Below are 56,157 nucleotides of genomic sequence, written 5' to 3'. Positions count from 1 at the left end.
GATGTGGACGCCGCGCTGGGGCAGATCGAATCCGCTGGAGGTTCCGTGGCCCAGGCCAAGGACGCCGTTCCCGGCATGGGCTATTACGCCTATTTCAACGACACCGAAGGCAACATCCTGGGCCTCTGGCAGACAGATTCCTCGGCAGGGAGCTGAGCCCCGGGCAGGACCTGTGGCGGCAGGCGGTAACTTTGTACCTATGAAGTACGCGCAGTCCGTCCTGGACCTCATCGGAAACACGCCGCTCATCAAGCTGAACCACGTGACGGAAGGCCTCAAAGCCACTGTCCTGGTCAAGCTGGAATACATCAATCCAGGCGGCTCCATCAAAGACCGCATCGCGGTGAAAATGATCGAAGAGGCCGAACGGACCGGCAAGCTCCTGCCCGGCGGAACCATCGTTGAGCCGACGTCGGGCAACACCGGCGTGGGTCTGGCGCTCGTGGCCCAGCAGAAGGGCTACAAATGCATCTTCGTGGTGCCGGACAAGGTGGGCGAGGACAAGCGTGCCGTGCTTCAGGCCTACGGCGCCGAGGTAGTGGTTACGCCCACATCCGTGGCCCCGGACAGCCCCCAGAGCTACTACAGCGTCTCGGACCGGCTCGTCACGGAAATTCCGGGTGCCTACAAGCCTGACCAGTTCTCCAACCCGGCCGCCCCCGGCAGCCACTACGAGACCACGGGACCGGAGATCTGGCAGGACACGGACGGCCTGGTGACGCACTGCGTGATCGGCGCCGGCACCGGCGGCACCATCACCGGCACCGGCCGTTTCCTCAAGGAGATCTCGGCGGACCGTCCGGAGGCCAACGGCGGCCGGGTCAGGATCATCGGGGCGGACCCCGAAGGTTCGGTCTACTCCGGCGGCACCGGGCGCCCGTACTTCGTGGAGGGCGTCGGCGAGGACATGTGGCCGGCCAACTATGACAAATCCGTTCCGGACGACGTCATCGCCGTCACCGACGCCGACTCCTTCGCCATGACCCGGCGGCTGGCCCGCGAGGAAGGGCTGCTGGTGGGCGGCTCGTCCGGCATGGCGGTGGTGGCTGCGCTGCAGACCGCCCGCGACCTCCCGGAAAGCGCCGTGGTGGTGGTCATCCTCCCGGACTCCGGCCGCGGCTACCTGGCCAAGATCTTCAACGATCAGTGGATGCGTTCCTACGGCTTCCTCTCCGGCGGCGAAGAAGCGTCCGTGGGCGAGGTCATCAAGACCAAGAATGGCGAGCTGCCGGACCTGGTCCACATCCACCCCAACGAGACCGTCCGCGACGTCATCAACATCATGAACGAGTTCGGTGTCAGCCACATCCCGGTCCTCTCGCAGGAACCGCCCGTGGTGATGGGCGAGGTCCTCGGCGCCGTGGACGAGCGCAGCCTGACCTCCAAGCTGTTCCGCGGCGAAGCCAAGCTGACGGACAAGATCTCCGAACACATGGGGCCCCGACTGCCGGTCATCGGCTCGCTGGAAACCATCTCCGCAGCCCGCGAGCTGCTCTCCGACGTGGACACCGTGATGGTGACGTTCGTCGGCGCCCCCGTGGGAATCCTCACCCGCCACGACCTCCTCGCCTACCTCAGCAACTAGCTAAAGGAACTCCATGTCTGTTTCTGAAAACCAGGGTTTCAACACGCGCGCCGTCCACGCTGGCCAGGCCTTCGAGCCCCGCACCGGCGCCGTGGTCCCGCCCGTGCACTTCAGCTCCACCTATGCCCAGGACGGCATCGGCGGGCTCCGCGACGGTTACGAATACGGCCGCGGCACCAACCCCACCCGTGACGCCCTGCAGGAGCAGCTCGCGGCCCTCGAAGGCGGATCCCACGCCTACTCCTTCAGCTCCGGACTCGCGGCGGAGGACTCCCTGATCCGGGCGCTGACCCGGCCCGGGGACCACATCGTGCTCGGCAACGACGCCTACGGCGGCACGTACCGGCTCATCAACCGCGTGCTTGGCGACTGGGGGATCGGCAACACCCCGGTGGACATGGCGGACCTGGACGCGGTGCGCAAAGCCGTTGCCGCGAACAAGACCCGCTTCGTCTGGGTGGAAACCCCCTCCAACCCGCTGATGAAGATCACCGACATTGAGGCGCTCGCCGCGGTAGCGCACGACGCCGGGGCCCTCTTGGTGGTGGACAACACCTTCGCGTCGCCCTACCTGCAGAACCCGCTTGCCTTGGGTGCCGACGTCGTGGTTCACTCCACCACCAAGTACATCGGCGGGCACTCCGACGTGGTGGGCGGCGCCGTTGTGGTCAACGACGCGGAGCTCGCGGAGAAGATCGGCTTTGTGCAGTTCGCCGTGGGTGCGGTGTCCGGCCCCATGGACGCGTTCCTCACCACCCGCGGCCTGAAGACGCTCGGCGTGCGCATGGACCGGCACAGCGACAATGGCCAGGCCGTGGCCGAATGGCTGCTGGAGCGTCCCGAGGTGGAGGCCGTCCTGTACCCGGGCCTGCCCTCCCACCCCGGCCACGAGCTGGCCAAGAAGCAGATGAAAAAGTTCGGCGGCATGGTGTCCGTCCAGTTCAAGGGCGGCGAGGCGGCGGCCCGCACGGTCGCGGAAAACACGTCGGTGTTCACGCTGGCGGAATCCCTGGGCGGCATCGAATCGCTGATGAACTACCCCTCGGAGATGACCCACGCATCGGTCAAGGGCACGGAACTGGCTGTTCCCGTGAACCTGATCCGGCTCTCCTGCGGCATCGAGGACGTGGAAGACCTGATCGCCGACCTGGAGCGGGCCTTCACGTTCCTCAAGTAGCACCTTTCCAACCACGGGCATCCTGGCTTTCTTCAAGAAAGTTAGCTAGGGTGCCCTTATGGTACTCCGCTCCGACTGGTCCCAGCGCAACTGCAGCCTGGCACGAGGTCTCGACATTTTGGGTGACCCCTGGAGCATGCTTGTGCTCCGCGAGGTCTTTTTCGGCAACGGGCGCTTTGACGCCATGAAGTCCCGGCTCGCCGTCGCGGACTCGGTGCTCACCAGGCGCCTGGCGGGCCTCGTGGAGTCGGGGTTGCTCGAGAAGAAGGCGTACGATGACGGCGGCCGCGCCCGCCAGGAGTACGTCCTGACCCCCAAAGGTGAGGACGCCCTCCCTGTCCTGAACGCCGTGGTTATGTGGGCGGAAAAGCACCTCCCGGCACCCTCGGACCAGGCCCACATGTTCGTGATCCATTCCGGCTGCGGCCAGCGGACCGACTCCGCGGACACATGCACCGGCTGCGGGGAGCGGCTGACGGCCGCCAACACCAGCTGGCACAGCCTCACCCGGACGGACGCGCCCGTGCAACTGGCCACCGCGGCATGAGCGCCACCGAAACAACCCGCCGCCGGCGCCTGCACCCCGCCTGGACCGTCGCGGCCGTCGCCTTCCTGGCCCTGGTGGGAGCCGCCGGATTCCGTGCCGCCCCCGGTGTGCTGATGGTGCCCCTGCAGCAGGAGTTCGGCTGGTCCACCACCGTTCTGTCCGCAGCCGTCAGCATCAACCTGGTGCTGTTTGGCCTGACCGCCCCCTTCGCCGCGGCCCTGATGGAAAAGTTCGGGATCCGGGCCGTCACCGCCACCGCCCTGGTGCTGATCGGCGCCGGCAGCGCGCTCACGGTGCTGGTCAACGAGTCCTGGCAGATTCTCCTGACGTGGGGACTGTTGATCGGGTTGGGCACAGGCTCCATGGCCCTCGTCTTCGCCGCCACCATCGCCAACACCTGGTTCTCCAAGAGCCGGGGCCTGGTGATCGGCATCCTGACCGCCGGCAGCGCCGCGGGCCAACTGGTGTTCCTGCCGTTCATCGCCATGCTGGCCCAGGATCCGGGCTGGCGGCAGGCTTCGCTGCTGATCGCCGCCGGCGCGCTGGCGGTGGTTCCGCTGGTGCTGAAGTTCCTCAAGAACTCACCGGCCGACGTCGGCGCCTTGCCTTACGGTGAAACGGCACCTGAGGAGGGAACGGCTGCGTCCCCTGCTGCGGACGCTGCCCCGGAGAGTGGAAGGAGAAGCAACGCCGCAGTGCGCGCCCTCCAGGTGCTCAAGCGGGCCAGCAAAGTGCGGACGTTCTGGGCGCTCGTAGCGGGTTTTGCGATCTGCGGGGCCACCACGAACGGGCTGATCGGCACCCACTTCATCCCCTCCGCCCACGACCACGGCATGCCCGAAACCACCGCAGCCGGGCTGCTCGCCGTCGTCGGGATCTTTGACATCGTGGGCACTATCGCCTCCGGCTGGCTGACCGACCGGTACAACCCCAAGATCCTACTGGCCGTCTACTACCAGTTCCGGGGGATCGGCCTGCTGGTGCTGCCGCTGCTCCTGAGCGCCACCGTCCAGCCGAGCATGATTGTTTTTGTGGTGATCTACGGCCTGGACTGGGTGGCTACGGTGCCGCCCACCGCGGCAATCTGCCGGAAAACGTTCGGCGCGGACGGCAGCGTGGTGTTCGGCTGGGTGTTCGCGGCCCACCAGCTGGGCGCGGCCGCTGCTGCCCTCGGCGCCGGCGTCATCCGGGACGCCACCGGCCAGTACACCTTCGCCTGGTTCGGCGCGGCGGCCATGTGCACCATCGCCGCCGTGATCAGCGCGACCATCCGCAAGGACGCCCCTGCCAAGGAACCTGTCCCGGCCGGAGTTGCGTAGCTACCCGAACGCGAGATGGCATTTCGCGGCAGTCGCGGCGCCGCACATTGCCACCAAATGCCATCTCGCGGGCTTTTGGGCCAGGGGCGCTACCGGAACGCGCTGAGGCCCGTGATGTGCTGACCCAGCACCAGCATGTGGACCTCGTCGGTGCCCTCGTAGGTGCGGACTGACTCCAGGTTGGCAGCGTGCCGGAGCGGCGAATAGTCCAGCGTGATGCCGTTGCCGCCGAGGATGGAACGGGCTTCCCGGGCGATCTTGATGGCCTCACGCACGTTGTTCAGCTTGCCCAGCGAGATCTGCTCGGGCCGCAGCTTCCTTTCGTCTTTGAGGCGCCCCATGTAGTAGGCCAGCATGGTGCCCTTCTGGATCTCCAGCAGCATATTCACCAGCTTCTCCTGCGTCAGCTGGTACCCGGCCAGCGGCTTGCCGAACTGCAGCCGGTCCTGGGAATACGCCAGGGCGGCCTCGTAGGAATCACGCGCGGCGCCCATGGCACCCCAAACGATCCCGTAGCGGGCCTCGTTCAGGCACGTAAACGGCCCGCGCAGGCCCAGCGCACCCGGCAGCATGGCCTCCGGTCCCAGCCGGACGGCGTCGAACACCACATCGCACTGGATTGAGGCACGCATGGACAGCTTCTGGGCGATGGGCGTGGCCGTCACTCCCGGTGTTCCTGCCGGCACCAGGAAGCCGCGGACGCCGTCGTCGGTCTTGGCCCACACCACCATCACCCCGGCCACGGACGCCAGGCCGATCCAGCGCTTGGCGCCGTCCAGGACCCAACCGGCGTTGTCCCCGGTACCGTCCCGGCGGGCAAAAGTGGTCATCGAGGACGGATCGGAGCCTGCCGTGGGTTCGGTCAGGGCGAAGCAGCCGATCACTTCACCGGCGGCCATCCGGGGGAGCCATTCCTGCTTCTGGTCCTCCGAACCCCATTTGTGGATGGCCGTCATGGCCAGGGACCCCTGCACCGAGACGAAGGTCCGGATCCCGGAATCGCCGGCCTCAAGTTCCATCGCAGCCAGGCCGTATTCGACGGCGGAACGGCCGGGGCAGCCATAGCCTTCCAGGTGCATCCCCAGGACGCCCAGCTCGCCGAGCTCTGGAGCGAGCTCCAGCGGAAAAACCGCGTCGTCATACCAGCGGGCGATGTTTGGTTTGATCCGCTGGTCGGTGAAATCGCGGATCCGCTGCCTGAGCGCACGCTCTTCAGTGCTCAGCAGCGCATCAAGGGCCAGGACGTCAGATGGGTCCGGCGCGGCGGGTACTTCGGCAGTGACTTCGGCGTCGCTCATCTGAGTATCTTAGGCCGACGTCGGTGCGGTGGCCGTCGTCGTCGGCTTCCCGGTGAAGTACTCCCGCGTTGACGGCAGGAACCGGCAGACAACGGCCAGGACCACGCCCAGCGCCAGGAGCACCACGCCGCTGACAAACGCCCCGCCGACGCCGAAGATCTTGGTGTCACCGTAGGCCGGATCCCACATCTGGACGGCGGAAATGAAGAACGCCGCCGTGAGGATCAGTGCACCGAGCAGTGGAAGGATGCCCCGGAACCAGAGGTTGCGGGCCGATTCCCGGAACGTGCCGCGGAAATACCAGAAGCACGCGAAGCCCGTCAGCGCATAGTAGAACGCGATGAACAGGCTGATGGCGCTGATGGAATCGGTGAGCAGGTTTTCGCTGAGGAAGCTCATGGCCACGTAGTACACCACGGCCGCTGCGCCCATGACCTGGGTGGAAAATCCAGGGGTCTGGTTGCGGGCGTGGACTTCGCCGAACTTCGGCGGCAGCGCGCCGTGCACACCCATCGACAGTGTGCCGCGGGCCGTAGGCAGGATGGTGGTCTGCGTGGAGGACAGGACCGAGGCCAGCACGGCCACCACAATCAGCCAGCCCCACGGACCCAGGACCACGTCCTTCATGGCCAGGAAGACGTCGCTCTGGTTCGCTTCGTTGCCCAGGCCGATGCCCTCGGTACCCACGGTGGCGTACATCATCACGAGCAGGGCTACGGAGACGTAGATGGCCACTAGGACAAAGGCCGAAATAACGGCGCCGCGGCCTGGAGTGATGGACGGGTTTTCGGTTTCCTCGTTCACGGCCAGGCAGGTATCCCAGCCCCAATAGATGAACAGGGCAAGGAGTGAACCGTGCACCACGGCGAACGGGTCCGCGAAGGCACCGGCCGGGTTGAACCACTCGAAATCGAAGGCCTGGCCTTCGGGTGCCCCGCCCGCGATCCGCAGAATGATGGCCAAGGCGAAGACGCCCAGCGACACGTACTGCACGTAGGTCAGGACCCGCTGGACGTGCTCGCCCAGCCGGATGCCCCGGTAGTTCACCAGGGTCATGAAGACGATGAACAGCACACCGGTGGCTGTGACCAGCACCTTGTTTTCGGCCAGTGAGCCGTCGCCGATCAGCAGCCACAGGTACTGGCCTGCCACCTGTGCGAGGTTGGCCAGGACCACGATGCCGGCCAGGGCAACACCCCAGCCGCCCAGCCAGCCGGCCCAGGGGCCGAACGCCCGGCGGGACCAGGTGAACGTGGTGCCGCAGTCGGGCATGGCGCTGTTCAGCTCCCGGAAGGCGTAGGCGATGAACAGGACGGGGATGAACCCGAGGATCAGGATCAGGGGAGTGTAGTTTCCATTGACGGCCACGATCAGGCCCAGCGTGGCGGCCAGCGAATACACGGGTGCCGTGGACGCGAGGCCCAGCATGACCGAGTCGCCGAGGTCAAGGATCCCCGCACGGAGCCCCTTGTCGGGGACGGCACCGCCGGGCGGTCCGCCGGAAGCGCCGCCCGCCGTCGTCGTCTCCGCACTCATACGGTCACCGGGCTCGGGAATGTCAGGGGGCTCATAGTGCGATACCTGCCTTGCTGGAGTGGGCCTGCGCTGAAAGCGGCGCCGGGGCGTCGATGGTGTTGGGCACAAAACGGCAGAAGTAGTCGGTGATGGGGCCGTCCGATTCCCGGATCCCGCAGCCCACGGACTCGCCGTCCACCACCCAGAGGCCAAGGACGGGGTGGTTGCCGTCGAAGTCGGGCAGCGAATGGAACTGCTGGTAGCACCAGCCCTCACGGCCGTACCCGCCGGGCTGCTCCAGGCTGATGCCCGGGGCATGGATCTTGATATTGTCGCCTTCGCGCCCGTGCAGCGGCTTGGCCACCCATTCCTTCAGGGGCCCGGGCTCGTTGAGGTAGGCCGGCAGCAGGTTGGGGTGGTCCGGGTACAGGTGCCACAGCGCGGCCAGCAAGGCCTTGTTGGAGAGCAGCATCTTCCACGCAGGCTCCACCCAGCGGGGATTGTGTGCGCGCTGCAGCAGCCGGTGCCCGAACGGCTCCTTCATCATCAGCTCCCACGGGTACAGCTTGAACATGGTGCTGATCATGAAGTTGTCCAGGTCCACAAAGCGGTTCAGGTTGGGATCCCAGCCGATATCGGACATGTTGATGCCGATGGTGGTCCAGCCCGCCTGGCTGGCCACGTCCCGCATGTATCCGGCCGTCATCCAGTCCTCACCGGACTCCTCAGCCTCGGAATGGGCTATGTGGAGCGTGCTCATTCCGGTGCGGTACTGCATTTTCTTCCACTGCCGGATCAGGGCCTCGTGGATGCCGTTCCACTGGTCCTTTTCGGGGAACACGTCCTGCAGCCAGAACCACTGCGCGACGGCGGCCTCGATCAGGCCCGTCGGGGTGTCGGCGTTGTATTCGAGCATCTTGGCGGGCCCGCCCTGGCCGTCATAGATAAAGTCGAATCGCCCATAGATATCCATGTCGGCGGCCTGCAAGGACTCAGCCGCCAGCTCCAGCGCCTGCGGACCGACGCCGATGTTCCCCATGGCGCCCGTGGCCAGGAACTTGGCTGCCTCCAGGCACATCTTGTGCATGTCCTCGGCCGTGACCTCCAGCGTTTCCACCTCGTCCATGGTGAATTCGTAGTAGGCGGCCTCGTTCCAGTATTCGATCTTCTTGCCGTCGGGCATGGTGGTGGTGGAGAAGACCAGGCCCTGCTCTTCGATCTTCTGCTTCCAGTCGGGCCTGGGCTCCGATAACAACCGCTTCACGCCTAGCCCCCCGTGCTTCCGCCCTTGGAGCTGCTGCCAAAGCCGCCCCTGCTGACCGTTCCGCCCTTGGTGCTGTACCCGGTGGATGCTTTGGCGCCGCTGGGGATGGTGCTGGTGTAGTTCGGATACGAGGACCGGTTCTGGCCCACTCCGGGAACACTGGCGCCGCGGGAGTAGAAGTACCACGCGAAGAGTGCGCCGCTTCGTCCAGCGGAGCTGTTGCACTGGGTATCGTCTACCCGCTCGCCGGTTTCGTCGTTGAAGCAGACCTGGGCGTAGTCGGCCTCATCCTGGTTGCTGGCCACGACGGCGGTGATGGTGCCGGCGAGGAGGGCCGTGACCCCCAACCCCACCACAACGGTCCGCCGCTGGGACCGCTTCTTGCGGGCGGCTGCGTCATGGGCCTGGCGCTCGTGGTCCCGGGCGAAGGGATCAACGGTGGGAATGGGTTCATTCAGGAGTTCAGGACGCAGCTCCGGCTTGGGAACCTGCCACGGCGGCGGCTTCGGCTCGCCCTGGTCCTTGCCTTGGTCTTTGTCCGGACCGTTGCCTTGGTCCTTTTCCGGGTCCATGACGTCCCCCTTGGTAGTCCATGCTGAATGTGGGCGCAACTGCGCGCCGGAAGCTCAATCCTGAGTTCAGCCTAGCCGCTGCCCCGGCCGGCTGCGAGCGGAAACCGGGGGAGAAGTCCCCACCCTGCCGCACAGTCCCAGTGCGGGCCCGGGAACCTACACTGGAGCCATGGAAACCGCATCTGTGCTTGCCATCTGCCGCGTCCACCAGCTCCTCGCCGATGAGGGGAAGGTGGGGGTCACTGCCATCGACAAGCGTCCGGTGGAGGGCCCGGTCCGTGTCCACCGGCTCGGCCTGCACGGGGACGTCCAGGCGGACCGGATCGACCATGGCGGGGAGGACCAGGCCATATACGCCTACTCCCAGGAAGACGCCGACTACTGGGCCGGCGAGCTACAGCGGGACCTCCCGCCCGGGATCTTCGGGGAAAACCTTCGCGTGGCCGGTATCGAAACTACCGGGGCCATCATCGGAGAGCGCTGGAAGATCGGGCTGGACGTGGAACTCGAAGTCACGTCGCCGCGGACGCCCTGCGCCACTTTCCAGCGGCGCCTTGACGAACCCCACTTCGTCAAGCGCTTCACGGAGGCAGGCCGCGTGGGCGCCTACCTCAGGGTGATCCGTACTGGCAGCATCCAGGCCGGGGACCACATCCACCGCGTCTTTGTGCCCAACCACGGCATTACTGTAGGCAAGTGGTTCAGCGAGCCTGACCTGGAGTCCATGGAACTCCTCCGGGATGCCGACGCCGACGGCGAGATCCGTCTGCAGCAGCCCGAATTTAACCAGAAATTCGAAGCCCTGATAAGGCGGTCTGGCCAGTAACCGCCGGCTGGAGTGGCCGGCAGGGGGGCCATGTGCGCAAGCTCACCGCCGCCGTCGTACGTTCAATTAGCCGCAAAGCGGATCTGTACCTTACACTTGAAACATCCCCCACTCCGGAAATCCCTTATTCCTGCCCAATTTTTGAGGCAGGACTGGCAAGTGTTGGGGCCCGCTATTGTGATGCGGGCATTTTCATAGGGAGAGCCGGCTAAAGAAAACGCTGTACAGACTGCTGAGATAGCAGCCAAGAGATGCAGCGGGAAGTCCTGCCACGGGATTGCGAAAGCGCCGGACTTCTAAGTGACCGGCCGGTCAATGTATGCCCGGCACCCACGGCACACGTACTGCGGCTCCGCTCACCTCGGGTTGTGCCGCCTGGCCCCCTATGGATGAGGAAATTTCCCTATGCCCGAAAATCAAAATGACGCCACCGCCGAAGCAGTAACTGCCGAAACCGTCGCCGTCGAATTCACCGAGGCCGTTGCCCCCGCAGCAGAGCCCGCCGCCACCGAAGCTGAAGCCCCCGCCGCTCCCGCTGAAGAGGCCCCCGACAAGGTTGAAGAAGCTCCCGCCGCTGAGACTGAGGCTCCTGCTGCTCAGGCCGAAGCGCCTGCCAAGGTCGAAGAAGCTCCCGCCGCCAAGGCTGAAGAAGCTAAGACCGAGGAAACCCCCGCCAAGTCTGAGGAAACCGAAGACGAGGGCGTGAAGTTCACCGATCTCGGCATCGATGCCCGCGTCCTCGCCGCACTGCAGGATGTCGGCTACGAAAAGCCTTCCCCCATCCAGGCAGCAACCATCCCGCTGCTGCTTGAAGGCCGCGACGTTGTGGGCCTCGCCCAGACTGGCACCGGTAAGACTGCAGCATTCGCAGTACCGGCACTGTCCCGCCTGGCAGAGCTCCACGACCTCAACGGCCCGTCCCGCAAGACCCAGGCCCTGGTCCTGGCTCCGACCCGGGAGCTCGCGCTCCAGGTTGCCGAGGCTTTCACCTCGTACGCCAAGCACATCGATGACTTCACCGTCCTGCCCGTCTACGGCGGCTCCGCCTACGGCCCCCAGCTCGCCGGCCTGCGCCGCGGTGCACAGGTTGTTGTGGGTACCCCCGGCCGTGTGATCGACCACATCTCCAAGGGTTCCCTGGACCTGTCCGAGCTCCAGTACCTGGTGCTGGACGAGGCTGACGAAATGCTGCGCATGGGCTTCGCCGAAGACGTGGAGCAGATCTTCCAGCAGACCCCGTCGGACCGCCAGGTTGCACTGTTCTCGGCCACCATGCCGAGCCAGATCCGCCGGATGTCCAAGCAGTACCTGAACAACCCGGCCGAGATCTCGGTCAAGTCCAAGACCACCACCGGCGCCAACACCCGCCAGCGGTACCTGCAGGTCATGGGCCCGCACAAGCTGGACGCCCTGACCCGCATCCTCGAGGTTGAAGAGTTCGACGGCGTAATCGCCTTTGTGCGCACCAAGATGGCTACCGAGGACCTGGCTGACAAGCTGAAGGCCCGCGGCTTCCAGGCTGCCGCCATCAACGGCGACATCCCGCAGCAGCAGCGCGAACGCACTGTCGAGGCGCTGAAGGAAGGCCGCATCGATATCCTGGTGGCCACCGACGTCGCGGCCCGTGGCCTTGACGTTGAGCGCATCAGCCACGTGGTCAACTACGACATCCCGCACGACACCGAGTCCTATGTCCACCGCATCGGCCGCACCGGCCGTGCAGGCCGTTCCGGCGACGCCATCCTGTTCATGACGCCGCGGGAGAAGTACCTGCTGCGTTCCATCGAGAAGGCAACCCGTCAGCCGGTGGAGCAGATGCACCTGCCCACGGCCGAGACCGTCAACACGCTGCGCCTGGGCAAGTTCGCCGAGCGCATCACCGAGACCCTCGAGTCCGAGGACGTTGCCGCGTTCCGCGACCTCATCTCCTCCTACGAGGAAGAGCACAACGTGCCGGCCTCGGAGATCGCTGCTGCGCTGGCCGTGATGGCCCAGGGCGGTCAGCCTCTGCTCGTCAAGGAACTGGCCGCAGCTCCCGATTTCCAGAAGCGCGAGCGCTCCAAGGACGGCTTCGGCTCACGTGGCCCCACCCGTACCCTCACTGAGGGCAACGCCACCTACCGGATCGCCGTCGGACGCCGCCAGCGCGTTATGCCGGGTTCCATCGTTGGCGCCATTGCCAACGAAGGCGGCATCTCCTCGGCCAACATCGGCGGCATTGACATCCGCGCCGACCACTCCCTCGTGGAGCTCCCGGCGGACCTCAGCGCCGACCAGCTGAAGGCGCTGTCCCGGACCCGGATCGGCGGCGAGCTGATCCACCTCGAGCTGGACAACGGCCGCAAGCCCTCCGGCGACGGCGAGCGTGGCGGCTACCAGGGCAGCCGCGGCGGCGACCGCGGCGGCTACCAGGGCAACCGTGGCGGCGGCGACCGCGGCGGCTACTCCGGCGGTGGCGCCGGCGGCGGAGACCGTGGCGGCAACTTCAAGGGCAACGGCGGGTTCAAGAAGGAATTCCGCAAGACCGACGGCGAGCGTAGCTCCGCTGACCGCGGCGGCCGCTCCTTCAGCGACCGCAACGAGCGCAGCGTGGGCACCGACGCGGCACGCAAGCCGCGCACCGAAGGCGGCTTCAAGCCCCGCAACAAGTGGTAACCACTGCTTCCTAAAGTGAACTGAGAACGGGCCGGCTTCCTGCCGGCCCGTTCTGCTTTAAGTTTGCCGCTTAAGTTCGCTTCGTCACATCCCCTCCCGGTTCCGTCTCCGGGCCGGTTCATGGGCCGCCCGGAAGGCGCATGAAGCCCGAATTTCCGGCACTTTTGGCGCTTTTGGCATCCTTCGGAAGCCGATTTGTTGGTGGCCAAATCTTCCGGTAGAGTATTTACTCGTTGCCCCCCTAGCTCAGTGGTAGAGCGCGTTCTTGGTAAGAACGAGGTCACCGGATCGATTCCGGTGGGGGGCTCTGGATGAGGGCCTGTGTCAAGGCGGTTTTTGACCGGCTTGGCGCAGGTTTTTCTCATTCGTGGCGGTGTAGCTCAGTTGGTTAGAGCGCACGACTCATAATCGTGAGGTCGGGAGATCGAGCCTCCCCACCGCTACAGATAAGACCCTGGAATTAGCTAGTTTCCGGGGTTTTTCTGTGTCAGAAATGAGCGCTTTCCGAGTGTCGTCTCTCACGTTCTCCAGTAACCACCTCCCCTTCCTTTGCAGGCGGCTGTTAAATGGCTACTCATGGCTGGCTCGTCTTCCGGGGGCCAGACGCGGCTGGGCGGCCTGCGCGCCTTTCACGTCCGGCAGCAGCGCCAGTACGGCCTATGGGCGAAAGGACCTTCAGATGGCCACAGGAGGGCTCGCAGGGGGTGCCTTGCGTCTTCCCTTAGCTCGATTCGCGACTTCCGGTCCCGTGCGTGCTGCCGGGCTTGTGGTCCTAAGGAGAACATTCGACGGAAAATCGAAAGGTCACCGGATCGACGCCGGTCGGAGCCACCAGCTAGAACCCCCGCAGTCCCCAGTGTTTATATGGGAACTGCGGGGTTTTTTCGTTGTCTGATGAAAAGAGCGATCTTGCATCGATCAGTGGAGATCAGCCGTTTTCTGATACAGACCCCTGGTATCCCCTTGGTATGGACACGGACGCCGGGCCGCTGGCGAACTCGGACGCAACTAGCCGGTGCTGCGCGTCTCCAGTGCCGAAGGGGAGCGGCTGATCCGCAGCCTGACGCGCAGGAACTCGGCGCTGTTCCGGCACCCGCCTTCCACCGGCCCCAGAACCGGCACCGCCCCCTGAACCGTCGCCGGCGCTGTGGTGTTGGCGGCATCCAGGGCTGCGGAAGCCGCAGGTGGTGCCCCCGGAACGGAACCCGCCCCGGAGTCGGTCCCGGTTGCCGAGGCATCGTCGCCGGCGGCCTTGCTGGCTGGTCCGGCCGCGTTGATTGCTCGCCGCGGGTCCTGTCCACAGCATCCGCGGCGAGCAGCTGCGGTAGTCGACCCGGCGGGAGAGCTCCTCTACGAGATCCGCGAAATCCGCAGCATCACCGAATCCGGCCAACGCCAGCTCATCAGGCATGCCCTCAACCGCGGCTTCAGCCAGAGCCAGGCACTGCAGCAGGTCCTCAGCCGCCCCGCCCTTGAAGGCAGTATGCCCGTCGCTGACAGGCCTGCGGATGGCAGAAAAGCCGGCGGCAGCACCGCCGTCGGACTTTGTGCTGCCGAAAGCAGCCGCAGCGTGCTGGCTCGGCTCAAACCGGAGCTTGTGCCTGGGGTGACAAACCCGCCGGCGGCAGCACCGGCGTCGCAATTTATGCTGCCGAAGGCGGCTGAGGCTTCCGAGGCTCCAAGCGAACCGGATGTAACCCCGCCGCCGTCGGACGCAGGGTGATCTGCAGGCGTGGAAATGGGAACGCCACGGAGCCCGCGGCTCCGCAGCAGGGCAGCGGCAACGGCAACGGGCCATAAAAATTCCATTCACCGCCTCAGACGGTTGGTAGTCGTTCAGTTGCAACATGCGCGAGGATGTTGCCTGCCCACACTGTGGTAACTACGCCTATGAGGATGGTGGCCGCACGGTCGCTTAGCACGGTCCCTCGATGCGCATGCGGTCTCCCAACTTTGATGGTGCCCCTGGGTCTGGGAGGGCTTGGCGGTGGCTTTTACTACGGTGCGGAACGCGTACCCGCGTCCGTGCTCGTCCCCACTGTTGGAACGAAGTTCCAGTCGAAAGACCCGTCGTCTCGTAGTGTCATCCGAAGGAACCCGTGGGTGTCGCTGAACCGCTTCACGATGTACGGCGGACTGCTAGTGAAGGGGCGGAGACCGATGCCTCCCGTGGAAACCTGGAATGCTGTCATCCCGTCACTGACGCACTGGTCAGCGTTGTTCACCGGACATGACCTTTCGTAGTTGTGTTGTGATGCTGACAGGGTCAGACGGACCCGGTGCTTCCACATCACGTCGATCCACGGCTTGTGGTCAAAGGCCCGCTCGTGTTCGCTCGTGTTCGACGTGAAGTACGGTTCGTGGTACACGACTGCCAGGTGCTTACCCGCCGCCTTAGCAGCAGCGAGGTCCTTGTCCAGCCACCTCGTCAACGCCCGAGCCCGCGTGGGGTTGTACAGCCAGTGCGCGGACGACAGGAACGCGAAGTGCCAGTTCCCGAAGTCCTTCGAGTACGGTTCCCCGTTCCCGATTAACCCACGCTGCTGGTTGATCGCAGCCTTTTCCGGAGACCCCGGGCATTGGCCATTCATGAAGTTGTCGAGGTCTTCGTTGCGGCCGGGTTGCCAGTCGTGGTTGGGGGCGGACACCCAGTACAACTTGGGCATCGTCCCTCCCCACAGCGGCGTCCAGTAGTTCACGTAGTCATCGCAGTACGCGGTGTCGTACTGGAAGTCCCCGAGCCCTAGGAACGCATCAATCTCGTTGTTCTGCACGAGCCGCGTGATCGCCGCAGCGTTCCGACCGGACGGGCTATCAGGCTCAGAGGTCTTGACGCCGTTCATGTCACCGACAGCAGCGATCCGAACATCACCCGCAGGGGACCTGGACTCGCGCGGCTCCGGAGCGCTGGTGCAACCCGCGATAGAGACCGCCAGAAGGGCTGCGGCGGTTGTGGCCACACTCCGGAAGGATCTGAGGCGAGGGAGTGCTGACTGCATCCGATAACCCTTCGAGAAAGCCGGACCGCAGGTCGGCTCCCGAGAGACAGCCAGGCGCACGGCACCTTTGATATTCCTTAGGCCTGGACTGGCTGTCAAGGGGGCGCTTCGCTACGGGACGCGCGTTAACGCCGAAGTCTACCCAACGGCGGGCGACGGCGGCAGAATGGGCGACATGGGCCAGCTCATCTACTCAGGAATCGCGTCCCTGGACGGGTACGTAGCAGACCGGGACGGCAACTTCAGCTGGAGCGAGCCGGACGAGGACGTCCACACGTTCGTCAACGATCTCGAACGCGACGTCGGCACCTATCTCTATGGCCGACGCATGTACCAAGTCATGTCCGCCTGGGAAACGCTCGGCGGCAGCGGGGAACCGGACTTCATCCGGGACTACGCGCGCATCTGGCAAGGGGCAGACAAGGTTGTCTACTCCACCACGCTCACCGGTGCGTCCACTGCCAAAACCAGGATTGAGCGGACCTTTGATCCTGGCGCTGTCCGGGAACTGAAGGACACCACCGATACGAACATCAGTATCGGCGGCCCCACCCTGGCCGCCGCCGCGCTCCAGGCGGGACTGGTGGACGAATGCCAGTTGTTCCTGAACCCGGTTGCGGTCGGAGGGGGCCTGCGCTTCCTGCCGGACGGCCAGAATCTGAAGCTTGAACTCCTCGAAGAGCACAGGTTCGGCAACGGCGTGGTCTACCTTCGCTACCGCACCCGTGAATGAGGGGCAGAATGGGGGCATGACCCGCATCGCTATCATCGGCGGCCACGGCAAAGTGGCCCTCCACCTGTCCTCGCTCCTCACAACCGAAGGTCACAGCGTCACGTCGATCATCCGCAATCCGGACCATGCGGCCGATGTCGCTGCAACCGGAGCTACGCCGTCGGTCCTGGACGTTGAGAATTCGACGACGGCGGCAATCGCCGACGCACTCAGGGGCCATGACGCCGTGGTCTGGTCGGCGGGGGCCGGGGGAGGGAGCCCGGAACGCACCTATGCGGTGGACCGGGACGCGGCCATCCGGTCGATGGACGCGGCGGCGGAGGCCGGCGTCGGGCGGTACATCATGGTGTCCTACCTGGGCGCCGGACCGGACCATGGAGTCCCGGCGGACAACAGCTTCTTTGCCTACGCAGACGCCAAAGCAGCGGCGGATCAATACCTGCGTGGCACCGCACTGGCCTGGACCGTCCTGGGCCCGGGGACGCTGACGGACCAGCCGGGGACAGGGCTAATCGAAGTGGACCCCGGCCGGGAAGGCAGTGGGGCAACCTCCCGCAGCAACACGGCCAGTGTGGCAGCAGCCGTGCTGGACCTGCCCGAAACTGCCGGCCGGACCATCGAATTCCGCGACGGTACGCTGCCCATTGCCGCGGCACTGGAGCCGAGGCCGTAGCCAAAGGGGACCTGGCCGCGGTGCTGGCCCGCAATGAACCTGCCATGGACCCTGAAGCGGCGGACAGGGTGTTGCGCCAGCTGGACCTGCGGACCATGATCATGCCGGAATAGCCTACGCCGGAACCGCGAGCTCCAGGTCCAGGGTGTTCTTCTCCACGTAGTCGAGGGCGCACCGCACGGCTCCCACGGTTACGATCGAATCCCCCAACGGTGAGACCGCCACCCGCGGGGGAGTGACGGTGTACTCCGTCAGGTGCCTGGCGATCGGCTCGAGCAGCACACCGGCGGAGTTCGCTACTGCCCCGCCGATGACCACGAGTTCGGGGTTGATCATGGTGGCGACGGCCCCGATAACCCTGGCCATCCTGTCGGCCAGTCGTTCAAGGATCTTCAGCGCCACGGCATCGCCGTCAGCGGCGGCTGCGAAGACGTGCTCTGCTTCGGCGCCACTGGCGGCGTAGTCCCGGAGCGACGTCTTGGCCTTGCCCGCGAGCGCATCTGCAGCCCATCCCCTGGCCAGTGCGGCGATACCGTAGGTATCTCCCACTCCCTCCAACATGTCGAGGAAGGCGAGCTCGCCGGCGCCTCCGCCGCGGCCGTGCAGCAGCCGTCCGCCGTCGATCACGCCCGAACCGAGGCGCTCACTAGCGAGGATGACCACGACGTCGTCCACGCCTGCAGCGGCGCCCCGCCAGCGGTCGCCCAGGGCGGCCAGGTTCGCATCGTTTTCCAGCAGCACCGTCCAACCCCGCCGGTCCCGCAGTGCAGACTTCAGGCCGACGTCGAACAGTCCCCAGAAGTGCTGCGTCACCAACACAACGCCGTTACGGTCCACCGGCGCCGCAATGCCGGCGCAGACCGCCAGAACGGAATCGGGGGCGGCTCCCACGCTGTGGAGGGCCATCATGGCGGTGCGGTCAATCACGGCGATACGTTCCTCGGCCGGGATGTCCGCTTCCGCGAATGGTTGGCTGGACCTGCCGAGTGCCTTTCCGCGAAGGTCGGACACCACGACGGTGGCCTTGGAGACACCTACGTCCATGCCCAAAACGTAGCCTGCGCGTTCGTTGAGCTCGAACCGCCGTGCCGGCCTGCCTTTCTGGTAGCCGCCGAATGCCCGCTGGTTTTCCAGCTCCCGGATCCAGCCTCGGTGCATGAGGTCCTCGCACACTGATATGGCCGTGGCCCGTGTCAGTCCGGTGGCTTCCATGACTTCGGTGACCGTCACGGCCTCAGAAGCACGCATGAAATCCAGGACGGCTCCGGCACTCACGCGCCTGAGCAACTGGGGCGTTGCGACGGAAATTTCAGACATGGTGTTGACCTCCCTGTGTTCCACACCACATAATACTTGAGAAACTAAATTTAGATTCTAAATAAACAATTGCAGGGTGGGTCGGACGGCCGCCGACCACCGGCCTTCTCCAAGTCCTTCATTCAGCCTTTGCAAAGGAGCAACCGTGAACCGCATCCCGAAGCACTGCCCGCCCTCACCGCCGTCCTCTCCCCGCCACTCCCGTACGTCGGCCCCCGCCCTGTGAACGGCGCTGTGGCTGCAACACTGCCCAGCAGGCGCTCGCTGTTCCGGGCGACCGGCCTGGCCGGAGCAGCCGCCTTCCTTCCCCTCACCGGCTGCGCCGCCAGCGCAGGGCAGCAGACCGGCGTCACCACCCTGCGGTTTATGCAGAACAAGCCTGAGGTGGTGGACTACTTCAACCAGGTGATCAAGGACTTCGAAGCACTGAACCCGGATATCCGGGTCATCCAGGACTTCAATGAGGGCAACTTCGTCCCCGCCCTGGTCCGCAACGATCCGCCCGACGTCGTGACCCGGGGATTCGCGACCGAAACGGCTGAGTTCGTCCGGAAGGGGATCTTCGCCGACCTGTCCAGCCTTCCCGTGGCCAAGACCATCGATACGAAGTTCCAGGACCTCATCAGTTCCTGGGGACAATACAACGGGAACGAAACCAGCGCCCTGCCGTTTTCCATTGCCGCGGCCGGGGTCATCTACAACCGGGACATCTTCGCAGCCCACGGTGTGGCTGTTCCAACCACGTGGGACGCTTTCATAGCCGCGTGTGAGACCTTCAAGGCAGCAGGCATCACACCGATCTACGGGACGTTCAAGGACGCCTGGACCCTCCGCCAGGGTGCCTTCGACTACGTCACCGGCGGAATGCTGGACGTCGGTGGGTTCTTCAAGGACCTTATGGCCAAGGGGGCCAACATCTCGCAGTCCGCCCCCGAGTCATTCAGCAATCACTACCGCTCCTCGCTGCCGAAAATCCTGCAGCTTGCATCGTTTTCGCAGAACGGGGCGGCCAGCAAGAACTACTCTGACGGAAATGCGGCATTCGGCAAGGGCCAGGCCGCCATGTACCTGCAGGGGCCGTGGGCGCTCTCCCAGCTTGTGCAAGCCAACAAGGACATCAAGCTGGGCACTTTTCCGCTGCCGGTCACCAACGACCCGGACCAGACCAAGGTGCGCGTCAACGTGGACATGGCACTTTCCATCACCCGGAACACGCGCAAAAGGGCCGCTGCGGAGAGGTTCCTCAACTACCTCCTGGAACCGTCTGTGGTCAACACGTACAACGAGAAGAATGCAGCCTTCTCGCCGCTGATAGGCGCCCCTGCCGTGAGCAACCCCCATCTCAGCGGTGTTGCCGCCCACGTGGGCGAAGGCCGCTTTTACCAGGGCGCCGGAACGTACTTTCCGCCGTCGGTCCCCATGAACAACTACATCCAGTCCTTCGTCTTCAACAAGAACGGTGAACAGTTCCTGACTACCGTCGACGACGAATGGCGCCGCGTCGCCGAGCGGACAGCGGTCTGATGCCCACCCCGATCCCAGGAGCCCCCATGACCGCAACCGCCCTGGCGGCCGAGACAACCCCGTCCCCGCACAAGGACCCCGCCCCCGCGCTCGCCGTTCCGTCCAAGCGCCGGATCGACCCCACCTACTACTGGATGGTGGTGCCCGTCCTGGCACTCTTCGCCTTCTTCATCACCCTGCCAGCGCTGGTTGGTGTGTTCTTCAGCCTCACCAACTACGCAGGCTACGGCGACTGGAAGTTCATCGGCCTGTCCAACTACGTCAACATCTTTAAGGACCCGGCTGTCCTGCAGTCGTACATCTTCACATTCGTCTTTGCCCTGACCACCACTGTGGTCGTCAATGTCGTGGCACTGGCCATCGCCCTTGGCCTCAACGCGAAGATCAAGTGGCGCACTGGAATCCGCACGGTGTTCTTCATCCCCATGGTGCTGTCCGCGCTGGTTGTGTCCTTCGTGTTCAACTACCTGTTCTCGAACACCCTTCCGGTGCTGGCCGAGCGGTTCGGCGTCACCCCATTGGCCACGAGCATCCTGGCCAACGAAAACCTAGCCTGGCTGGCCATTGTGCTGGTCACGGTGTGGCAGGCTGCGCCCGGCGCCACCATCATCTACCTCGCCGGGCTCCAGAGCGTGCCCGGCGAAGTCTACGAAGCCGCGGACCTGGATGGGGCGGGCAGCTTCCGCCAGTTCCTCAGCCTCACGCTGCCCCTCATTCTCGGCTACCTGGTCATCAACGTGATCCTCGGGTTCAAGGGATTCCTTGGGACCTACGAGATCATCGTGGGCCTCACCGGCGGCGGACCCGGCATGGCGACGCAGTCAGTGGCGATGCGCATCTTCTCCGGCTTCACCGGCGGGGACTACTCCTACCAGATGGCCAACGCGGTCATCTACTTCCTGATCACTTTGCTGATCTCCGTCATCCAACTGCGCCTCATCCAGCGCCGGGGGGTATCCCTGTAATGACCTCATCAACTGTTCCCGAGACCTTGGCCGGAAACGAGGCCGCAGGCAGGCCCGCTGTCGGCAACGCCCCGTCCCCCAGAAAACGCAGGCCCAATCGCGAAGGCTTCAAGGTTAACTGGTGGCTCACCGCACTTATGCTGGTGGCCTCGCTGACCGTCGTGCTGCCGCTGTACTTCACCGTGGCCATGGCGCTGAAGTCACCGGACCAGATCGGCACCGGGACCGGGCTTGCCTGGCCGAACCCGCTGAACTGGGAGAACTTCGCGGCAGCATATGTGGCGACGAACTTCCCCCGGGCCTTCATGTCCACGGCTTTCGTCACCGTCTTCAGCGTGCTGGGCTCGCTGGCCTGCAGCTCGCTGGTTGCGTACGCCATCGCGCGGAACTGGAACCACCGATTCTTCCGCGGCTCCTTTGTGTACCTTCTGTCCGCCATGTTCATTCCGTTCCCGGTGATCATCCTGCCGCTGATCAAGCAGACGGCATTGCTCGGCCTGGACAACCCGGCCGGCGTCGTCTTCCTGCACGTGCTGGGCGGAATCTCGTTCAACGCACTGCTGTACATCGCATTCGTCCGCTCCATACCTGTGGAGCTGGAGGAATCGGCCCGGATAGACGGCGCCACCACGTGGCAGGTGTTCCGCAAGATCATCTTCCCGCTGCTGGCTCCCATGAACGCCACGGTGGGCATCTTCGCCTTCCTGGGCGCGTGGAACGACTTCCTGCTGCCGCAGATGATGATCGCGGACCCGGCGCTGCAGACCCTCCCCGTGGTCCAGATGCTGTTCCAGGGCGAATTCAACACCAACTACAGCCTCGCGTTCGCGTCCTACCTGATGGCCATGGCACCCACCCTGGTGGTTTACATCCTGGCCCAACGTTGGGTACTGTCCGGAGTCATGCGCGGGGCCGTTAAATAGCCAGATCAATCCACCCAGCAACAACAATCCAACAAAGAGAAAAGGATCATCCTTTGCCCACCACCGCCACTCTGGCAACCCTGTCCGACTCTGACCGCTTGAGCGATCCCAACTGGTGGCGCCAGGCCGCGGTCTACCAGATCTATCCGCGCAGCTTCGCCGATTCAAGCGGTGACGGCATGGGTGACATCAAAGGCATCACGGCCAAGGTCCCGTACCTCAAGGAACTGGGGATCGACGCCGTATGGCTCAGCCCGTTCTACCCGTCAGCCCTGGCCGACGGAGGCTACGATGTGGACGACTACCGCGACGTGGACCCCAAGCTCGGCACGCTGGCAGATTTCGACGAGATGGCCGCGGCACTGCACGCCGCCGGCATCAAGCTGATCGCCGACATCGTCCCCAACCACTCCTCGAACCGGCACGAATGGTTCAAGGAGGCGCTCGCCTCACCGAAGGGTTCCGCCGCGCGTGAGCGCTACATCTTCCGTGACGGCAAAGGACTCAACGGCGAATTCCCGCCGTCGGACTGGGACTCCGTCTTCGGCGGCCCTGCCTGGGAGCGCATCACCGAACCTGACGGAACGCCGGGCCAGTGGTACATGCACATCTTCGCGAAGGAGCAGCCGGACCTGAACTGGGCCAGCCGGGAGGTCCGCGATGACTTCCTCAAGACCCTGCGCTTCTGGTCCGACCGCGGCGTGGACGGCTTCCGCGTGGACGTGGCCCACGCCCTCACCAAGGACCTCACCGAACCGCTCCTCTCCAAGCTGGAACTGACGGCGGCCAACACCGGTACCGACGGGTTCGACGACGGCTCGCACCCGTTCTGGGACCGCGACGACGTGCACGACATCTACGTCGAATGGCGCGAGGTGTTCAACGAATACAACCCGCCGCGCACCGCCGTGGCTGAAGCATGGGTCCATGCCACCCGCCGCGCCCGCTACGCCAGCCCGGAGGGCCTCGGCCAGGCCTTCAACTTCGACCTGCTCCAGGCCGACTTCAATGCCGAGGATTTCCGCGCAATCATCACCCGCAACCTCGCCGAGGCCGCCGCCACCGGTGCGTCCTCCACCTGGGTTTTCTCCAACCACGACGTCGTCCGGCACGCCACACGCTACGGCCTGCCGAAGACGTCCGCGGGCAAGAAGCACGCCAAGGGCCAGGACGGGAAGGACTGGCTGCTGGCCGGCGGCCCCAAGGAGGAACTGGACGTGGAGCTCGGCGAGCGCCGTGCCCGCGCCGCCACCCTGCTCATGCTGGCTGTGCCCGGTTCCGCCTACCTGTACCAGGGCGAGGAACTGGGCCTTCAGGAAGTGGCAGAGATTCCGGACTCCGAGCGCCAGGACCCCGCGTTCTTCCGGAACAAGGGCGTTGAAGTGGGCCGCGACGGCTGCCGCGTGCCCCTACCGTGGAAGGTCGAGGGAACCTCGTTCGGTTTCGGCGAAGGCGGAGCGCACCTGCCTCAGCCGGATTGGTTCAGCAAGTACGCGGTGGAGGCACAGGACGGGACCGAAAACTCCACCCTGGAGCTGTACCGCACGGCCCTGAAGCTGCGCCGCGAACTGCAGGCCAACGAGGAGCTGGAATGGGTGGAGACCGGTACCCCTGACGTCCTGCACTTCCGCCGCTCAGGCGGCTGGCAGTCCGTCACCAACTTCGGGGACACCGCCGTCGAACTGCCGGCAGGAACTGTCCTGGTTAGCAGCTCCCCGCTGGAGGACGGCGAACTGGGTGCCAACAGCACCGTATGGCTGCGCTGATGCAGGAACTCATTTACGGCTGCATGGGCCTGGGCGGCAGCTGGACCGACGAGCCGCACGGAACCGACCATGTGGACGAGGCCGCCGCCGCCGTCGAGGCCGCGCTGGACGCAGGCATCACGCTGTTCGACCACGCGGACATCTACCGCAGCGGCAAGTCAGAAGCGGTGTTCGGCGAAGTCCTCTCGGCAACGCCCGGGCTGCGTGACCGGGTCCGGCTGCAGACCAAGTGCGGGATCCGGCTCAACGAACGCGGGCTGGCCACGCACTATGACCTCAGCCGGGAATCCATCTTGGAACGGGTCGACGGCAGCCTGAAGAGGCTGCAGACGGACTTTGTGGACGTGCTCCTGCTGCACCGCCCCGATCCGCTGACGGACGTTGCGGAGGTGGCGGCCGCCGTCGGGCAGTTGCTGGCCGAGGGCAAGGTGCGGGCGCTTGGCGTGTCCAACATGTCCGGCGCGCAGATCCAGGCCCTGCAGGATCGGCTGGAGGTGCCCGTGGTGGCCAACCAGCTGGAGATGAGCCTTCTGAAGCGCGCCTGGCTGGAGAGCACCGTCCTGGTGAACCATGCCGAGTCGCTGGACTACAGCTTTCCGCACGGGACGCTGGAATACTGCACGAGCAACGGCGTCACCCTCCAGGCCTATGGTGCGCTGGCCCGCGGGCTGTACACCGGTGCGGGTCCGGATGACCCGACGGCGGCGGAAGCTGCCACTGCAGTGCTGGTGGGGGAGCTGGCACGGGAGCACAACACCACCGGGGAGGCGGTCCTCCTGGGCTGGCTCATGAAGCACCCCGCGGGGATCGCGCCGGTGATCGGGACCGTGAATCCGGCAAGGATCGCTGCCTGCACGGACGCCGCACGGGTGGCAGAAGCCCTGACGCGGGCCGAGTGGTACGGGCTATGGGTTACTGCGCGGGGCAGCAACCTCCCCTGAGGGAGGTCAGAGGGTAGCCAGAAGCCCGGCCACGTCGTCAAGTGCACCCGGAACCAGGGAGTAATAGGCCCAGGTCCCGCGTTTTTCGCGGTGCAACAGACCTGAGTCCACCAGGATTTTCAGGTGGTGGGAGACCGTGGGCTGGCCCAGGTCCAGTGACGCTGTCAGGTCGCAGACGCAGGATTCGCCGGAGGACTCGGCCTTAACCATGGACAGCAGCCGCAGCCGGTTCGGGTCGGCCAGGGCTTTGAAGACCAGGGACTTCTGCTTGGCCTCATCCGCGCCCAGGGCGGGTTGTCCTGCCGGTGTACAGCAGGCTTCTTCCGTACTCGGCTCAAGGGTGGGGAGCGCGTTCATGTACCCATTATGCCTGAATATTGACCAGCATCAATGTATGGGGTGCGCGTTCCCGGCCCGTCGGTGCGGGCGACGCTTAGGAGCTGGTTTTCCCCAAGGTGTGCGGAAGAACGACGTCGTCCGCGGTTCGCGCGGCGGAGGGGAAGAGGATGACGAGGAGCCCCAGGCCTACTGCCGCTCCGATCAGCTGCGCCAGGACGAAGCCGGGAACGGAAGCAGGCGCGATGCCGGCGAACGTGTCACTGAACATGCGGCCGACGGTCACGCCCGGGTTCGCGAACGACGTCGATGACGTGAACCAGTAGGCGGCTCCGATGTAGGCGCCTACGGCCGGCGCGGCGAGCGCGCCCCGATTGGTGGCGGCGAGGGCGAAGATCAGCAGGACGAGTCCTGCGGTGGCGATGACTTCGCCCAGCAGGTGCCCCGTGGTGGCGCGGTCTTTGACCGAGATGGAGGTTCCCACCTCAAACATGGCGTTCGCGACGACGCTGCCGCCGATTGCACCAACTGTCTGGGCGGCCACGTAGGTGCCAAGCTCCCGCAGGGTCAGCCCGGTTCCGCTGCGCCGGCCCAGGACCCAGTCCACTAGCGAGACCACAGGATTGAAGTGCGCGCCGCTGACGGGGCCAAGCATGAGGATCAGTGCCGTCAAACCCAGGACGGTGGCGGTGCTGTTCTGGAGCAGTTGCAGGCCAACATCGTCGGGGGAGAGCTGCTGCGCGGCGATCCCGGAACCGACGACGATGGTTACGAGAAGGCTGGTGCCGATCAGTTCGGCGACGGCGCGGCGCCACAACGGCGGCTGGTTGGAAGTCATACCAACAGCTTGACTCAAGAAATTAACTCAGTCAAAATTGAACCAATGAGTACTGAGCCAGTTAAAGCCTTTCAGGCGCGGGTCGCAAAGCATGCCGCCCTCGCAGATCCTGCGCGGCTGCGCATTGTGGACCTGCTGACATTAGGCGACCTTTCCCCCACGGAACTGCAGGCCGAGCTCGGGATGCCGTCCAACCTGCTGTCCCACCATCTGCGCACGCTGGAAGGTGCGGGCCTGGCGACCCGTCGCCGCTCCGAGGCGGACAGGCGGCGCAGCTACGTCCGGCTCGCCCAAGGGGCGCTCGAGGGGCTGGCGCCGGGAGCTGAACACGGGGCCAGTCGCGTCCTTTTCGTCTGCACCCGGAACAGCGCCCGGTCACAGTTGGCCGCCGCACTCTGGACGCAGATCAGCAGCATCCCCTCTGCATCGGCGGGAACCCGCCCCGCGGACCGCATCGCCCAGGGCGCCGTCGATGTCGCCCGCCGCCACGGCGTCGAACTCGGAGACCTCTCCCCGCGCCGGCTGGACCAGGTGGCGCACGCTGAAGACTTTGTCGTGACCGTGTGCGATAACGCCCACGAGGAAATCCCCAACCCGGGAGGGATCCACTGGTCCGTTCCGGATCCACTGAGGCTGAATACGGAGGACGCCTTCGAGGGCGCCTTCACTGATATTTCCCACCGCATCGACGACCTCTCACCCCGCCTGCACGCCGCTTAACCCCGAGTAGTTAACCCCGGCTGATGCGAATATTGACAATCATCAATCTATTGTTCGATACTGCCTACATCGACAAGTATCAATATAAAGTCAGCAAGGCGGTGCCGGCACGGGGGCCTCAACCAGACCGTTCCACACCCAAATGATTCCAGGAGAAACCCGTGAGCACCGAAACCGCCAAGAAGCCCTCCGTCCTGTTCGTCTGCGTCCATAACGCCGGGCGTTCGCAGATGGCCGCCGCCTTCCTCACCACGCTTTCCAAGGGCGGGATCGAGGTCCGCTCCGCCGGTTCCCAGCCCGCCGACAAGGTGAACCCGGCCGCTGTCGAGGCGATGTCCGAGCTGGGCATCGACATGTCTGCCGAGATCCCCAAGGTCCTCACCACCGAGGCCGTCAAGGAGTCCGATGTCGTGATCACCATGGGCTGCGGCGACGAATGCCCGTACTTCCCGGGCAAGCGCTACGAGGACTGGGTCCTGGAGGATCCGGCCGGCCAGGGCGTGGGCGCCGTCCGCCCCATCCGCGACGAGATCAAGACCCGCATCGAAGGACTCATCGAGTCCCTGATCCCGGCCGCCAAGTAACCACACACCCGCGCATTTTCGAGCACCAGGAGAGAGCTTCGTGAGCACCGACGCCAGCACCGAACAGTTGATCATCATTGGGTCCGGCCCTGCCGGTTACACGGCTGCCATCTACGCCGCCCGCGCGGGGCTCAGCCCGCTGGTCCTGGCCGGATCGGTCACGGCAGGCGGCGCCTTGATGAACACCACCGAAGTGGAGAACTTCCCGGGCTTCCCGGGCGGTGTCCAAGGCCCCGAGCTCATGGACGGGCTGCAGGAGCAGGCGGAAAAATTTGGCGCACAGGTGAAGTTCGACGACGTCACTGAAGTCACGCTGACCGGTCACCTCAAGCGCGTGGTGACCGGAGCCGGCGACACTTACGAGGCTCCTGCCGTCATCCTCGCCACCGGCTCCGCCTACAAGGAACTGGGCTTGCCCGAAGAGAAGAAACTCAGCGGACACGGAGTGTCTTGGTGCGCCACCTGCGACGGCTTCTTCTTCCGCGAACAGGACATCATCGTGGTCGGCGGCGGCGACTCCGCCATGGAGGAAGCGACCTTCCTGACCCGCTTCGGAAAGTCCGTGACCGTCGTCGTCCGCAAGGGCGAGCTGCGCGCCTCCCGCATCATGGCCCAGCGGGCCAAGGACAACCCGAAAATCAGCTTCGCCTGGAACTCAGCCATCACCGCCATCCACGGCGATTCCAAAGTCACCGGCGTCACCCTCACCGACACCCGCACGGGCGAAACACGAGAACAGGCCGCCACCGGGATCTTCGTGGCCATCGGTCACCTGCCGCGCACGGAACTCGTGGCCGGGCAGGTCGATCTGGACGACGAGGGCTACATCAAAGTCGACTCGCCCACCACCGTCACCAACCTCACCGGCGTTTTCGCGTGCGGCGACGTGGTGGACCACCGCTACCGCCAGGCGATCACGGCCGCCGGCACCGGATGCGCCGCAGCCCTCGACGCCGAACGCTACCTCGCCGCCCTGGACGATGCTGACAGCATCGCCACGGCGCTGGTCGAAGAGCCGACCCACGCCTGAAATTCACACAACTGCCACCCACTACTCCTGAACGAGGACACGATGGATGCACGGAACGCCCTTCTTCCCATTGCCGTGATTGGCGCCGGACCGGTTGGCCTGGCCGCGGCCGCGCACTTGATCGAACGCGGCCTCGAGCCGCTGATCTTCGAATCCGGCCCGACGGCAGGATCCGCCGTCGAGCAATGGCGCCACATCCGGCTGTTCTCCCCGTGGCGGTTCAACATCGACGCCGCCGCCGTCCGCCTGCTCGAAGCCGACGGATGGGAATCACCCCGGCCCACGGCCCTTCCATACGGCGGGGAACTGATCGATAACTACCTGGCCCCGCTGGCCGCCCTCCCGGCTATCAGTACCCGGCTGCAGACAGGTTCCAGGGTCATCGCCGTGACCCGCGCCGGCATGGACAAGACCCACACCCGCAACCGCGCGACCACACCTTTTGTCGTCCGCGTCGAACACGCGGGCGGCGAGGTCCGGGACCACACAGTGGCAGCCGTCATTGACGCGTCCGGCACCTGGTCCACCCGCAACCCTCTAGGAACTTCCGGCCTGCCCGCCATCGGCGAGGACACGGCCGCTGACCGGATCTCCTCTCCGCTGCCGGACGTCACAGGACGGGACCGTGCCTCTTTCGCGGGCCGCCGCGTCCTGGTCGTGGGGGCCGGGCATTCGGCCGCGAACACCCTGATCAATCTGGCAGACCTCGCTAAGGACGAACCCGGGACGACCATCCGATGGGCCGTACGCGGAGCATCCGCCGACAAGGTCTACGGCGGCGGAGACGCCGACGGCCTGCCCGCCCGCGGCCAACTCGGATCCAGGCTCCGCCGACTCGTTGAGGCCGGAACCATCGAGCTGCAGACCGGCTTCGGGATTGCTTCTCTCAAAACTCTGGATTCCGGCGTAACCGTCGAAGCCGTCGACGGACGCACCGTGGACACCGACGTCATCATCCCGTGCACAGGCTTCCGGCCGGACCTGGACATCCTGCGCGAACTCCGACTCAACCTTGACCCCGCCGTCGAAGCACCAGTCGAGCTAGGCCCGCTGATCGACCCCGAATTCCACTCCTGCGGCACGGTCCAGCCGCACGGCGCCAAGATGCTCGCCCACCCCGAGAAGGACTTCTACATCGTCGGCATGAAGTCCTATGGCCGAGCCCCGACCTTCCTGCTGGCCACCGGCTACGAACAGGTCCGTTCTGTCGCCGCAGCCCTCGGCGGCGACCGCGAAGCCGCCGACACCGTCCACCTCGAACTGCCCGAAACCGGGGTCTGCTCGACAGACGGCGGCACCAGCTGCGATGTCCCCTCGGCCTCGACAGCAGACCTTGCCGGCTCGGCGGAGAGCGGCTGTTGCGCCGCACCGGAACCGGTCCTCGTTGGATTCCCTACAGGGCTGGCTCACGGTCGCTCCGCAGAACACTGACCACAACCCATCACGACACGCCGTTCCGGACGCACGCCAAAGGAGTACTGCCATGACCGAACATCAGGAAACGACGCTGGGGCTGCAGGACAACACTGCAATCCTGCACCGGATCAGCGACCGTCTCGCCGAGCGTTTCACCGGCATCTTCGCCGCCGAAACCGTCGAACGCTATGTCTTCGAGTCCTACACGGCCTTGGCCCGGACAGCGAAAATCAGCGCCTACCTGCCCGCCACCACCGAGCACTTCACCAACGACCGGCTGGCCGCCCTGGCCAAATCCAAAGGGTCCGTCGTCTCCGAGGTTCCCGAGGTCCTGTTCGTTTGCGTGCAGAACGCCGGCAGGTCACAGATGGCGGCCGCCCTGCTCAACATTGAAGCCAAAGGCAGGATCCGGGTCCGCTCGGCCGGCTCCATGCCGGCATCCGAACTGGATCCGACCGTTGTGACTGCGATGTCCGAAATGGGCTTGGACCTGGGCAAGGACTATCCGAAGCCGCTCACGGACGACGTCGTGCGGGCATCCGACGTCGTCATCACTATGGGCTGCGGGGACTCCTGCCCGATCTACCCCGGGAAACGCTACGAAGACTGGGACCTCACCGACCCCGCCGGACAATCCCTGGAGACCGTCAGGGTCATCCGCGACGAAATCCATGCGCGCATCAAAACCCTCGTCGGTTCCCTCCTGGCTACAGAACAGAAAGAAGACACCAACGCATGACCGAAAGCACCAAGACTCCCCGCATCCTGTTCGTTTGCAGCAAGAACGGCGGCAAGTCCCAACTGGCAGCCGGTCTCATGCGGGACCTCGCCGGGGACGCCGTCACCGTTTACTCTGCAGGCACCAAGCCGGGCAGCTCCCTGAACAACCAGGCCGTGGAATCCCTGAACGAGCTCGGCATCGACCTCACAGGCGAGCACCCCAAGCCGGTCACCGACGAGGTGCTCGACGCCGTCGACGTCGTTATCGTGCTGGGCACCGAAGCCAAACTGGAACCCCGCGAAGGCATCCGCTTCGAAACATGGGAAACCGACGAACCTTCCACGCGGGGCATCGAAGGCATGGAACGCATGCGCCTCGTCCGCGACGACATCAACACACGCGTCCGGAAGCTCTATGCAGAACTCACAGGCAACTGAGCCCTTCCGTGATCCGGTCGTATCTGTATTGTTCGGCACGTCCGGCACAATGGCTTAGCGCTGGCGGTGCCCGGGCAGATACGGTAGTAGCATGACGTCACCCACCGCCACCGAGACCTTACGCGCCAAGCGCAACATCCCAGCAGAAATCGCCCGTTCGTGGCTCCTGGTCAACGCCATGAAAACCGAACTGTTTGACCAGTCGGCTGTTTCGCGCGCTGACTCGATCATCCTCGACATCGAGGACGCCGTGGACCCGTCGCAAAAGGACGAGGCGCGCGGACACGTGATTGACTGGCTCAGCGGCGGCGGCCAGGCCTGGGTCCGCATCAACGATGCCACCAGCCCGTTCTGGGCCGATGACCTTGCAGGGCTGCGCGGTACCCCGGGACTGCTCGGCGTGATGCTCGCCAAGACCGAATCAGCTGACCAGGTGACCGAAAGCTTCCACCGGATGGACGGCAAGACGCCGGTCATTCCGCTCGTGGAATCTGCGCTCGGCATCGAGGAAGCCAACCACATCGCCAAGGCCCAGGGTGCCTTCCGCCTGGCCTTCGGCTCCGGCGACTTCCGCCGCGACACCGGCATGGCGGCCACGGCGGAGGCCATGGCCTATCCGCGCGCGAAACTGGTGGTTGCCAGCCGCGTCGGCAACCTGCCGGGCCCCATTGACGGCCCCACAGTGGGCACCAACCACCCCATCCTGCGCGAGCAGACAGGCATCACCGTGATGATGGGGATGACCGGCAAGCTGTGCCTGGCCATCGATCAGACGAACGTCATCAACGAAGTCATCAGCCCCACGCCGTCGGATGTCGCCTGGGCCACGGACTTTATGTCCGACTTCGAGGCCAACGGCCGTGTCATCCGCGACGGCTCCGACCTGCCCCGCCTGGGCCGTGCCGAAAAGATCATAAAGCTCGCGGTAGCGTTCGGCGTGCAGCCGGCGCTGTAGCGCCACCCGTACACGCAAACACAGGAGACCCCGCGACCGATACCCGCTATCCGGTTCACGGGGTCTTTGGGTTGGCGCGCCGGCGCAGTGCGTAGGGCACGACGGCGGCAGCCCGGTCCTGCGCCTCCAGTCACCGTCGGGGGACCTCCGCGAGGTCAGCCTCGAGCCAGGCGGCAGGCCGGCCGTGCAGGAACCGCTGTTCCGAACGTGCTCGGTAGACTGTCAGGGTGCTCAAAGAATTCTGGGAGTCAGCCCCCACCTCGTACAAAGTCCTGGTGTTCGGCGCCATGGGCCTCATCGCCGTCGGGATCATCCTGAACCTGGTGGGCAACAACACCAACAACAGTGGCCTCGCCATGGCGTCCCTTGCCGTCATCGGCCTGGGCCTGGTCCTGCACATCGCCGGGATTGTGGTTCGGGGCCAGACCATCCGGAAGAACCTCAAGCGTTAGCGGCAGCGTTCCGGAGCACGTGGCTGCGGGCGTGCTCCACAGCCTCGGGCAGGGACGTGAACAGGTGCTTGTGATGCCGCAGCGAGCGGATTACCCCGACGTTGGTCACGAGTTCGAGGTGTTGCGGCTGGACGCCCTTCAGCAGGACTGTCACGCCGCGCAGCTCCAGCGCCGAGATGACCTCCACCAGCGTGTGGGCCCCGGTGGCGTCGAGCATCCGCACCTGTGACAGCCGGATGATTGCCACCTGGATGTCCCGGACCTGGCTGATTTCCTGCAGGACGCGTTCCGCGGCGCCGAAGAACATGGCTCCGTCCAGCCTGAAGACCGCGATGTGCTCGTCCCCCTCCTCGCGGGGTCCCGGAATCTCCTCACGCTTCACGCCGCTGAGCGAGGCGAACTTCCTCAGCGTGAAGAGGGCCGCGGCGACAAGCCCGATCTCGATGGCCACGATCAGGTCGAAGGCCACGGTGATGAGCGCCGTCAGGACGAACACGAAGGCGTCGGCGCGGGTGGAGCGCATGATGGCGGTGACCGTGTGCCTTGAAACCATGCGGGTTGCCGTGACCATCAGGATCCCGGCCAGGACCGCCAGCGGGATCTTCCCGACCAGGCCGGCCGCCAGGTAGATGATGGCCAGCAGCACGAGCGCGTGAACAATCGCGGAGAGCCGGGTCTTGGCGCCGGAGCGTACGTTGACCGCGGTCCGGGCGATGGCTCCCGTGGCCGGCATGCCGCCGAAGAACCCCGCCGCAACGGACGCCAGTCCCTGCCCCATGAGCTCCCGGTCCGGGCTGTAAGCCCCGGAGGGCCTCCCGTCAGGGCCAACCATGCCGGCTGCCACCCGTGCGGACAGCAGGGACTCGATAGCGGCCAGCATCGCGATGGACACCGCGGGCATCAGCAGCCCGCCCAGCGCTGCCGGATCAAGGGACGGCATCGACGGCGCGGACAGGGAGTGCGGCAGGGCGCCGATCCGTGGAATGTCCAGCTGCAGCAGCTCGGCCGCCACGGTGGCCAGCAGCACTGCGACCAGGCTCGCGGGCAGGGCTTTGTTCAGCTTCGGGAGCAGGAGCATCACGGCGGCCACACCCACCACGACGCCGAGCGTCTGAAGAACGGCGGGCAAGGTGGCCTGGGAGGCGCTCTCGAAGGCGGCCAGCATTGTGTTGTGGCCCGGTATCCCCGCGGTGCCGGTGGCCATGGGGACCTGCTGGAGAAAGATGATCGCGGCGATGCCGAGCGTGAAGCCCTCCACCACCGGCCACGGGATGAAGGCCACCGCCCGGCCCAGCCCGCTGATGCCCAGGATGGCCACCAGCAGCCCTGCGATCAGGGAGACCAATGCGATGCTGCCGACGCCGTGCGTGGCGACCACCGGGGCCAGCACCACGACCATCGCGCCGGTGGGGCCGGAGACCTGGACGTGCGAGCCGCCCATGACCGCAGCCACCAGGCCGGCCACTACGGCGGTGATGAGTCCGGCTTCGGCGCCGACGCCCGAACTCACTCCGAAGGCCAGAGCCAGCGGCAAGGCCACAATCCCCACGGTGATGCCGGCCAGCAGATCCGTTTTCCAGGACGAGCGCAGCCCGTCATAGTCGCGGCGGGACGGCAGGAACCGGCTGAGATGCGCCAGGGCAGCACTCATGAATTTGAACCCTTCAGATGCTCGCTGGGCAGTCCCTGCGCGAGTTTGAGCTGTTCGTTGGAATCGGTCAGGCTGTCGAGGAGGAAGGTCCGGGCGATGGCCAGCAATTCGGCGATCTTCGGGTGAGCCAGCCGGTAGGTCACGGTGTTTGCGGAACGGACCGAGGTCACCACCCCGTGCCGGCGCAGGGTGGCGAGATGCTGGGAAAGGTGGGATGCCTCGAGGCCCGTCTCGAACAGCAGGTAGCTGACGGTGCCCGAGTTGTCCGGCGCCGCGGACAGCAGTTCGAGCACGCGGATCCGCGCCGGGTGGGCGAGGGCCTTGAACAGGTTTGCCTTGATCTCGTATAAGGGGGATTGCGCTGCCGAAATCATCGCTGCCTGTGCTTTCTCGTCACCGCCGAGCGGGGGAACGGCCATGAATTGATGAATTGATGAATTCATCATACCGTAATGGTAATCCTGTGCTGCCCTATGTCATCAGCGCGGGCGCCCGGACGCGTGACGCTAGGCTTGATTCCATGACTATCAATCCGGACCTGCAGGGCCGCAGCTACCCTGCCGCAGAGGTTTACGACGTCGGCCGCGAGAAGATCCGCGAGTTCGCCCGCGCGGTCAAGGCCACGCACCCAGCCCACTTCGACATCGAGGCCGCCAAGGCCCTGGGCCACAAAGACCTGGTGGCACCGCCCACGTTCGCCATCATCATCGCCCAGCGCGCCGATGCCCAGCTGATCGAGGATCCGGATGCCGGCATCGACTTCTCCCGAGTGGTCCACGCCGACCAGCGCTTCATCCACCACCGCCCCATCTTTGCCGGCGACCGCCTGGTTGCCGAACTGCACGTTGACGGTGTCCGTGCCATGGGCGGCGGCGCCATGATCACCACCCGCCAGGAGATTTTCGCCCTCGCAACAGACGATTCGCGCGAGGCAGTCGCCACCACCACGTCATCCATCCTCGTCCGCGGAGAGGGACAGTAATCATGAGCCCCAGCATCCACGAACTCAGCGCCGGCCAGGACATCGGCAGCCGCACCGTCGAGGTCACCCGCACCGACCTGGTCAAGTACGCCGGCGCCTCCGGCGACTTCAACCCCATCCACTGGAACGAAGCCTTCGCCACCGGCGTGGAACTGCCCGGCGTCATCGCCCACGGCATGTTCACCATGGGTGCCGCCGTGCAGCTGGTGAGCGACTGGGCAGGCGACCCCGCCGCCGTCGTCGACTTCCAGACCCGCTTCACCAAGCCGGTCCTGGTTACGGACACCACCGGAACCACGGACCCCGGGGCCACCATCGAGGTCAGCGGCGCCATCGGAAAGCTCGACGCCGAGGCGGGCACCGCCCGCATTGACCTCACCGTGGTTGCCGCCGGACAGAAAGTGCTGATGAAGGCCCAGGCCGTCGTCAGGCTGTCCTGACCATCCACTAGGGTTGTCTCGATTTCCCTATAGTGTGGATAGGTGACTTCCACCCTGCTTTCTGCCCTTACCACGGCCGCCGTCGGAGGCCCCGCCGGCAAGTACATTGAGGCCAGAACCGAGGCCGAAATCATCGACGCTGTCCGCACGGCGGACGCTGCGGGGGAGCAGGTCCTCATCATCGGCGGCGGCTCCAACCTCCTGATTTCCGACGACGGGTTCCCCGGCACCGTGGTCAGGATCGCCTCGGAAGGGTTCGTCGTCAACGCCGAGGACTCCTGCGGCGGCGTGGCGGTGGTGGTCCAGGCCGGCCACAACTGGGATGCCCTGGTGGAACACGCCGTGCTGCATGCGTGGTCCGGCATCGAAGCCCTCGCCGGCATCCCGGGCGCCACCGGCGCCACGCCCGTCCAGAACGTCGGGGCCTACGGCTCCGACGTCTCCCAGACCATCGCGGTGGTTCGCACCTGGGACCGGACCCGGAACGCGGTCCAGACCTTCACCAACTCCGAGCTGAAGTTCGGCTACCGCGATTCCATCCTGAAGCAGACCACGGTAGACGGCTCACCCCGCTACGTGGTGCTGACGGTCGAGTTCCAGCTGCCGCTGGGCCGGATGAGTGCGCCCATCCGCTACGCCGAACTGGCCCGGTCACTGGGCGTGGAGCCTGGCAAACGTGCCTACTCCAACGATGTCCGCCGGGAAGTCCTGCGGTTGCGTGCTTCCAAGGGCATGGTCCTGGATCCGGCCGACCGGGACACGTATTCCACCGGCTCCTTCTTCACCAACCCAGTAGTCCCCGTGGACGTGGCGGCAGGGCTGCCGGAGTCCGCCCCGCAGTACCCCGCCGGGGCGGACGGTCTGGTGAAGCTGTCAGCCGCCTGGCTGATCGACCAGGCAGGTTTCGGCAAGGGCTACGGCCTGGCGGAAGGCAGCGCCTCCGGCGGGCGGGCGGCTCTGTCCACGAAACATACGCTCGCCATCACCAACCGCGGCTCCGCCAGCGCCAAGGACATGCTGGCCATCGCGCGCGAGGTGCGCGCCGGCGTCGTCGAACGCTTTGGCATTGAACTGCACCCGGAACCGTTGCTCATCGGCCTGACGCTCTAGCGTCAGCCTGCTCAAGTGGCCGGCGCCATCCGCCCGTCCACGGCGCCTATCAGCCGGACGTTTGTGGCCATGCCCAGCAGGGCGCCGGCCCAGCCGGTCAGCGCCAAATATGGACCCATAAACAGCCAGACCATGAGTCCCGGAAGCGCCGGGTTCGTCGCGGCCGCGACGATGCAGGCCACCAGTCCGATCACAGCAGTGGCATGGGCGAGGATCCAGAGCAGCCGGCCGCTGACGGGATAGAGCTTCCAGTCGCGCACAATGTGGACCTTGCCGCGGCCCACCCGGATGCCGGGAAACAGCACGGCATACCCGCCGCCCAGCGACAGAAACAGGGACGGCAATAAGAGTTCCAGGGGTGCCTCGCCGCCGCCTCCCGCGGCCTGGAAACCAATGACCGGGGCAAGCCCGATGGCCACGCCGGCCAGGACCGAAACGGTCCCTGCCACCAGCCAGCATTGCGTTTCGCGCGCGAACAATTGCCACAAACTCCCCAAAGTCATGCTTCTACCCTAACGGGCCAGGTTCTACGATGAGGACATGGCAGTGAACCGCGTAAGCCCCAAGGTGATGGGCAGGCTCCGGCTGGCCTCTCAAGGATTGTTTGGCCCCGGACTTGGCTCAGTTGAGGATGCGGTCCGCTGGATGACGGCCACACAGGCGCAGGACCTGCAGGCCGCGCTCCGGGCCATCGGCCTCCGCGTTCCGGGCGCAGGGTTGACTGGCGTGCGGGCCGCGCTGGACAGCGGCAGTGTGGTCCGGTCCTGGCCGATGCGCGGCACCCTGCACTTCGTGGCTCCGGAGGACCTGCGCTGGATGCTGGGCCTGACCACCGAGCGACTCAGCCGCATCGTTGCCGGCCGGCACCGGGAACTGGACATCACGTGGGCGGACATCGAGAAGTGCCGCGACGTGGCCCTGGAGCGGATTGCGGCCAGCGGTCCCGTGAGCCGGACCGAAGTCTTCGAGGTGTTTGAGGCGGCCGGTCAGCCCACCACCGGCCAGCGGGGGATCCACATCCTGGGGACACTGTGCCGGCACGCCTGGCTGGTTCAAGGCCCATTGGCCGGGAACCAGCAGCTGCTGGTGGCGTTCGACGACTGGATCCCGGAGTCGCGGGATCTTGAGCGGCAGGAAGCGATCGCCGAGTTCATGCTGCGCTACTTCCGCAGCCACGGCCCTGCCACCGTCCGCGACTTCGCCTGGTGGACGCAGATTCCCCTGACAGACGTGCGGGCAGCGTTTGAACTGGTCAACGGGAAGCTGGTGGAGCTGGAATTCGGGGGTGTCCACTATTGGATGTCACCGGACACTGCGTCAATGCTCGACGACGGTGTGCCCGGCCAGCGGTCCGTCCTCCTTCTGCCGGGCTTCGACGAGTTTGTGCTGGGCTACATGGACAGGAGCCTGGTGCTGGCCCCTGAACACGCCAACAAGATCGTCCCGGGCGGCAACGGAGTGTTCAAAAAGACCGTCGTGGCAGGGGGAGAGGTGATCGGCACGTGGGCGCGGGCCGGAACGACCCGGAGCGCCGCCGTCGTGCCTGAGCTGTTTGACGACGCCAAGCCACTCGGGCCCGCTGCGCAGGCCGCCGTCAACAGAGCCGCCGAACAGTACCTCGCATTCCTGGACAGCTGAGACGGGCTCCGCCAGCGCATGCCCCCGCCGCCGACGCAAAAGCGGCACTGCCCCGCACGAGCTGCCCTGCCCAACACGAGCTGCCCTGCCCCGCAGGAGCGGTGCGGGGGGCAGCACCGTTCCTGCGGGGCAGGGCCGTTCAAGTAGCGCGAGGGGACTCGGGGTTACAGGTTCCCGGTGGCGATGTTGAGCATGCGGCGCAGCGGCTCGGCGGCGCCCCAGAGCAGCTGGTCACCCACGGTGAAGGCGCTGATGTACTCCGGGCCCATTTCCATCTTGCGGATGCGGCCCACGGGGATGTCCAGCGTGCCGGACGCGGCCACCGGGGTCAGGCCTGCCATGGAGTCTTCCTTGGTGTTCGGGATGACCTTGGCCCACTCGTTGTCCTCGGCGAGGAGCTTTTCGATCTCGGCCACGGAGAGGTCCTCGCGGAGCTTCAGCGTCAGCGCCTGCGAGTGCGAACGCATGGCGCCGATCCGGATGCACAGCCCGTCCATGATGATCCGGTTCTCGTCCGAGGTGCCCAGGATCTTGTTGGTTTCAACCCCGGCCTTCCACTCTTCCTTGGACTGGCCGTTGCCCAGGTCCGCGTCGATCCACGGGATCAGTGAGCCGGCCAGCGGCACGCCGAACTGGGTGGCGTCGATGTCGGTGCGCTGGTGGGCGAGGACCTTGCGGTCGATTTCCAGGATGGCCGACGCCGGGTCGTCCAGTTCCGAGCTCACTTCGGCATTGAGCGTGCCGAACTGGCTGAGCAGTTCGCGCATGTGCCGGGCGCCGCCGCCGGAGGCAGCCTGGTAGGTCATGGACGTGCCCCATTCGACGAGGCCGTTCTTGAACAGCCCACCGAGGCCCATAAGCATGCAGGACACAGTGCAGTTGCCGCCGATGAAGTCCTTGGTGCCGTTGACCAGGCCCTTGTCGATAACGTCGCGGTTGATTGGGTCCAGCACGATGATCGAGTCGTCGTTCATGCGCAGCGTGGAGGCTGCGTCGATCCAGAGGCCGTCCCAGCCGCGGCCGCGCAGCTCGGTGTGCACGCGCTTGGTGTAGTCCCCGCCCTGGGCGGTGACAATAATGGGCAGCTTAGCCAGCGTGTCGACGTCGAACGCGTCCTCGAGCTTGCCGGCCGCGCCGGCGGCAGCACCGGCAACAGCCGGGGCGGCACCTCCCGCGTTTGATGTGGAGAAGAACACCGGGTTGATGTTGGCAAAGTCGCTTTCATCCTGCATGCGCTGCATCAGGACGGAGCCGACCATGCCGCGCCATCCGACCAGGCCGACGGAGGGGGTAGCTGCTGTAGTCATTCGTCCAGTTTAGACTTTGGAGCCGGCAGGGCGCAGTCGGTTACGTCACTGCTGTGGGGATGCGAACGACGGCGTGCGGCAGCTCCGAGCGTCAGCTGCGTTTGCTTTCCTCCAGCACCGCGGTTTTACGGAGGCGCAACGCGTAGAAGGCGCCGAAGGCGAACACCTGCGTCACCACCACCAGCACGATGGCCCCGGCGATTTTGTTGCCGCCAAGGATCATGGTCAGGCCAACGATCGCAGACAGCAGCGCGAGCAGCGGCAGCAGCATGTAGCCCAGCACAAACAGTGTTTCCGGTTTTTTCAACATCTCAGCCCTGCGTCCTAATCCATTTGGTAAACCTGTAGCGCGTTCCGTTGGCTGCCGTCAGCCACCCGTCCGGCGGGACGGACGCGGCCGCCTCCCAGGTCTCATCGAGCTCGGGAGCGAACGTGTCGCCGTCGGTCTCCACGTCGATGGTGGTGACCACTGCAACGTTGGCGAGTTGGGTGGACTGGCGGAAGACTTCGCCGCCGCCCAGGATCCACACGGTCCCGCCGCCGTCGACAAACTGCGACTCAAGGAGGGCATCATCGAGGGAGGGGACCACGATGGCGCCCTCCGCCTCGGGCGATTCTCCCCAGTTTTTCTGCCGCGTGATCACAATGTTCGTCCGGCCCGGCAGGGGACGGTACTTGTCCGGGAAGGACAGCCACGTTTTGCGGCCCATGATCACCGGGTGCCCCATGGTGAGGCGGTTGAAGTGCTTCAGGTCCTCGGGCAGGCTCCACGGCATGTCGCCGTCCTTGCCGATCACACCACCGGACGTCTGCGCCCATACCAGGCCGACGCCGGTCACGGAACCGGCAAGCTCCTGCGTGAAGGCCTGGGCGTCTGCTGTGTTCTCGGTGCTCATACGGCGATCGGGGCTTTGATGGTGGGGTGGTGTTTGTAGCCCACCACGTCGAAGTCCTCGAGCGTGTAGTCGAATATCGAGGCAGGCTTCCGGGTGATCTTCAGCTGCGGGTATTCATACGGTTCCCGGTCCAGCTGCTTCAGCACCTGGTCCATGTGGTTCTCGTAGATGTGGACGTCGCCGCCTGTCCATACAAACTCGCCAGGCTCGAGCCCCACCTGCTGCGCAATCATGCACGTGAGCAGGGCGTAGGAGGCAATGTTGAAGGGCACGCCCAGGAACATGTCCGCCGAGCGCTGGTACAGCTGGCAGGACAGCTTGCCGTCAGCCACGTAGAACTGGAAAAACGCGTGGCATGGGGGCAGCGCCATGTCCTTGAGCTCGGAGACGTTCCAGGCAGACACGATGTGCCGCCGCGAATCCGGGTTGGTTTTGAGGTTCTCCACCAGCTCGGCGATCTGGTCAATATGGCCGCCGTCAGGGGTGGGCCAGCTGCGCCACTGGACGCCGTACACGGGACCCAGTTCGCCTTCTGCGTCAGCCCACTCGTTCCAGATGCTCACGCCCTGGTCCTGCATCCACTTGACGTTCGATTCGCCGCGCAGGAACCACAACAGCTCCACTGCCACGGACTTGAAGTGCACGCGTTTGGTGGTGATCAGCGGGAAACTCCGGCCAAGGTCAAAGCGCAGTTGACGGCCGAAAACACTTGTGGTTCCGGTGCCCGTGCGGTCGGATTTGTGCGTGCCATGGGCCAGCACATCGCGCAGGAGGTCTTCATAAGGCGTCGGGATGCTCACGGCTAAAGTCTACCGGGCCAAGCCCTGCCAACCCCGCAATGGGCCCGCGGCTGGCCTCAGCGTTGGCCGCAGGCCGCGCATCGGTTCAGTCCTTCCTCAGTTTGCCGCGGACCAGATCCAGCAGCAGCTCATCGGTGAGCCGGGCGTCGCGTCCGGCATTGACCAAAAGGTCGACGGCGGCAGTCACCGATTCCGGCACCGGCCCGCCTGCCTGGCCGGCGCCGCCCGGTGCCGGGTGCGAGACGACGGTGCCGTTCCGCCGTCGGGATTCAATGAGTCCGGCAGCCTCAAGTTCCTTGTAGGCGCGCCCCACCGTTCCGGCGGCGATGCCCAAGTCCGCGGCCAGGCTACGGACGGTGGGTAGCCGGCTTCCGGTGGTGAGTGTTCCGGCGGCGATCAGGGAGCTGATCTGCGAACGGATCTGCTCATAGGGCGGGGTTGCCGAGCGCAGGTCCACGGAGATGCCGGCGTTCACCGCGCCCCTTCCGGGACGGGCTTCGCCGGGGCGGCTGGAGTCCGGGCAAAACCCTTGATCGGAATGACGGCGATCACCACTCCGGCGGCAGCGAGCACCGCCCCGGCAATGACTGCCGGCTGCCACGGGGCGGCCCAGGTTGTCGCGGTCAGACCCAACAGCGGCGGCCAGACGTTGCTCGCCGTCATCAGCAGCACGCCGGCCTGGGCAGTGGAGTAGGCGGCAAACGTCCGGACCACACGATGGACTGTGATGGCCCGGAGTGCCGCGTCCAGGCCGGGGATGTCGGTGGAAATACTGCGACGCCGCCGAGCCGCAGCAACCGGCAGGCATGCGGTGGCCACGACTGCCGCCGTCGCCACCGCTGCGATCACCCAGCCGGGAGAACCCTCGGGGGGCGTGCTGCCCGGGCGAACGAAGCCGTCCAGCACGGCCTCCCGCAGTTCCCCCTCACCCGCGGCAGTCAGCACCGTGATCGCGGCGAATAGTGCGACGGCGACGATCGCCGTGGTGAGCAGGGCCGGGCTCACCAGTTGCCGCGGCCAGGTCCGAGGTATCCAGTGCGTGCCATAGTTGCGCTGGAGCAGCATTTCTCCGCCGCCGCCCACCACCAGCAGGACCGCTACTGCCATCAGCGCCACAAACACCACCGGCAACCACGGCAGCCCGGCACTGGAGATCAAAAAGCCCGGCACAAACAATCCCAGCGCGGCGGCTGCAACCGGTGCGAGACCCATGGCTGCGCCCAGCGAAACTGAGAGGCGGGTTGCGGGGTGGACGGCGGCCGGTGATCCTGTCGGACGACTGCCGCTGCCATTGAGCTGCGCACTGGCAAACTTGGGTGGCGCCCAGCCCCACATCGCCAGCAGCACCACCAGTACTATCAACCCGGCCGGGTTGGTCCAGCTGGACGCATTGGCGGCCGGGTCCGGCCGGGCCGCGAAATTTCCGGCCACCGCGCCAAGGCCCGCCGCAATGGTTGCCAGGGTCCGCAAGAGCCTGTTCATGGCGATGGTCCGCAGCAGGTCGTTGTCAGCAGCATCCAGGGCCTCGAGTTGCCTTCGTTGGCTGATGAGCTTCAGGACCAGGACGGTTCCCACCGCCAGGGCCAGCCAGGCGGCGCCCAGGCAGGCGGCAAGAACCGCCCCCTGGATCCGGCCGTCCCCACCAACGCTGCGGAAGCCGTTGGATCCTTCCTGCACTGTGCCGTAGGGGACGGCTTCGTAGGCGGGAAGGCCAGCCACAAAGCCAATCTGCAGTGCCGAGCCCACAAAGATCGCGGCGACAGTCCAGGCGAGGCCTCGGGGCAGGAAGTCCCGGATGCGGCGGATCTCCAAGGAGGCCAGCCTGCGGGGGAGTCGGGGACCCGGATAGCTCAGCTGTCCCATGGCATGGACGGCGAGGCAGCCCAGGACCGGCCACGCCAGGGCTTCGAGGATGCTTGTTGGCGTGGCCAGCGGGGGAGAGGTGCTCCCGGCGGGAAAGATGCCGGCATTTCCCGCGGCCTGCAGGGAGCTCGCCAACCACCCGATCACGCCGATCCACAGCGCATGCTGGGAAACCGTCACAGCGTTGGTCCCGCCGCCCGGTGCCCTGATCACCCACCGCAGCACCAGGTACAGGCCAGCGGCCAACAGGCAGGGCCACAAGAGGACCATGGGCGGCACGTTGTGGACCGCTATTTCGAAACCGTCGACGCCAGGCACATCATCCCCCAGATTTTGCGCATCAATGTACTAAGTATTTGATACAAACATCTCCGGGTCAACCGTGTGTGGGCCTGGCGGCCGGAGGCTGAAATCCTCAGTCGTCGAAGGGCTTGAACTGCTCCACGGCCACGATGCGGTGCTTGTTCCCGACGGCAACGTGGCACACCACCATCTCGCCGGGGGACAGATAAGGATCCGAGTCCGGCAGGAGCGCGCGCAAACGGCCTGTCATGTGCTTGCCCAGCTGGCCCAGAACCGTGGGCAGTGCAGGACGGTGCGTGCAGACGGCGACGGGTTGTGCCTTCTCCAGGAGCGCCTCAATGGCGGCTGCGGTTTTTTTGGGGGTCCTCGCGTGCTTGTGTTCTGTCAGCGTTTCCACCAGTTTGACCTTGGCTCCTGAAACCTTCAGGTACGGCGCCACAGTTGAGACGCAGCGCTGCCAGGGACTCGTCACCACGCGCGGCGGCTTCCAGGCCTGCAGCAGCCGGCCGATGGCCTGTGCCTGCCTGATTCCCGTCGCGGCCAGGGGACGTTCCCCCTCGGCCTTGGACCAGGACGAGCGCGGCTTGGCCTTTGCATGCCGCACCACAATCAGTGGCCACGTGTTCAGTTCACCGCGGCTATGGGCGGCCTGAAGGTGCTCCAGCGGGACGACGTCGGACGGGTTGGTCAGCAGCCCCGCGGCCGTTTCAGGGGGGCACCACACCACACGGTCCACCTCCTTGCCGTCGGGAACGAGGCGGGCACCATTGACGTGGACCGCCCAGTAGTGGACCACCTTCAGTCCGGTCGGCACCCGGTAGTGGATGGGCGGGAGCGGAATGCCCAGGGGCGCGGAAAGGCCGATCTCCTCCTGCACCTCACGGGCCGCGCATTCGGGTAGGGTCTCGCCGGCGTCGATCTTGCCCTTCGGCCAGGACCAGTCGTCATACCGCGGACGGTGGATCAGCAGGACTTCAAGACCGTCCGAGTTGATACGCCAGGGCAGCGCCCCGGCCGCGACGACGGTAACTGCTTCGCCGGGATGGTCTGTCTGGTCTGCTACGTGGATGTCGCTCGCCAACGCCGTAGCCCTACCGCCGGCTCAGGCTGCGCTGGCGGGTGCGCGACGCCAACAGCCAGGACTGGATGTCGTCGAGGTGGCTGCCGTCGTCAGCAATGTGGTGCCGGTTCCACTGTCCCTCGTTATCCAGATGCCAGCTGGCTGTCTCCGGATCCATGTAGCGCCGCAGCAGGTTTAGGACGTAGCTGATGTCGTCGGGATTGGACAGCTGGACCAGCGCCTCGACCCTGCGGTCCAGGTTCCGGTGCATCATGTCGGCCGAGCCGATGTAAACCACGGGATCGCCGCCGTTCGCGAAGGCGAACACCCGGGAGTGTTCCAGGAAGCGGCCCAGCACCGAGCGGACGGTGATGTTGTCGCTGAGGCCCGGGACGCCTGGACGCAGCGAGCAGATGCCGCGCACAATGACGTCCACCATCACGCCGGCCTGGGATGCGCGGTAAAGGGAGTCGATGATGGCTTCGTCCACCATGGAGTTGACCTTGATCTGCACCCTGGCGGCCAGCCCTGCCCGGGCGTTGCGAATCTCGGTCTCGATGCGGTCGATCAGGCCGGAGCGGACCGAGCGGGGAGCAACCAGGAGCCGCTTGAAGGTGGACTTCGGCGCATAGCCGGAGAGCTGGTTGAACAGCTTGGAAAGGTCCTCGCCCACCTGGTCGTTGGCGGTCAGCAGGCCAAGGTCCTCGTAGTAGCGGGCCGTGCGGGGGTGGTAGTTGCCGGTGCCGATGTGGCAGTAGCGGCGCAGCCCGTCCACTTCCTGGCGGACCACCAGCGACAGCTTGCAGTGGGTTTTCAGGCCCACGATGCCGTAGACCACGTGGACGCCCGCCTGTTCCAGCTTGCGTGCCCAGGAGATGTTGGCCTGCTCATCGAACCTGGCCTTGATCTCCACGAGGGCCAGCACTTGTTTGCCGGCCTCGGCGGCGTCGATCAGGGCGTCAACGATGGGGGAGTCGCCCGACGTCCGGTACAGGGTCTGCTTGATGGCCTGGACCTTGGGGTCCGCGGCTGCCTGTTCCAGGAACGCCTGCACCGAGGTGGAGAAGGAGTCGTACGGGTGGTGGAGCAGGATGTCGCGGCGGCGCATGGCCGAGAAAACGTTGGCGGCCTTGGACGTCTCGGACTCGTTAAGGAACCGGGACGTGTGCGGCATGTGCTTGGGGTAATGAAGGTCTGCACGGTCAATTCCGGCGATGACGGACAGCCCGCGGAGGTCCAACGGAGCCGGGAGCGAGTACACCTCGGACTCTTCCACTCCGAGCTCGCGGATGAGCAGGGCCCGGATGTTCGGGTTGATGTCGTGGGTGACCTCGAGGCGGACGGGAGGGCCGAACCGGCGGCGCAGCAGTTCCTTCTCCAGCGCCTGCAGGAGGTTCTCGGCGTCGTCCTCTTCCACCTCGAGGTCCTCGTTACGGGTGACGCGGAAGATGTGGTGTTCCAGGACTTCCATGCCGGCGAAGAGCTTGTCCAGGTGGACGGCTATGACTTCCTCAAGCGCGATGAAACGCGCCACGCGTCCCGCGACAGCCCCGGCCCGCGGACCGTCGATGGAGATCAGGCGGGGAAGCTGGTCCGGAACCTTGAGGCGGGCGAAGAGTTCCTTGTCGCTCACAGGGTTGCGAACCACCACGGCCAGGTTCAGGGAGAGCCCAGAAATGTAGGGGAACGGGTGTGCCGGGTCCACGGCCAGGGGCGTCAGGATCGGGAAGACCTTTTCGGCGAACATGGCGCTGAGCTGCTGCTTGGCGGCGTCGTCCAGTTCGTCCCAATGCATCAGGTGGATGTGCTCATAGGCCAAGGCGGGGCGGATCTGTTCGGCGTAGACCTGGGCGTGGCGCTGCTGGAGGCGGTGGGCTTCGTCGCCGATCTTCTCCAGCACCTCCACAGGGCTGAGGCCGGCAGGGGAAGGCACGGCGAGGTTGGTGGCGATGCGCCGCTTCAGGCCTGCCACGCGGACCATAAAGAACTCGTCCAGGTTGGACGCGAAGATGGACAGGAAAGCCACGCGTTCCAGCAGGTGGAGAGTGGGATCTTCGGCGAGTTCCAGGACGCGGGAGTTGAACGCCAGCCAGCTGAGCTCGCGGTCCAGGAAGCGGTCCGGCCGGATGTCCCCTTCGGGCACAAGGTTGGGCGCAAACTCGGGGATGTCGATCCGGTCCTGCGTTGCACGCGAGGCAGGGACTTCAGACGAGCCGAAGCGCGCGCGCACCGGCACTGAAGCGCCCTCGGACGTGACTGTTCCGGCGGGTTCCGGTTTCATGGTCTCTCCTCTTACCTGGCGCTTGATGCTGGCCCTCGGCCGGCGCGGTTCTCTACCAACCTTACAATCAATCAGCGTCCACGAGCCCTAGATTTCGGCCCATCCGAAGCCGTTAGTCACACGAGCGGCCTAACTCACCCGGGCGCCATTAAACGGCGGCCAGCGGGCCGTACATCACATCCATATCCCAGCGTGTGAAGCCCAGGCCCCGGTAGAGGGAAACCGCCGCAGTGTTGTCGGCATCCGTGTAGAGCATGACGGCGTGAAGACCCAGACCCTGCAGATGCCTGATGCCGGCCACTGTGAGGGCTTTGCCCAGGCCCATACCCTGTGCGGCCGGTGTGACGCCCACCGCGTAGACCTCGCCGATCGCCGGATGGGCGCCGTGGCGCGGATGCACCTTGGTCCAGTGGAATCCCAGCAGCCGGTCCTCGGCGTCCACCGCCAGCAGGAAGCCCTCAGGATCAAACCAGTCCTCGGCCATCCGGGCATCCAGGTCCGCGCGGGACATGGAGCCCTGCTCGGGGTGGTGGGCAAAGGCGGCGCGGTTTGCGGCCAGCCAGCGGTCCTCGTCCTTGCCCGGCACAAAGGCGCGCAGCGTGACGCCGTCCGGGAGGCCGACGTCGGGCAGTTCCGCAGCGGCGGTAGTCAGCCTCATCTTCCAGAGTTCGCGCACCGGACCGTAGCCGTAGCGGGATGCGAGGTCCGCTGCCGCCTCGTGGTTGCCGTGGGACCAGGCCTTCAGGCCGTCGAGGCCGCGCCCGGACTTGAGCGCGGCGACAAGGCGGTCGGCCACGCCTTGGTTGCGGTAGCTGGGATGGACGGCAATTTCCAGGACTCCGCTGCCGTCCGCGTCCTCCACAACAACCGCAACCCCGGCCAGGTCCTGGCCTGAGGACGGGTCGGAGTCCTCGTCCGGCGCGTAGAGGGCAAGGGTCAGGAGGGAATGCTCTGCCGAGTCCCCGGCGCGGAGCGTCACCACTGTTTGCTCGGAAAGCGAAGGGTTGCCGTCAGACTCTTCGGCAGCTGCCAGGAGCGCCACGCAATCCTTCAGCAGCTGTTCTTCCACGCCGCCGTGGACTACAAGGACGGGCCATTTTTCCGGGTGCGCAGGACTCATGAGGCTAGGCTATACGCCCCGGCCGGAAGGCGCTCCGATTTGATGCCCCCGGGGCCAGCCACGTATAGTCGTTATCTCACCCGCCGGTCACGGTGGGAACGAGGGGGATCCACCAGTGGGGTGGCCTCGATACGTTCGACCCGTATGTCCTCCACAAATAAAGCTTCACTAAGACAGGAACAGCCCCGGACCACTGGTCCGGGGCTGTTCCTGCATTAAGGTGCTGTCTGAACGGTGTCAGGCTTCCGTCAGTTCGTCTTCCTGCTGCCGCACCAGGGTCAGGCGGTAGCCGACGTTCCGGACCGTGCTGATCAGGTTTTCGTGGTCGGCGCCGAGTTTGGCGCGCAGCCGCCGGACGTGGACATCCACGGTGCGCGTGCCGCCGTAGTAGTCATAGCCCCACACCTCGGTGAGCAGCTGCTGACGGGTGAAGACGCGGCCGGGGTGCTGGGCCAGGTATTTGAGGAGTTCGAATTCCTTGAACGTAAGGTTCAGCGGCGCTCCGTTGACGCGGGCGGTGTAGCTCGCTTCATCGATGACCACGCCTGCCGCGCGGATCTCCGTGGGGGCGTCATCCTTGTCCGGCACTGCCCGCGCTACGGAGAGCCTGATTCGGGCCTCCACTTCGGCGGGACCGGCTGAATCGAGCACGATGTCATCCACGGCCCAGGCCGAGGAAACGGCGGCCATGCCGCCTTCGGTCAGGATCAGGACCAGGGGTGCGCTCAGGCCGGTGGCTTTCAGCAGCTGGGTGAGGGAGCGGGCGCCCACGAGGTCCTTACGGGCGTCGAGAAGCACAATATCGCAGGGATCTGTCTCCAGCAGGGCTGTGGGCTCCGCGGCGAGGATGTGCACGCGGTGGTTCAGCAATTCCAGGGCAGGCAGAATGTCTACCGAAGAACCGGTGCTGTTCGTCAATAGCAGGATGTGCGACATTGTTCCTCCAAGGGGCGTCCGCGCATCTTCGGGCGACTGAACCGGGTTTTCACCGGCCGGTACTATCTCACTGCAGCGGTCTTGGCCGACTAAGGATCTATCCGGCCGGCATCCGTTGCAGGAAGCGTAGCTGAACTTTGAGTATACCCATCGGCCCGCGCGACGGCATTGATTCCGCCCCTCCAAACCTTCGTTTTGCGACATATCCGGGTCATATAAGGCAGGATTGAGCCGTGGGGCAGAACGCCCTGACGCGGTTGGCAGAGCCGCCGGGTCCACAGCCAGAATGGGATGCCACGAATTGAGTGCAGAGTCGAAGCCGCCGCGAACCGGCCGGCCGGGTCCCCGATGACCGCCGAGGTGCAGGCCCCGGCAAAGTCACTGGGCTCCTGGGTCATCGGTGTTGTCGGAGTGGCGGGTCTCGTGGCGATCATCGCCGGCGTATACGTCTCACGCGAGGCACTTATCGGCGTCGCCGCGGTGATTGCCATGGCGGTAGGCATTGGCTGGCCTCACTTCCTCCGTATCCCCGCGAAGAAGACCCTGGCAGCGGTTATTGCACTGCCCGGCGTCGGATCGGCGCTCGCTGCCGGCTTTGTCCCCGCCCCGGGTTTCCTGGACTGGACGCCCGCCTTCATGGCGCTGGGCATGATGGCCGTGTTTGTAGTGCAGCTCATCCGGGGTACTGGCCAGGCCCAACGGCTTGAATCCACCCTGGGCTGCTGCGCCGGTGTGCTCCTCTCCTGCCTGGGAGCAGGCTGGATCGCCGGCGGGCGCTTCAACGGCGTCCGCGAGATGCTTCTGGTGGCAGCCATCAGCGCTGCGGTGGCACTGTTGGCCGGCCTGATCCGATGGCCGGACAGCATCGTGGCCCCCCTCGGCATCGTGATGGCAGGGCTTGCCGGGCCGCTCGCTGGCCTGGTCTTTTCCGACATTGCTGTCCTGCCCGCGGCGATCTTCGGCGTTGTGGTGGGCGCCGTACTGGTCAGCTTCCGTCGCCTCGTAACACTCCGCGGCGGTCCGCTGAATCTGTTGGCTGCGGTTAGCATGGGGCTTGCACCGGTTTCGGCCGTGGGCTCCCTGGCTTACTTCATAGACAAACTACTCATCTACTAACAGGTTAGGATGGCATCATGTCCGTACTTGCATTTGAAATCTTCTTCCTCGTCCTGCTCGGCATCGCCAGCCTGTCCATGGCCTGGTTCGCCGGCTTTGTGGTTTACCGCCTCTTCAAAGGCCAGAAGTAAACCCGTTCAACGAGCTAGCATTTTCCTGAGGTAATTGCCGTGTCGATAGAAATTCCTACAGACCTGACACCGGAACTTGTTCCGCTTTCCTGGCTCATTGGTGAGTGGGAAGGCAGCGGCCGGCTCGGCAGCGGGGACGAGGACTCGGAACACTTCCTCCAGCATGTGTCCTTCAGGCACAACGGCCTGCCGTATCTTCAGTACCGCGCGGAGAGCTGGTTAACTGACGACGACGGTACGCGCCTGCGGCCGCTGACAGTTGAGACCGGCTTTTGGGCGCTGGAGCGCAAACAGCTTGATGCCGACGGCGGACCGGGCCTGATTCCGGCCGATATTGTTCCCGCGCTCAAGAGCGCCGACGAAGTCGAAGCGCTGCGCAATAAAGACGGCGGGTTCGATATCTCGGTGTCCATCTCACATCCCGGCGGGATCTCTGAGCTCTACTACGGGCAGATCAAGGGCCCGCAGGTCCAGCTCACCACGGACATGGTGATGCGCGGCAGCCATTCCAAGGACTACAGCGCGGCAACCCGGATCTTCGGTCTGGTGGACGGCAACCTGCTCTGGCGCTGGGACGTGGCCTCCGGCGGAACATCACAGCCCGGCAAGGGCCTCGAAGCGCACGCCTCGGCTTTCCTGAAAAAGGTTTCCTGAGGGCCCTGCCGCGTCACCGATCCTCAGTAGACTTGGCATCCTGGGCTTCACGCACGAGTGAATCAAGGGAGCATCATGGCTGCACAGCAGGACTCCACGGATTACAGCGACCTCAAGGCTGTGTTCTTCAACGGGACCCTCAAACGGTCGCCGGAGACCAGCAACACCGAGGGCCTGATCAACGTCAGCCGCCTCATCATGGAGAAGCAGGGCGTCAGCACCCGCGTGATCAGGACTGTCGATCACGACATTGCCAGCGGTGTTTACCCCGACATGACCGAGCACGGCTGGCCGTCCGATGAGTGGCCGGACCTCTACCCGGCTGTTGAAGAAGCCGACATTGTGGTGGTGGCCGGTCCCATCTGGCTGGGCGACAACTCCTCCCAGACCAAGAAGCTGATCGAACGGCTCTACGCCCATTCGGGGGAACTCAACCACAAGGGCCAGTGGGTCTTCTACCCCAAGGTTGGCGGCTGCCTGATCACCGGCAACGAGGACGGCATCAAGCACTGCTCCATGAACGTGCTGTACAGCCTGCAGCACGTCGGCTTCACCATCCCGCCGCAGGCCGACGCCGGCTGGATCGGCCCGGTTGGCCCCGGCCCGAGCTACCTGGACGAAGGCTCCGGCGGCCCCGAATCCGACTTCACCAACCGCAACACCACGTTTATGACCTGGAACCTGCTGCATTTCGCCCGGATGCTCAAGGACGCCGGCGGGATTCCCGCGTACGGCAATCTTCCTGAAGAATGGAAAGCCGGAACACGCTTCGACTTCGAGAACCCGGAATACCGCTGAGACCGGCCCCGGTGGTCGAGACCCGCTGCCCGAGACCGGAATACCTACTCACCTAAGGACGTTCCCACCATATGACTACTCCCAGCCCCCTCCTGTCGCGCCCTGGCGCCGTCGAGGCCACCGGCGCGGACGCCGGCGTCGCATCCCACTACGGTGAGCCGCTGCGTGAGCAGCGCGCCCTCGCAGCCGGTACCGCCGTCGTCGACCTCTCCCACCGCGGCGTGGTGACGGTCAGCGGTCCGGACCGGCTGACCTGGCTGAACACCCTGTCTTCCCAGCAGGTCACCGGCCTGCAGCCGGGAGAGTCAAGCGAGTTGCTGCTGTTGAGTGTCCAGGGCCGGATCGAGTTTGACGCCCGCGTAGTGGACGACGGCGGGACCACCTGGCTGATTGTTGAGGCCGCCGAGGCTGCACCGCTGGCTGAGTGGCTGAACAAAATGAAGTTCATGCTTCGCGTCGAGATCACCGACGTCTCCGCCGACTGGGCCGTGCTCGGGTCCACCAAGACTGTGGAGGAATGGTCCGGACTGCTGGCCTGGCGGGATCCTTGGCCGCACGTCGGCGCCGGCGGCTACTCCTACGCCGTGGTTCCGGAAGAAGGACACCCCGGGCTGGATCGGCCCTGGATCGAGTACCTGGTGCCGGTCGCTGAACTCGAGGAAACTTTGGCGGACCGCCCACTCGCCGGCGTTATGGCTGCCGAAGCCCTCCGCATCGCTGCCTGGCGCCCCAGGCTGGGCGCGGAAACCGACGACAAAACCATTCCGCACGAGCTTGACCTCCTCCGCACCGCCGTGCACCTGTCCAAGGGCTGCTACAAGGGCCAGGAGACCATCGCCCGCGTGCACAACCTGGGCCATCCGCCGCGGCGCCTGGTGTTCCTGCAGCTGGACGGGTCGCAGCACACCATGCCGGCGCCCGGCAGCCAGGTTATGCTCGGCGACCGGAAAGTGGGGACGGTAACGTCCGTTGCCCAGCACTATGAAATGGGCCCGGTGGCGCTGGCTGTCATCAAGCGGTCCGTCGCACCGGATGAAATGCTGACCGTGCTGGACGGCGAGGAGCCTTACATCGCTGCCCAGGAAGTCATTGTTGCTCCCGACGCCGGCCAGGTAGTGGGGCGCCAGACTGGATTCCTGAGGGGGACCCGCTGATGACCGAGAACACCGCACCGGACGCCACTTCACCCGACGGCGAGGCCGTGGCTTTGGCCCACCGGCTCTTCCAGGCTGCCCGGGAGGGGGACACCGGGCTCCTGCGCACCTATCTGGACGCCGGGGCCCCGGCCACCATGACCAACACGGCGGGTGACTCCCTGCTGATGCTGGCCGCCTACCACGGCCACGCGGAGACGGTGCAGCTGATCCTGGAGCACGGCGGAGAAGCCAACACGGCCAACGACCGCGGCCAGACCCCCTTGGCGGGTGCAGCATTCAAGGGGTACACAGACGTGTCCCGGGTGCTGCTGGACGCCGGTGCAGATCCCGACGCCGGCAGTCCCTCCGCCCGGGCTGCCGCGCAGATGTTCGCCCGCACGGACATCCTCGATCTGCTGGCGTAGCGTTTCCACACTGAGTCACCACTGGCGCTCCACCATAATCAGAGGAATCGCATGGAAACTGTAGCCAGGCCTTGGTTGGCCTTGTGGTCGCTGGTGGTGGGATTCTTTATGATCCTGATCGACACCACCATCGTGTTCGTGGCTAACCCCAGTATCGGAAAGGCGCTCGACGCCGACATCACGGCCGTCGTCTGGGTTACCAGCGCGTACCTGCTGTCCTACGCCGTGCTCCTGTTGATTGCCGGGCGTCTGGGGGACCGGTTCGGGCCGAAAAGGGTCTACATTGCGGGTCTGGCGGTATTTACACTTGCGTCCCTGTGGTGTGGGCTGTCCGGCGACATAGCGATCCTCATCCTGGCCCGGACCGTGCAAGGAGTGGGCGGTGCCCTGATGACGCCCCAGACCATGGCGGTGATTACCCGCATCTTCCCGCCGGACCGCCGTGGCGCGGCCATGGGGCTGTGGGGTGCCACAGCGGGCATGGCCATCCTGGTGGGGCCCATCCTCGGCGGCGTCCTGGTTGACTCCCTTGGCTGGGAGTGGATTTTCTTCATCAATGTGCCCATAGGCATCGTGGCGTTCCTGCTGGTGATGCGCAACGTCCCGGAACTGAAAACGCACAGCCACTCCTTCGACGTGGTGGGGGTGCTCCTGAGCGCCGTAGCCATGTTCCTGATCGTGTTCGGGATACAGGAAGGCCAGACGTACAAGTGGGGGACCATTGAAGGCGGCCCGTTCACGGTATGGGGCCTGATCATCGCCGGCGTTGTTGTGATGGCGGTTTTCATCGGCTGGCAGTGGTGGCTTGAACGGAGAGGCGGCGAACCCTTGCTGCCGCTGGGCCTGTTCCAGGACCGGAACTTCGCGCTGGGAAACGCGGGAATAACCGTGGTGGGATTCTCCATCACGGCCTACCCGTTGGCTTCCATGATTTTTTACCAGGTCGCATTGGGGCTGACTCCCACGCAGTCTGCCCTGTTGCTGATTCCGATGGCCGTCCTCACCGGTGCGTTGTCGCCCATAGTGGGCAAGCTGATTGACCGCGTCAATCCGCGCTGGTTTGCAGTGGCCGGGATGCTGCTTTTCACCCTGGCCATCTACTGGACTTCGGTGCTCATGACGCCCGATACCCCTGTCTGGATGTTCCTTCTGCCGAGTGCGGTGCAGGGCCTGGGCATGGGCTGCATCTTCGGGCCGATCGCCAATGCCACCACGCGAAATCTGGCGCCACGCCAGGCGGGTGCCGGCTCGGGTGTTTTCAATACCAGCCGGCAGATCGGCTCGGTGCTGGGGGCAGCCGCCATGGCGGCACTGATTCAGGCCCGTATTGTGGCCGAATTCCCGCCGCTGCCACCGGGACAGACGGCGTCCACTGAAGGCTTTGGTGCGGCTCTGCCGCAGGCGCTGCACGCACCGTTCGCGACGGCGATGGGCCAGTCCGTCCTGTTGCCGGCGGCAGTGCTTCTCATCGGCGCGCTGACAGTAGCGTTTTTGGCGAAGCCTCAGCCCGTGCCCCAGCCTGGGGACGAGGCTGGGGCAGAGGTCCCGGCGGCGGGCTGACAGGCAGGTTCTCTTTTCAGCAAACTGTCACTGTCGACCCTAACGGTGCGCCAGGTGCACGCTGGTCTGGATGCCGCCGGTGGACAGGCCCAGCTGCCTCGCCAGGGCCACCGCCCCGGTGTTGCTGACTTCGGCGCGCCACTGGACGGTGAGGCCTGCCGCGAGGGCCTCGTGGGCGGCGATGGATGCGGCCACGGATCCCAGCCCGCGGCGCCGCCACTCGGGGTCCACCAGGACTCCCATCTGCGCGAGAAGTCCTTCCCATTCCCCGTAGGCACCGCACGCCACCGGAAGACGCCGCCCGTCCACCTCGTGGAGGATGGTGTACCGGTTCCCAAGTTCTGACAGGTGCACTTCGTTGACGTCGTCCGGCGGGCACAGGCCTTCGAGCTCGATCGCCTCCGGGTTTCCGTGGGACACGGTGAGCCCTTCGGAGGGCTGGCGCAGGGGCAGGTCGTCGGCGAAGAACAACGCCGCTGCGCCCAGGCCGTGGCCTCCGTGGGATCGGGTCAAGGTCAGAAGGGTTACATGCTGGGCCATCTCCTCGTCCGGAATTCCGGCGGCGGCGTCAATGACCCATTGAGGTCCCACCAATGCCGAGCTGCCGAAGAGCCTGACGAACTCCACAGTCTCTGCAGTGTCGTCGGCCCTGACGATCCGCTCGCCGGAACTCAGCGACGCAGCGAAAGCGCCGTCGTCGAGCCCCAGGTGCCGGGCCCAAGCGAGTTGGATGATGGCGGCGGAACCGGGGTCAAGAGTCATATCCCCAGCCTACCCAGCCCAGCCAAGCGCGAACGGACACTTGGGGCCCCACAGCGGAGGGGCCCCAAGTGTCCGTTCGCGCCGATCCGGCTCAGCCGAAGAGGACAGCTGCCTCGTCGTAGCGGTTCTGCGGAACGGTCTTCAGCTGGCCCAGCGCCTTGTCGAAGCTCACGTGTTCAATGTCGGTACCCTTGAGCGCTACCATGGTGCCCCAGTAGCCCTCCACCACGGAGTCGATCGCCGCCATGCCCAGCCGGGTGGCGAGCACACGGTCGAACGCGGACGGGACGCCGCCGCGCTGGATGTGGCCCAGGGTAGTGGCGCGGGTTTCGATGCCGGTGCGCGCTTCGATCTCGGGGGCGAGCTGGTCCGCGATGCCGCCCAGCCGTGGCCGGCCGAACGTGTCCAGGCCGCGCTCGGAGTGCGGGGACTCCATGTGGTCCGGAACGAAGCCCTCGGCCACAACAATCAGCGGGGCGCGGCCACGGTCGTGGGCTTCCTGGACCCATTCGGTGATCTGCTCAAGGCTGACCTTCTGCTCGGGGATCAGGATGGCGTGGGCACCGGCGGCCATGCCGGCGTGCAGGGCAATCCAGCCCACGTGGCGGCCCATGACCTCGGCGATCATGCAGCGGTGGTGGGACTCGCCCGTGGTCCGGAGCCGGTCGATGGCCTCGGTGGCGATCTGCACGGCCGTGTCGAAACCGAAGGTGTAGTCCGTGGCGTCGAGGTCGTTGTCCACGGTCTTGGGGACGCCCACAATCTTGAGGCCGGCGTCCGTGAGGCGCTTCGCGGCAGCCAGGGTCCCTTCGCCGCCGATCGCGATGATGGCGTCGATGCCGAGGCGGTCCATGTGGGCCTTGATGACCTCCGGGCCGCCGCCGTTTTCAAAGGGGTTGGTGCGGGAGGTGCCCAGGATGGTGCCGCCCTGTTTGGCGATGCCGCGGACCATGGTGCGGGGGATGTCGATGATGTCGCCTTCGACGACGCCGCGCCAGCCGTCCAGGAACCCCACGAATTCGTGGCCGTGGATGGCGATGCCCTTGAGGACGGCTCCGCGGATGACAGCGTTCAGCCCGGGGCAGTCGCCGCCGCTGGTA

At 65.6% G+C, this 56,157-nt stretch carries 56 protein-coding genes and 2 tRNA genes (2 of these 58 running past the window's edge); 35 read left to right on the top strand and 23 right to left on the bottom strand.

The features are described from left to right. The 5 genes in view from AC50YA_RS06810 to AC50YA_RS06790 are tightly spaced (at most 58 nt apart) and all read left to right on the top strand, a layout consistent with a single transcriptional unit that may run on beyond the window. On the top strand, positions 1-156 hold the 3' portion of the coding sequence (locus AC50YA_RS06810; RefSeq protein WP_494981547.1) for a VOC family protein. 237 nt of this gene lie to the left of the window's left edge; 156 of the gene's 393 nt are visible here — the last part of the coding sequence; its start codon lies beyond the left edge, outside the window; it ends in the stop codon at positions 154-156. 43 nt (positions 157-199) lie between these two features. Continuing rightward, positions 200-1,585: a cystathionine beta-synthase gene (locus AC50YA_RS06805; RefSeq protein WP_494981546.1), complete on the top strand. Its 1,386-nt coding sequence runs from the start codon at positions 200-202 to the stop codon at positions 1,583-1,585. Between the two features lie 13 nt (positions 1,586-1,598). Beyond that, on the top strand, positions 1,599-2,762 hold the full coding sequence (locus AC50YA_RS06800; protein ID WP_494981545.1) for a cystathionine gamma-synthase: 1,164 nt from the start codon (positions 1,599-1,601) through the stop codon (positions 2,760-2,762). Between the two features lie 58 nt (positions 2,763-2,820). Continuing rightward, entirely contained in the window at positions 2,821-3,309 is a 489-nt protein-coding gene (locus AC50YA_RS06795; RefSeq protein ID WP_494981544.1) for a winged helix-turn-helix transcriptional regulator, read from the top strand. Next, the gene (locus tag AC50YA_RS06790) at positions 3,306-4,628 is read left to right on the top strand and encodes an MFS transporter (protein WP_494981543.1); all 1,323 of its coding nucleotides are present in this window, start codon (positions 3,306-3,308) and stop codon (positions 4,626-4,628) included. The genes AC50YA_RS06795 and AC50YA_RS06790 overlap by 4 nt, the downstream gene beginning before the upstream one ends. An 89-nt stretch (positions 4,629-4,717) precedes the next feature. On the opposite strand, the gene AC50YA_RS06785 is transcribed toward AC50YA_RS06790, so the two are convergent. Genes AC50YA_RS06785 through AC50YA_RS06770 form a run of 4 tightly spaced genes read right to left on the bottom strand, consistent with a single transcriptional unit; the run spans position 4,718 to position 9,277 of the window. Continuing rightward, complete coding sequence (locus tag AC50YA_RS06785) at positions 4,718-5,926, bottom strand: acyl-CoA dehydrogenase family protein (RefSeq protein ID WP_494981542.1); 1,209 nt, start codon at positions 5,924-5,926, stop codon at positions 4,718-4,720. A gap of 9 nt (positions 5,927-5,935) precedes the next feature. Continuing rightward, a complete protein-coding gene (locus AC50YA_RS06780) occupies positions 5,936-7,462 on the bottom strand; it encodes an APC family permease (RefSeq protein WP_494981541.1) in 1,527 nt (508 codons plus the stop codon). A gap of 31 nt (positions 7,463-7,493) precedes the next feature. Next, positions 7,494-8,705: a glutathionylspermidine synthase family protein gene (locus tag AC50YA_RS06775; protein ID WP_494981540.1), complete on the bottom strand. Its 1,212-nt coding sequence runs from the start codon at positions 8,703-8,705 to the stop codon at positions 7,494-7,496. Between the two features lie 2 nt (positions 8,706-8,707). After that, positions 8,708-9,277: a Tat pathway signal protein gene (locus AC50YA_RS06770; RefSeq protein WP_494981539.1), complete on the bottom strand. Its 570-nt coding sequence runs from the start codon at positions 9,275-9,277 to the stop codon at positions 8,708-8,710. A 169-nt stretch (positions 9,278-9,446) separates the two neighbouring features. Here AC50YA_RS06770 and AC50YA_RS06765 point away from each other — a divergent pair, with 169 nt between their 5' ends. The 5 genes from AC50YA_RS06765 (at position 9,447) to AC50YA_RS06745 (ending at position 14,481) form a co-directional block, all read left to right on the top strand. After that, positions 9,447-10,103, top strand: a complete 657-nt coding sequence (locus AC50YA_RS06765; protein WP_494981538.1) for an MOSC domain-containing protein — start codon at positions 9,447-9,449, stop codon at positions 10,101-10,103. Between the two features lie 405 nt (positions 10,104-10,508). Then, positions 10,509-12,758, top strand: coding sequence for a DEAD/DEAH box helicase (locus AC50YA_RS06760; protein WP_494981537.1), 2,250 nt, complete (start codon positions 10,509-10,511; stop codon positions 12,756-12,758). Between the two features lie 235 nt (positions 12,759-12,993). Next, positions 12,994-13,065, top strand: a tRNA-Thr gene (locus AC50YA_RS06755). Positions 13,066-13,127: 62 nt separating this feature from the next. After that, positions 13,128-13,201: transfer RNA gene (locus tag AC50YA_RS06750), tRNA-Met, on the top strand. 707 nt (positions 13,202-13,908) lie between these two features. Continuing rightward, the gene (locus tag AC50YA_RS06745; protein WP_494981536.1) at positions 13,909-14,481 is read left to right on the top strand and encodes a hypothetical protein; all 573 of its coding nucleotides are present in this window, start codon (positions 13,909-13,911) and stop codon (positions 14,479-14,481) included. Between the two features lie 274 nt (positions 14,482-14,755). Here the strand turns inward: AC50YA_RS06745 and AC50YA_RS06740 are convergent, their stop codons facing one another. Further along, the gene (locus tag AC50YA_RS06740; protein WP_494981535.1) at positions 14,756-15,601 is read right to left on the bottom strand and encodes a metallophosphoesterase family protein; all 846 of its coding nucleotides are present in this window, start codon (positions 15,599-15,601) and stop codon (positions 14,756-14,758) included. A gap of 331 nt (positions 15,602-15,932) precedes the next feature. Between AC50YA_RS06740 and AC50YA_RS06735 the strand changes: the two genes are divergently transcribed. Together AC50YA_RS06735 and AC50YA_RS06730 are read left to right on the top strand one after the other, a co-directional pair. Continuing rightward, positions 15,933-16,490 (top strand): dihydrofolate reductase family protein, encoded by a 558-nt coding sequence (locus AC50YA_RS06735; protein ID WP_494981534.1) that lies wholly within the window; start codon positions 15,933-15,935, stop codon positions 16,488-16,490. 16 nt (positions 16,491-16,506) lie between these two features. Continuing rightward, complete coding sequence (locus AC50YA_RS06730) at positions 16,507-17,163, top strand: SDR family oxidoreductase (protein ID WP_494981533.1); 657 nt, start codon at positions 16,507-16,509, stop codon at positions 17,161-17,163. Positions 17,164-17,277: 114 nt separating this feature from the next. Here the strand turns inward: AC50YA_RS06730 and AC50YA_RS06725 are convergent, their stop codons facing one another. Beyond that, the gene (locus AC50YA_RS06725) at positions 17,278-18,480 is read right to left on the bottom strand and encodes an ROK family transcriptional regulator (RefSeq protein ID WP_494981532.1); all 1,203 of its coding nucleotides are present in this window, start codon (positions 18,478-18,480) and stop codon (positions 17,278-17,280) included. Positions 18,481-18,609: 129 nt separating this feature from the next. Here AC50YA_RS06725 and AC50YA_RS06720 point away from each other — a divergent pair, with 129 nt between their 5' ends. From AC50YA_RS06720 to AC50YA_RS06700, 5 genes are read left to right on the top strand one after another with little or no spacing between them, the layout of a single operon-like run. Then, complete coding sequence (locus AC50YA_RS06720) at positions 18,610-20,004, top strand: ABC transporter substrate-binding protein (protein ID WP_494981531.1); 1,395 nt, start codon at positions 18,610-18,612, stop codon at positions 20,002-20,004. A 26-nt stretch (positions 20,005-20,030) separates the two neighbouring features. After that, entirely contained in the window at positions 20,031-20,969 is a 939-nt protein-coding gene (locus AC50YA_RS06715) for a carbohydrate ABC transporter permease (protein ID WP_494981530.1), read from the top strand. Beyond that, positions 20,969-21,892, top strand: coding sequence for a carbohydrate ABC transporter permease (locus AC50YA_RS06710; protein WP_494981529.1), 924 nt, complete (start codon positions 20,969-20,971; stop codon positions 21,890-21,892). The genes AC50YA_RS06715 and AC50YA_RS06710 overlap by 1 nt, the downstream gene beginning before the upstream one ends. A gap of 53 nt (positions 21,893-21,945) precedes the next feature. Beyond that, complete coding sequence (locus tag AC50YA_RS06705; protein ID WP_494981528.1) at positions 21,946-23,658, top strand: glycoside hydrolase family 13 protein; 1,713 nt, start codon at positions 21,946-21,948, stop codon at positions 23,656-23,658. After that, positions 23,658-24,599, top strand: a complete 942-nt coding sequence (locus AC50YA_RS06700; RefSeq protein WP_494981527.1) for an aldo/keto reductase — start codon at positions 23,658-23,660, stop codon at positions 24,597-24,599. Before AC50YA_RS06705 ends, AC50YA_RS06700 begins: the two co-directional genes overlap by 1 nt. 6 nt (positions 24,600-24,605) lie before the next feature. On the opposite strand, the gene AC50YA_RS06695 is transcribed toward AC50YA_RS06700, so the two are convergent. After that, entirely contained in the window at positions 24,606-24,956 is a 351-nt protein-coding gene (locus tag AC50YA_RS06695; RefSeq protein ID WP_494981526.1) for an ArsR/SmtB family transcription factor, read from the bottom strand. 76 nt (positions 24,957-25,032) lie between these two features. Beyond that, positions 25,033-25,773 (bottom strand): aquaporin, encoded by a 741-nt coding sequence (locus tag AC50YA_RS06690; protein WP_494981525.1) that lies wholly within the window; start codon positions 25,771-25,773, stop codon positions 25,033-25,035. 45 nt (positions 25,774-25,818) lie between these two features. On the opposite strand from AC50YA_RS06690, the gene AC50YA_RS06685 reads away from it, so the two are divergent. The 8 genes from AC50YA_RS06685 (at position 25,819) to AC50YA_RS06650 (ending at position 32,088) form a co-directional block, all read left to right on the top strand. Then, entirely contained in the window at positions 25,819-26,493 is a 675-nt protein-coding gene (locus AC50YA_RS06685) for a metalloregulator ArsR/SmtB family transcription factor (RefSeq protein ID WP_494981524.1), read from the top strand. A 161-nt stretch (positions 26,494-26,654) separates the two neighbouring features. Then, entirely contained in the window at positions 26,655-27,077 is a 423-nt protein-coding gene (locus AC50YA_RS06680) for an arsenate reductase ArsC (protein WP_494981523.1), read from the top strand. A 40-nt stretch (positions 27,078-27,117) separates the two neighbouring features. Further along, positions 27,118-28,107 carry a thioredoxin-disulfide reductase gene (trxB, locus tag AC50YA_RS06675; protein WP_494981522.1) on the top strand — a complete coding sequence of 330 codons (990 nt, stop codon included), beginning with the start codon at positions 27,118-27,120 and terminating at the stop codon, positions 28,105-28,107. A gap of 42 nt (positions 28,108-28,149) precedes the next feature. Beyond that, a complete protein-coding gene (locus tag AC50YA_RS06670) occupies positions 28,150-29,538 on the top strand; it encodes an FAD-dependent oxidoreductase (protein ID WP_494981521.1) in 1,389 nt (462 codons plus the stop codon). A 52-nt stretch (positions 29,539-29,590) separates the two neighbouring features. Continuing rightward, the gene (locus AC50YA_RS06665; RefSeq protein WP_494981520.1) at positions 29,591-30,262 is read left to right on the top strand and encodes an arsenate reductase ArsC; all 672 of its coding nucleotides are present in this window, start codon (positions 29,591-29,593) and stop codon (positions 30,260-30,262) included. After that, the gene (locus AC50YA_RS06660) at positions 30,259-30,681 is read left to right on the top strand and encodes an arsenate-mycothiol transferase ArsC (RefSeq protein WP_494981519.1); all 423 of its coding nucleotides are present in this window, start codon (positions 30,259-30,261) and stop codon (positions 30,679-30,681) included. The genes AC50YA_RS06665 and AC50YA_RS06660 overlap by 4 nt, the downstream gene beginning before the upstream one ends. A 91-nt stretch (positions 30,682-30,772) precedes the next feature. Continuing rightward, positions 30,773-31,636, top strand: coding sequence for an HpcH/HpaI aldolase/citrate lyase family protein (locus AC50YA_RS06655; RefSeq protein WP_494981518.1), 864 nt, complete (start codon positions 30,773-30,775; stop codon positions 31,634-31,636). Between the two features lie 227 nt (positions 31,637-31,863). After that, positions 31,864-32,088, top strand: coding sequence for a DUF3188 domain-containing protein (locus AC50YA_RS06650; RefSeq protein ID WP_494981517.1), 225 nt, complete (start codon positions 31,864-31,866; stop codon positions 32,086-32,088). Here AC50YA_RS06650 and AC50YA_RS06645 read toward each other — a convergent pair. Both AC50YA_RS06645 and AC50YA_RS06640 read right to left on the bottom strand, forming a co-directional pair. After that, positions 32,078-33,739, bottom strand: coding sequence for a SulP family inorganic anion transporter (locus tag AC50YA_RS06645; RefSeq protein ID WP_494981516.1), 1,662 nt, complete (start codon positions 33,737-33,739; stop codon positions 32,078-32,080). The two genes, AC50YA_RS06650 and AC50YA_RS06645, sit on opposite strands and share 11 nt — an antisense overlap. Next, a complete protein-coding gene (locus AC50YA_RS06640) occupies positions 33,736-34,113 on the bottom strand; it encodes an ArsR/SmtB family transcription factor (protein ID WP_494981615.1) in 378 nt (125 codons plus the stop codon). Before AC50YA_RS06640 ends, AC50YA_RS06645 begins: the two co-directional genes overlap by 4 nt. A gap of 146 nt (positions 34,114-34,259) precedes the next feature. Between AC50YA_RS06640 and AC50YA_RS06635 the strand changes: the two genes are divergently transcribed. The 3 genes from AC50YA_RS06635 to AC50YA_RS06625 are packed head-to-tail and all read left to right on the top strand — an operon-like array spanning position 34,260 to position 36,271. Next, complete coding sequence (locus AC50YA_RS06635) at positions 34,260-34,721, top strand: FAS1-like dehydratase domain-containing protein (protein ID WP_494981515.1); 462 nt, start codon at positions 34,260-34,262, stop codon at positions 34,719-34,721. 2 nt (positions 34,722-34,723) lie between these two features. After that, positions 34,724-35,161 (top strand): MaoC family dehydratase, encoded by a 438-nt coding sequence (locus AC50YA_RS06630; protein ID WP_494981514.1) that lies wholly within the window; start codon positions 34,724-34,726, stop codon positions 35,159-35,161. A gap of 42 nt (positions 35,162-35,203) precedes the next feature. Further along, entirely contained in the window at positions 35,204-36,271 is a 1,068-nt protein-coding gene (locus tag AC50YA_RS06625; protein WP_494981513.1) for a UDP-N-acetylmuramate dehydrogenase, read from the top strand. 11 nt (positions 36,272-36,282) lie between these two features. On the opposite strand, the gene AC50YA_RS06620 is transcribed toward AC50YA_RS06625, so the two are convergent. Next, complete coding sequence (locus AC50YA_RS06620) at positions 36,283-36,774, bottom strand: hypothetical protein (protein WP_494981512.1); 492 nt, start codon at positions 36,772-36,774, stop codon at positions 36,283-36,285. 37 nt (positions 36,775-36,811) lie between these two features. Here AC50YA_RS06620 and AC50YA_RS06615 point away from each other — a divergent pair, with 37 nt between their 5' ends. Beyond that, complete coding sequence (locus AC50YA_RS06615) at positions 36,812-37,909, top strand: winged helix DNA-binding domain-containing protein (RefSeq protein ID WP_494981511.1); 1,098 nt, start codon at positions 36,812-36,814, stop codon at positions 37,907-37,909. A 164-nt stretch (positions 37,910-38,073) separates the two neighbouring features. Here the strand turns inward: AC50YA_RS06615 and asd are convergent, their stop codons facing one another. The 10 genes from asd to AC50YA_RS06565 form a co-directional block, all read right to left on the bottom strand. Then, positions 38,074-39,216: an aspartate-semialdehyde dehydrogenase gene (gene asd / locus AC50YA_RS06610; RefSeq protein ID WP_494981510.1), complete on the bottom strand. Its 1,143-nt coding sequence runs from the start codon at positions 39,214-39,216 to the stop codon at positions 38,074-38,076. 91 nt (positions 39,217-39,307) lie between these two features. Then, on the bottom strand, positions 39,308-39,526 hold the full coding sequence (locus tag AC50YA_RS06605; protein ID WP_494981509.1) for an NF038396 family protein: 219 nt from the start codon (positions 39,524-39,526) through the stop codon (positions 39,308-39,310). A 1-nt stretch (position 39,527) separates the two neighbouring features. Then, positions 39,528-40,112 (bottom strand): dihydrofolate reductase, encoded by a 585-nt coding sequence (locus AC50YA_RS06600; protein WP_494981508.1) that lies wholly within the window; start codon positions 40,110-40,112, stop codon positions 39,528-39,530. Beyond that, positions 40,109-40,912: a thymidylate synthase gene (locus tag AC50YA_RS06595; RefSeq protein WP_494981507.1), complete on the bottom strand. Its 804-nt coding sequence runs from the start codon at positions 40,910-40,912 to the stop codon at positions 40,109-40,111. The genes AC50YA_RS06600 and AC50YA_RS06595 overlap by 4 nt, the downstream gene beginning before the upstream one ends. An 85-nt stretch (positions 40,913-40,997) precedes the next feature. Further along, positions 40,998-41,387: a GntR family transcriptional regulator gene (locus AC50YA_RS06590; protein ID WP_494981506.1), complete on the bottom strand. Its 390-nt coding sequence runs from the start codon at positions 41,385-41,387 to the stop codon at positions 40,998-41,000. Next, complete coding sequence (locus tag AC50YA_RS06585) at positions 41,384-43,045, bottom strand: hypothetical protein (RefSeq protein ID WP_494981505.1); 1,662 nt, start codon at positions 43,043-43,045, stop codon at positions 41,384-41,386. The genes AC50YA_RS06590 and AC50YA_RS06585 overlap by 4 nt, the downstream gene beginning before the upstream one ends. Positions 43,046-43,190: 145 nt before the next feature. Further along, positions 43,191-44,159: an NUDIX hydrolase gene (locus AC50YA_RS06580; protein ID WP_494981504.1), complete on the bottom strand. Its 969-nt coding sequence runs from the start codon at positions 44,157-44,159 to the stop codon at positions 43,191-43,193. A gap of 10 nt (positions 44,160-44,169) precedes the next feature. Continuing rightward, positions 44,170-46,419: an RNA degradosome polyphosphate kinase gene (locus AC50YA_RS06575; RefSeq protein WP_494981503.1), complete on the bottom strand. Its 2,250-nt coding sequence runs from the start codon at positions 46,417-46,419 to the stop codon at positions 44,170-44,172. 148 nt (positions 46,420-46,567) lie between these two features. Continuing rightward, positions 46,568-47,539, bottom strand: coding sequence for a mycothiol synthase (gene mshD / locus AC50YA_RS06570; protein ID WP_494981502.1), 972 nt, complete (start codon positions 47,537-47,539; stop codon positions 46,568-46,570). Positions 47,540-47,776: 237 nt separating this feature from the next. Continuing rightward, positions 47,777-48,475, bottom strand: coding sequence for a winged helix-turn-helix transcriptional regulator (locus AC50YA_RS06565; protein ID WP_056344481.1), 699 nt, complete (start codon positions 48,473-48,475; stop codon positions 47,777-47,779). Between the two features lie 348 nt (positions 48,476-48,823). Between AC50YA_RS06565 and AC50YA_RS06560 the strand changes: the two genes are divergently transcribed. The 6 genes from AC50YA_RS06560 to AC50YA_RS06535 all read left to right on the top strand — a co-directional run bounded on the left by AC50YA_RS06560 (position 48,824) and on the right by AC50YA_RS06535 (position 54,295). Next, positions 48,824-49,591 (top strand): permease, encoded by a 768-nt coding sequence (locus AC50YA_RS06560; RefSeq protein WP_494981614.1) that lies wholly within the window; start codon positions 48,824-48,826, stop codon positions 49,589-49,591. Between the two features lie 170 nt (positions 49,592-49,761). Next, positions 49,762-50,376 (top strand): nitrobindin family protein, encoded by a 615-nt coding sequence (locus AC50YA_RS06555; RefSeq protein WP_494981501.1) that lies wholly within the window; start codon positions 49,762-49,764, stop codon positions 50,374-50,376. A gap of 75 nt (positions 50,377-50,451) precedes the next feature. Further along, positions 50,452-51,174, top strand: a complete 723-nt coding sequence (locus tag AC50YA_RS06550; protein ID WP_494981500.1) for a flavodoxin family protein — start codon at positions 50,452-50,454, stop codon at positions 51,172-51,174. 71 nt (positions 51,175-51,245) lie between these two features. Continuing rightward, complete coding sequence (gene ygfZ, locus AC50YA_RS06545) at positions 51,246-52,328, top strand: CAF17-like 4Fe-4S cluster assembly/insertion protein YgfZ (RefSeq protein WP_494981499.1); 1,083 nt, start codon at positions 51,246-51,248, stop codon at positions 52,326-52,328. Continuing rightward, a complete protein-coding gene (locus AC50YA_RS06540; RefSeq protein WP_494981498.1) occupies positions 52,328-52,735 on the top strand; it encodes an ankyrin repeat domain-containing protein in 408 nt (135 codons plus the stop codon). Before ygfZ ends, AC50YA_RS06540 begins: the two co-directional genes overlap by 1 nt. A gap of 51 nt (positions 52,736-52,786) precedes the next feature. After that, positions 52,787-54,295: a DHA2 family efflux MFS transporter permease subunit gene (locus AC50YA_RS06535; RefSeq protein ID WP_494981497.1), complete on the top strand. Its 1,509-nt coding sequence runs from the start codon at positions 52,787-52,789 to the stop codon at positions 54,293-54,295. Between the two features lie 39 nt (positions 54,296-54,334). On the opposite strand, the gene AC50YA_RS06530 is transcribed toward AC50YA_RS06535, so the two are convergent. Then, entirely contained in the window at positions 54,335-55,057 is a 723-nt protein-coding gene (locus tag AC50YA_RS06530) for a GNAT family N-acetyltransferase (protein WP_494981496.1), read from the bottom strand. A 91-nt stretch (positions 55,058-55,148) separates the two neighbouring features. Beyond that, on the bottom strand, positions 55,149-56,157 hold the 3' portion of the coding sequence (locus tag AC50YA_RS06525) for an ATP-dependent 6-phosphofructokinase (protein WP_494981495.1). Its footprint extends 17 nt past the window's final position; 1,009 of the gene's 1,026 nt are visible here — the last part of the coding sequence; its start codon lies off the right edge, out of view; its stop codon occupies positions 55,149-55,151.

The sequence above is a fragment of the Pseudarthrobacter sp. RHLT3-21 genome (assembly GCF_059383495.1).
The sequence above is the reverse complement of the archived record's forward strand: the minus strand, read 5'-3'. Positions and strand labels throughout refer to the sequence as shown.

Coding starts and splice junctions, on each gene's coding strand:
- AC50YA_RS06690 (WP_494981525.1), bottom strand. CDS start 25,773: ATGACTTCCAACCAGCCGCCGTTGTGGCGCCGCGCCGTCGCCGAACTG.
- AC50YA_RS06645 (WP_494981516.1), bottom strand. CDS start 33,739: ATGAGTGCTGCCCTGGCGCATCTCAGCCGGTTCCTGCCGTCCCGCCGC.
- AC50YA_RS06635 (WP_494981515.1), top strand. CDS start 34,260: ATGACTATCAATCCGGACCTGCAGGGCCGCAGCTACCCTGCCGCAGAG.
- AC50YA_RS06765 (WP_494981538.1), top strand. CDS start 9,447: ATGGAAACCGCATCTGTGCTTGCCATCTGCCGCGTCCACCAGCTCCTC.
- AC50YA_RS06715 (WP_494981530.1), top strand. CDS start 20,031: ATGACCGCAACCGCCCTGGCGGCCGAGACAACCCCGTCCCCGCACAAG.
- AC50YA_RS06735 (WP_494981534.1), top strand. CDS start 15,933: ATGGGCCAGCTCATCTACTCAGGAATCGCGTCCCTGGACGGGTACGTA.
- AC50YA_RS06550 (WP_494981500.1), top strand. CDS start 50,452: ATGGCTGCACAGCAGGACTCCACGGATTACAGCGACCTCAAGGCTGTG.
- AC50YA_RS06780 (WP_494981541.1), bottom strand. CDS start 7,462: ATGAGTGCGGAGACGACGACGGCGGGCGGCGCTTCCGGCGGACCGCCC.
- AC50YA_RS06530 (WP_494981496.1), bottom strand. CDS start 55,057: ATGACTCTTGACCCCGGTTCCGCCGCCATCATCCAACTCGCTTGGGCC.
- AC50YA_RS06795 (WP_494981544.1), top strand. CDS start 2,821: ATGGTACTCCGCTCCGACTGGTCCCAGCGCAACTGCAGCCTGGCACGA.
- AC50YA_RS06790 (WP_494981543.1), top strand. CDS start 3,306: ATGAGCGCCACCGAAACAACCCGCCGCCGGCGCCTGCACCCCGCCTGG.
- AC50YA_RS06535 (WP_494981497.1), top strand. CDS start 52,787: ATGGAAACTGTAGCCAGGCCTTGGTTGGCCTTGTGGTCGCTGGTGGTG.
- AC50YA_RS06785 (WP_494981542.1), bottom strand. CDS start 5,926: ATGAGCGACGCCGAAGTCACTGCCGAAGTACCCGCCGCGCCGGACCCA.
- AC50YA_RS06740 (WP_494981535.1), bottom strand. CDS start 15,601: ATGAACGGCGTCAAGACCTCTGAGCCTGATAGCCCGTCCGGTCGGAAC.
- AC50YA_RS06620 (WP_494981512.1), bottom strand. CDS start 36,774: ATGACTTTGGGGAGTTTGTGGCAATTGTTCGCGCGCGAAACGCAATGC.
- AC50YA_RS06585 (WP_494981505.1), bottom strand. CDS start 43,045: ATGGTCCTCTTGTGGCCCTGCCTGTTGGCCGCTGGCCTGTACCTGGTG.
- AC50YA_RS06770 (WP_494981539.1), bottom strand. CDS start 9,277: ATGGACCCGGAAAAGGACCAAGGCAACGGTCCGGACAAAGACCAAGGC.
- AC50YA_RS06660 (WP_494981519.1), top strand. CDS start 30,259: ATGACCGAAAGCACCAAGACTCCCCGCATCCTGTTCGTTTGCAGCAAG.
- AC50YA_RS06700 (WP_494981527.1), top strand. CDS start 23,658: ATGCAGGAACTCATTTACGGCTGCATGGGCCTGGGCGGCAGCTGGACC.
- AC50YA_RS06560 (WP_494981614.1), top strand. CDS start 48,824: ATGACCGCCGAGGTGCAGGCCCCGGCAAAGTCACTGGGCTCCTGGGTC.
- AC50YA_RS06695 (WP_494981526.1), bottom strand. CDS start 24,956: ATGAACGCGCTCCCCACCCTTGAGCCGAGTACGGAAGAAGCCTGCTGT.
- AC50YA_RS06655 (WP_494981518.1), top strand. CDS start 30,773: ATGACGTCACCCACCGCCACCGAGACCTTACGCGCCAAGCGCAACATC.
- asd (WP_494981510.1), bottom strand. CDS start 39,216: ATGACTACAGCAGCTACCCCCTCCGTCGGCCTGGTCGGATGGCGCGGC.
- AC50YA_RS06805 (WP_494981546.1), top strand. CDS start 200: ATGAAGTACGCGCAGTCCGTCCTGGACCTCATCGGAAACACGCCGCTC.
- AC50YA_RS06665 (WP_494981520.1), top strand. CDS start 29,591: ATGACCGAACATCAGGAAACGACGCTGGGGCTGCAGGACAACACTGCA.
- ygfZ (WP_494981499.1), top strand. CDS start 51,246: ATGACTACTCCCAGCCCCCTCCTGTCGCGCCCTGGCGCCGTCGAGGCC.
- AC50YA_RS06800 (WP_494981545.1), top strand. CDS start 1,599: ATGTCTGTTTCTGAAAACCAGGGTTTCAACACGCGCGCCGTCCACGCT.
- mshD (WP_494981502.1), bottom strand. CDS start 47,539: ATGAGTCCTGCGCACCCGGAAAAATGGCCCGTCCTTGTAGTCCACGGC.
- AC50YA_RS06640 (WP_494981615.1), bottom strand. CDS start 34,113: ATGATTTCGGCAGCGCAATCCCCCTTATACGAGATCAAGGCAAACCTG.
- AC50YA_RS06710 (WP_494981529.1), top strand. CDS start 20,969: ATGACCTCATCAACTGTTCCCGAGACCTTGGCCGGAAACGAGGCCGCA.
- AC50YA_RS06540 (WP_494981498.1), top strand. CDS start 52,328: ATGACCGAGAACACCGCACCGGACGCCACTTCACCCGACGGCGAGGCC.
- AC50YA_RS06615 (WP_494981511.1), top strand. CDS start 36,812: ATGGCAGTGAACCGCGTAAGCCCCAAGGTGATGGGCAGGCTCCGGCTG.
- AC50YA_RS06725 (WP_494981532.1), bottom strand. CDS start 18,480: ATGTCTGAAATTTCCGTCGCAACGCCCCAGTTGCTCAGGCGCGTGAGT.
- AC50YA_RS06760 (WP_494981537.1), top strand. CDS start 10,509: ATGCCCGAAAATCAAAATGACGCCACCGCCGAAGCAGTAACTGCCGAA.
- AC50YA_RS06730 (WP_494981533.1), top strand. CDS start 16,507: ATGACCCGCATCGCTATCATCGGCGGCCACGGCAAAGTGGCCCTCCAC.
- AC50YA_RS06630 (WP_494981514.1), top strand. CDS start 34,724: ATGAGCCCCAGCATCCACGAACTCAGCGCCGGCCAGGACATCGGCAGC.
- AC50YA_RS06685 (WP_494981524.1), top strand. CDS start 25,819: ATGAGTACTGAGCCAGTTAAAGCCTTTCAGGCGCGGGTCGCAAAGCAT.
- AC50YA_RS06600 (WP_494981508.1), bottom strand. CDS start 40,112: ATGAGCACCGAGAACACAGCAGACGCCCAGGCCTTCACGCAGGAGCTT.
- AC50YA_RS06670 (WP_494981521.1), top strand. CDS start 28,150: ATGGATGCACGGAACGCCCTTCTTCCCATTGCCGTGATTGGCGCCGGA.
- AC50YA_RS06575 (WP_494981503.1), bottom strand. CDS start 46,419: ATGAAACCGGAACCCGCCGGAACAGTCACGTCCGAGGGCGCTTCAGTG.
- AC50YA_RS06565 (WP_056344481.1), bottom strand. CDS start 48,475: ATGTCGCACATCCTGCTATTGACGAACAGCACCGGTTCTTCGGTAGAC.
- AC50YA_RS06605 (WP_494981509.1), bottom strand. CDS start 39,526: ATGTTGAAAAAACCGGAAACACTGTTTGTGCTGGGCTACATGCTGCTG.